The organism is Deltaproteobacteria bacterium, assembly GCA_016874775.1.
GTDB lineage: Bacteria > Desulfobacterota > Binatia > Bin18 > Bin18 > VGTJ01.
The window spans coordinates 1-55,893 of the sequence record VGTJ01000011.1 but is presented as its reverse complement, the minus strand read 5'-3'; the positions used below and the strand labels follow the sequence as shown (position 1 = coordinate 55,893).

The 55,893-nt window shown below is 52.5% G+C and carries 53 protein-coding genes, 1 tRNA gene and 1 pseudogene; 26 read left to right on the top strand and 29 right to left on the bottom strand.

Annotation, left to right across the window (positions count from 1 at the left end; translation table 11 throughout):
• On the bottom strand, nucleotides 1–985 hold a 985-nt coding region (locus FJ147_03260; protein ID MBM4254896.1), incomplete at its 3' end, for a GAF domain-containing protein.
• A gap of 199 nt (nucleotides 986–1,184) precedes the next feature.
• Here FJ147_03260 and FJ147_03255 point away from each other — a divergent pair.
• Nucleotides 1,185–1,565 carry an ATP-binding protein gene (locus FJ147_03255; protein MBM4254895.1) on the top strand — a complete coding sequence of 127 codons (381 nt, stop codon included), beginning with the start codon at nucleotides 1,185–1,187 and terminating at the stop codon, nucleotides 1,563–1,565.
• 32 nt (nucleotides 1,566–1,597) lie between these two features.
• On the opposite strand, the gene FJ147_03250 is transcribed toward FJ147_03255, so the two are convergent.
• Nucleotides 1,598–2,728 (bottom strand): LLM class flavin-dependent oxidoreductase, encoded by a 1,131-nt coding sequence (locus FJ147_03250; protein MBM4254894.1) that lies wholly within the window; start codon nucleotides 2,726–2,728, stop codon nucleotides 1,598–1,600.
• 396 nt (nucleotides 2,729–3,124) lie between these two features.
• Here FJ147_03250 and FJ147_03245 point away from each other — a divergent pair, with 396 nt between their 5' ends.
• The 3 genes from FJ147_03245 (at nucleotide 3,125) to tadA (ending at nucleotide 7,530) form a co-directional block, all read left to right on the top strand.
• Nucleotides 3,125–4,672 (top strand): vanadium-dependent haloperoxidase, encoded by a 1,548-nt coding sequence (locus tag FJ147_03245; protein MBM4254893.1) that lies wholly within the window; start codon nucleotides 3,125–3,127, stop codon nucleotides 4,670–4,672.
• A gap of 661 nt (nucleotides 4,673–5,333) precedes the next feature.
• Nucleotides 5,334–6,944: an MBL fold metallo-hydrolase gene (locus FJ147_03240; protein MBM4254892.1), complete on the top strand. Its 1,611-nt coding sequence runs from the start codon at nucleotides 5,334–5,336 to the stop codon at nucleotides 6,942–6,944.
• A gap of 109 nt (nucleotides 6,945–7,053) precedes the next feature.
• The gene (gene tadA, locus FJ147_03235) at nucleotides 7,054–7,530 is read left to right on the top strand and encodes a tRNA adenosine(34) deaminase TadA (protein ID MBM4254891.1); all 477 of its coding nucleotides are present in this window, start codon (nucleotides 7,054–7,056) and stop codon (nucleotides 7,528–7,530) included.
• A gap of 191 nt (nucleotides 7,531–7,721) precedes the next feature.
• Here the strand turns inward: tadA and FJ147_03230 are convergent, their stop codons facing one another.
• On the bottom strand, nucleotides 7,722–8,177 hold the full coding sequence (locus FJ147_03230; protein ID MBM4254890.1) for a hypothetical protein: 456 nt from the start codon (nucleotides 8,175–8,177) through the stop codon (nucleotides 7,722–7,724).
• A 115-nt stretch (nucleotides 8,178–8,292) separates the two neighbouring features.
• On the opposite strand from FJ147_03230, the gene FJ147_03225 reads away from it, so the two are divergent.
• The 4 genes from FJ147_03225 (at nucleotide 8,293) to FJ147_03210 (ending at nucleotide 10,586) form a co-directional block, all read left to right on the top strand.
• Nucleotides 8,293–8,379, top strand: a tRNA-Ser gene (locus tag FJ147_03225).
• Between the two features lie 101 nt (nucleotides 8,380–8,480).
• Nucleotides 8,481–9,746 (top strand): redoxin domain-containing protein, encoded by a 1,266-nt coding sequence (locus FJ147_03220; protein ID MBM4254889.1) that lies wholly within the window; start codon nucleotides 8,481–8,483, stop codon nucleotides 9,744–9,746.
• A gap of 93 nt (nucleotides 9,747–9,839) precedes the next feature.
• A complete protein-coding gene (locus FJ147_03215; protein MBM4254888.1) occupies nucleotides 9,840–10,262 on the top strand; it encodes an OsmC family protein in 423 nt (140 codons plus the stop codon).
• An 18-nt stretch (nucleotides 10,263–10,280) separates the two neighbouring features.
• Nucleotides 10,281–10,586, top strand: a complete 306-nt coding sequence (locus FJ147_03210) for an antibiotic biosynthesis monooxygenase (GenBank protein MBM4254887.1) — start codon at nucleotides 10,281–10,283, stop codon at nucleotides 10,584–10,586.
• A 265-nt stretch (nucleotides 10,587–10,851) separates the two neighbouring features.
• Here FJ147_03210 and FJ147_03205 read toward each other — a convergent pair whose 3' ends face one another.
• The 3 genes from FJ147_03205 to FJ147_03195 all read right to left on the bottom strand — a co-directional run bounded on the left by FJ147_03205 (nucleotide 10,852) and on the right by FJ147_03195 (nucleotide 14,129).
• Nucleotides 10,852–11,262 (bottom strand): Zn-ribbon domain-containing OB-fold protein, encoded by a 411-nt coding sequence (locus FJ147_03205; protein ID MBM4254886.1) that lies wholly within the window; start codon nucleotides 11,260–11,262, stop codon nucleotides 10,852–10,854.
• A 4-nt stretch (nucleotides 11,263–11,266) separates the two neighbouring features.
• Nucleotides 11,267–12,403 (bottom strand): thiolase family protein, encoded by a 1,137-nt coding sequence (locus FJ147_03200; protein MBM4254885.1) that lies wholly within the window; start codon nucleotides 12,401–12,403, stop codon nucleotides 11,267–11,269.
• Nucleotides 12,404–12,593: 190 nt separating this feature from the next.
• Entirely contained in the window at nucleotides 12,594–14,129 is a 1,536-nt protein-coding gene (locus FJ147_03195) for an aspartate aminotransferase family protein (protein MBM4254884.1), read from the bottom strand.
• 97 nt (nucleotides 14,130–14,226) lie between these two features.
• Here FJ147_03195 and FJ147_03190 point away from each other — a divergent pair, with 97 nt between their 5' ends.
• Nucleotides 14,227–15,234, top strand: coding sequence for an aldo/keto reductase (locus FJ147_03190; GenBank protein ID MBM4254883.1), 1,008 nt, complete (start codon nucleotides 14,227–14,229; stop codon nucleotides 15,232–15,234).
• 87 nt (nucleotides 15,235–15,321) lie between these two features.
• Here the strand turns inward: FJ147_03190 and dgt are convergent, their stop codons facing one another.
• Nucleotides 15,322–16,587 (bottom strand): dNTP triphosphohydrolase, encoded by a 1,266-nt coding sequence (gene dgt / locus FJ147_03185; protein MBM4254882.1) that lies wholly within the window; start codon nucleotides 16,585–16,587, stop codon nucleotides 15,322–15,324.
• Between the two features lie 125 nt (nucleotides 16,588–16,712).
• Here dgt and FJ147_03180 point away from each other — a divergent pair, with 125 nt between their 5' ends.
• Complete coding sequence (locus FJ147_03180) at nucleotides 16,713–17,522, top strand: hypothetical protein (protein ID MBM4254881.1); 810 nt, start codon at nucleotides 16,713–16,715, stop codon at nucleotides 17,520–17,522.
• A 309-nt stretch (nucleotides 17,523–17,831) separates the two neighbouring features.
• Here the strand turns inward: FJ147_03180 and FJ147_03175 are convergent, their stop codons facing one another.
• Nucleotides 17,832–19,745 carry an oligopeptide transporter, OPT family gene (locus tag FJ147_03175; protein MBM4254880.1) on the bottom strand — a complete coding sequence of 638 codons (1,914 nt, stop codon included), beginning with the start codon at nucleotides 19,743–19,745 and terminating at the stop codon, nucleotides 17,832–17,834.
• A 126-nt stretch (nucleotides 19,746–19,871) separates the two neighbouring features.
• Between FJ147_03175 and FJ147_03170 the strand changes: the two genes are divergently transcribed.
• Complete coding sequence (locus tag FJ147_03170; GenBank protein ID MBM4254879.1) at nucleotides 19,872–20,186, top strand: hypothetical protein; 315 nt, start codon at nucleotides 19,872–19,874, stop codon at nucleotides 20,184–20,186.
• Nucleotides 20,187–20,188: 2 nt separating this feature from the next.
• On the opposite strand, the gene FJ147_03165 is transcribed toward FJ147_03170, so the two are convergent.
• Nucleotides 20,189–21,457 (bottom strand): MFS transporter, encoded by a 1,269-nt coding sequence (locus FJ147_03165; GenBank protein MBM4254878.1) that lies wholly within the window; start codon nucleotides 21,455–21,457, stop codon nucleotides 20,189–20,191.
• Between the two features lie 91 nt (nucleotides 21,458–21,548).
• Between FJ147_03165 and FJ147_03160 the strand changes: the two genes are divergently transcribed.
• Complete coding sequence (locus FJ147_03160) at nucleotides 21,549–22,715, top strand: lipid-transfer protein (protein ID MBM4254877.1); 1,167 nt, start codon at nucleotides 21,549–21,551, stop codon at nucleotides 22,713–22,715.
• A 47-nt stretch (nucleotides 22,716–22,762) separates the two neighbouring features.
• On the opposite strand, the gene FJ147_03155 is transcribed toward FJ147_03160, so the two are convergent.
• The 3 genes from FJ147_03155 to FJ147_03145 all read right to left on the bottom strand — a co-directional run bounded on the left by FJ147_03155 (nucleotide 22,763) and on the right by FJ147_03145 (nucleotide 24,514).
• Complete coding sequence (locus FJ147_03155) at nucleotides 22,763–23,695, bottom strand: alpha/beta hydrolase (protein ID MBM4254876.1); 933 nt, start codon at nucleotides 23,693–23,695, stop codon at nucleotides 22,763–22,765.
• 80 nt (nucleotides 23,696–23,775) lie between these two features.
• Nucleotides 23,776–24,258, bottom strand: coding sequence for a metallopeptidase family protein (locus FJ147_03150; protein MBM4254875.1), 483 nt, complete (start codon nucleotides 24,256–24,258; stop codon nucleotides 23,776–23,778).
• 46 nt (nucleotides 24,259–24,304) lie between these two features.
• Nucleotides 24,305–24,514 (bottom strand): hypothetical protein, encoded by a 210-nt coding sequence (locus FJ147_03145; protein MBM4254874.1) that lies wholly within the window; start codon nucleotides 24,512–24,514, stop codon nucleotides 24,305–24,307.
• Between the two features lie 71 nt (nucleotides 24,515–24,585).
• Between FJ147_03145 and FJ147_03140 the strand changes: the two genes are divergently transcribed.
• The 7 genes from FJ147_03140 to FJ147_03110 all read left to right on the top strand — a co-directional run bounded on the left by FJ147_03140 (nucleotide 24,586) and on the right by FJ147_03110 (nucleotide 33,023).
• Nucleotides 24,586–25,569 carry a hypothetical protein gene (locus FJ147_03140; protein MBM4254873.1) on the top strand — a complete coding sequence of 328 codons (984 nt, stop codon included), beginning with the start codon at nucleotides 24,586–24,588 and terminating at the stop codon, nucleotides 25,567–25,569.
• A gap of 273 nt (nucleotides 25,570–25,842) precedes the next feature.
• Nucleotides 25,843–26,835, top strand: coding sequence for an epoxyqueuosine reductase (locus FJ147_03135; GenBank protein MBM4254872.1), 993 nt, complete (start codon nucleotides 25,843–25,845; stop codon nucleotides 26,833–26,835).
• 109 nt (nucleotides 26,836–26,944) lie between these two features.
• On the top strand, nucleotides 26,945–27,970 hold the full coding sequence (locus FJ147_03130) for an LLM class flavin-dependent oxidoreductase (protein ID MBM4254871.1): 1,026 nt from the start codon (nucleotides 26,945–26,947) through the stop codon (nucleotides 27,968–27,970).
• A gap of 8 nt (nucleotides 27,971–27,978) precedes the next feature.
• The gene (locus FJ147_03125; GenBank protein ID MBM4254870.1) at nucleotides 27,979–29,535 is read left to right on the top strand and encodes a benzoate-CoA ligase family protein; all 1,557 of its coding nucleotides are present in this window, start codon (nucleotides 27,979–27,981) and stop codon (nucleotides 29,533–29,535) included.
• 276 nt (nucleotides 29,536–29,811) lie between these two features.
• Entirely contained in the window at nucleotides 29,812–30,270 is a 459-nt protein-coding gene (locus tag FJ147_03120; protein ID MBM4254869.1) for a MaoC family dehydratase, read from the top strand.
• Nucleotides 30,206–31,456, top strand: coding sequence for a DUF697 domain-containing protein (locus tag FJ147_03115; protein MBM4254868.1), 1,251 nt, complete (start codon nucleotides 30,206–30,208; stop codon nucleotides 31,454–31,456). Before FJ147_03120 ends, FJ147_03115 begins: the two co-directional genes overlap by 65 nt.
• On the top strand, nucleotides 31,443–33,023 hold the full coding sequence (locus tag FJ147_03110) for a hypothetical protein (protein MBM4254867.1): 1,581 nt from the start codon (nucleotides 31,443–31,445) through the stop codon (nucleotides 33,021–33,023). The genes FJ147_03115 and FJ147_03110 overlap by 14 nt, the downstream gene beginning before the upstream one ends.
• 35 nt (nucleotides 33,024–33,058) lie before the next feature.
• Here the strand turns inward: FJ147_03110 and FJ147_03105 are convergent, their stop codons facing one another.
• The 7 genes from FJ147_03105 to FJ147_03075 all read right to left on the bottom strand — a co-directional run bounded on the left by FJ147_03105 (nucleotide 33,059) and on the right by FJ147_03075 (nucleotide 38,857).
• Entirely contained in the window at nucleotides 33,059–33,385 is a 327-nt protein-coding gene (locus tag FJ147_03105) for a hypothetical protein (protein ID MBM4254866.1), read from the bottom strand.
• Nucleotides 33,386–33,656: 271 nt separating this feature from the next.
• Nucleotides 33,657–33,896, bottom strand: a complete 240-nt coding sequence (locus FJ147_03100; protein MBM4254865.1) for a hypothetical protein — start codon at nucleotides 33,894–33,896, stop codon at nucleotides 33,657–33,659.
• 279 nt (nucleotides 33,897–34,175) lie between these two features.
• Nucleotides 34,176–35,327 carry an amidohydrolase gene (locus FJ147_03095; protein MBM4254864.1) on the bottom strand — a complete coding sequence of 384 codons (1,152 nt, stop codon included), beginning with the start codon at nucleotides 35,325–35,327 and terminating at the stop codon, nucleotides 34,176–34,178.
• Nucleotides 35,328–35,382: 55 nt separating this feature from the next.
• Complete coding sequence (locus FJ147_03090) at nucleotides 35,383–35,991, bottom strand: hypothetical protein (GenBank protein ID MBM4254863.1); 609 nt, start codon at nucleotides 35,989–35,991, stop codon at nucleotides 35,383–35,385.
• Entirely contained in the window at nucleotides 35,988–36,965 is a 978-nt protein-coding gene (locus FJ147_03085) for an MCE family protein (GenBank protein ID MBM4254862.1), read from the bottom strand. The genes FJ147_03090 and FJ147_03085 overlap by 4 nt, the downstream gene beginning before the upstream one ends.
• Nucleotide 36,966: 1 nt before the next feature.
• Nucleotides 36,967–37,773 (bottom strand): ATP-binding cassette domain-containing protein, encoded by an 807-nt coding sequence (locus tag FJ147_03080; protein MBM4254861.1) that lies wholly within the window; start codon nucleotides 37,771–37,773, stop codon nucleotides 36,967–36,969.
• Nucleotides 37,774–37,777: 4 nt separating this feature from the next.
• On the bottom strand, nucleotides 37,778–38,857 hold the full coding sequence (locus tag FJ147_03075; GenBank protein MBM4254860.1) for an MlaE family lipid ABC transporter permease subunit: 1,080 nt from the start codon (nucleotides 38,855–38,857) through the stop codon (nucleotides 37,778–37,780).
• Between the two features lie 241 nt (nucleotides 38,858–39,098).
• Here FJ147_03075 and FJ147_03070 point away from each other — a divergent pair, with 241 nt between their 5' ends.
• A complete protein-coding gene (locus FJ147_03070) occupies nucleotides 39,099–39,314 on the top strand; it encodes a hypothetical protein (protein ID MBM4254859.1) in 216 nt (71 codons plus the stop codon).
• Between the two features lie 195 nt (nucleotides 39,315–39,509).
• Here FJ147_03070 and FJ147_03065 read toward each other — a convergent pair.
• The 7 genes and pseudogenes from FJ147_03065 to FJ147_03035 form a co-directional block, all read right to left on the bottom strand.
• A pseudogene (locus FJ147_03065) lies at nucleotides 39,510–39,734 on the bottom strand (hypothetical protein).
• A gap of 19 nt (nucleotides 39,735–39,753) precedes the next feature.
• Entirely contained in the window at nucleotides 39,754–41,166 is a 1,413-nt protein-coding gene (locus FJ147_03060) for a DUF4332 domain-containing protein (GenBank protein MBM4254858.1), read from the bottom strand.
• Nucleotides 41,167–41,178: 12 nt separating this feature from the next.
• Entirely contained in the window at nucleotides 41,179–41,871 is a 693-nt protein-coding gene (locus FJ147_03055; protein ID MBM4254857.1) for an OmpA family protein, read from the bottom strand.
• A 197-nt stretch (nucleotides 41,872–42,068) separates the two neighbouring features.
• The gene (locus FJ147_03050) at nucleotides 42,069–43,007 is read right to left on the bottom strand and encodes a hypothetical protein (protein ID MBM4254856.1); all 939 of its coding nucleotides are present in this window, start codon (nucleotides 43,005–43,007) and stop codon (nucleotides 42,069–42,071) included.
• Nucleotides 42,971–43,756 (bottom strand): OmpA family protein, encoded by a 786-nt coding sequence (locus FJ147_03045; GenBank protein MBM4254855.1) that lies wholly within the window; start codon nucleotides 43,754–43,756, stop codon nucleotides 42,971–42,973. The genes FJ147_03050 and FJ147_03045 overlap by 37 nt, the downstream gene beginning before the upstream one ends.
• Nucleotides 43,757–44,264: 508 nt before the next feature.
• Complete coding sequence (locus FJ147_03040) at nucleotides 44,265–46,859, bottom strand: M1 family metallopeptidase (GenBank protein ID MBM4254854.1); 2,595 nt, start codon at nucleotides 46,857–46,859, stop codon at nucleotides 44,265–44,267.
• A 182-nt stretch (nucleotides 46,860–47,041) separates the two neighbouring features.
• On the bottom strand, nucleotides 47,042–47,806 hold the full coding sequence (locus FJ147_03035) for a PEP-CTERM sorting domain-containing protein (GenBank protein ID MBM4254853.1): 765 nt from the start codon (nucleotides 47,804–47,806) through the stop codon (nucleotides 47,042–47,044).
• A 784-nt stretch (nucleotides 47,807–48,590) separates the two neighbouring features.
• On the opposite strand from FJ147_03035, the gene clpS reads away from it, so the two are divergent.
• Together clpS and clpA are read left to right on the top strand one after the other, a co-directional pair.
• Nucleotides 48,591–48,914, top strand: coding sequence for an ATP-dependent Clp protease adapter ClpS (gene clpS, locus FJ147_03030; protein ID MBM4254852.1), 324 nt, complete (start codon nucleotides 48,591–48,593; stop codon nucleotides 48,912–48,914).
• Between the two features lie 93 nt (nucleotides 48,915–49,007).
• Nucleotides 49,008–51,308: an ATP-dependent Clp protease ATP-binding subunit ClpA gene (gene clpA, locus FJ147_03025; protein ID MBM4254851.1), complete on the top strand. Its 2,301-nt coding sequence runs from the start codon at nucleotides 49,008–49,010 to the stop codon at nucleotides 51,306–51,308.
• Between the two features lie 71 nt (nucleotides 51,309–51,379).
• Here the strand turns inward: clpA and FJ147_03020 are convergent, their stop codons facing one another.
• Nucleotides 51,380–51,673, bottom strand: coding sequence for a hypothetical protein (locus FJ147_03020; protein MBM4254850.1), 294 nt, complete (start codon nucleotides 51,671–51,673; stop codon nucleotides 51,380–51,382).
• 110 nt (nucleotides 51,674–51,783) lie between these two features.
• Between FJ147_03020 and FJ147_03015 the strand changes: the two genes are divergently transcribed.
• The 3 genes from FJ147_03015 to FJ147_03005 are packed head-to-tail and all read left to right on the top strand — an operon-like array spanning nucleotide 51,784 to nucleotide 53,241.
• On the top strand, nucleotides 51,784–52,311 hold the full coding sequence (locus FJ147_03015; GenBank protein MBM4254849.1) for a MaoC family dehydratase: 528 nt from the start codon (nucleotides 51,784–51,786) through the stop codon (nucleotides 52,309–52,311).
• 25 nt (nucleotides 52,312–52,336) lie between these two features.
• The gene (locus FJ147_03010; GenBank protein ID MBM4254848.1) at nucleotides 52,337–52,858 is read left to right on the top strand and encodes a MaoC family dehydratase; all 522 of its coding nucleotides are present in this window, start codon (nucleotides 52,337–52,339) and stop codon (nucleotides 52,856–52,858) included.
• Nucleotides 52,859–52,887: 29 nt separating this feature from the next.
• Complete coding sequence (locus FJ147_03005; protein MBM4254847.1) at nucleotides 52,888–53,241, top strand: ATP-dependent Clp protease adaptor ClpS; 354 nt, start codon at nucleotides 52,888–52,890, stop codon at nucleotides 53,239–53,241.
• A gap of 235 nt (nucleotides 53,242–53,476) precedes the next feature.
• On the opposite strand, the gene FJ147_03000 is transcribed toward FJ147_03005, so the two are convergent.
• Both FJ147_03000 and FJ147_02995 read right to left on the bottom strand, forming a co-directional pair.
• The gene (locus tag FJ147_03000; GenBank protein ID MBM4254846.1) at nucleotides 53,477–53,920 is read right to left on the bottom strand and encodes a hypothetical protein; all 444 of its coding nucleotides are present in this window, start codon (nucleotides 53,918–53,920) and stop codon (nucleotides 53,477–53,479) included.
• A 172-nt stretch (nucleotides 53,921–54,092) separates the two neighbouring features.
• Nucleotides 54,093–55,409 carry an anaerobic glycerol-3-phosphate dehydrogenase subunit C gene (locus FJ147_02995; GenBank protein ID MBM4254845.1) on the bottom strand — a complete coding sequence of 439 codons (1,317 nt, stop codon included), beginning with the start codon at nucleotides 55,407–55,409 and terminating at the stop codon, nucleotides 54,093–54,095.
• Nucleotides 55,410–55,610: 201 nt separating this feature from the next.
• Here FJ147_02995 and FJ147_02990 point away from each other — a divergent pair, with 201 nt between their 5' ends.
• A complete protein-coding gene (locus FJ147_02990; GenBank protein ID MBM4254844.1) occupies nucleotides 55,611–55,817 on the top strand; it encodes a hypothetical protein in 207 nt (68 codons plus the stop codon).
• Nucleotides 55,818–55,893 lie beyond the last annotated feature (76 nt).

Here is a 55,893-nt window from a genome sequence, read left to right as displayed (position 1 = left end):
GCGCTTGGAGGTGGTGCGCCGTTCGGCAGACGCCAAAGGCTTTACCGTGTTGCCCCGCCGCTGGGTGGTGGAGCGGTCCTTCGGTTGGCTGGGGCGCTAGCGGCGCTTGTGTCGGGACTTCGAACATACCACCGTTTCCAGTGACGCTATGGTGTACTTGGCCAGTATCCGGCGCACGCTGCGGATGGTGACGACGGAAAATACGAATTAAAAAACACTTTCTAAGGGCGACGGCGAGAGAGTCTGCAATCTCACAAGCTAGGTCGATGTGGTCAGGGATAAAAAAGTGCGGCGTATTAGCTCCGATATTTAACGAGCCAATCTGTTGGTCATCGACAATGAGTGGAACATTGACGAATGATCGTAGGCCTTCCCGCTGCAGATCCTGCCAGATGGGGGGAAGGACGGGTAAGCTGGTTAGATCGTCGACCTTCGAAACCTCTGCTCGACGCGGATGGAGGTCACTCCCTCTTGCTAATGGGAAAACTACTCCAGCTGGGACATCTGTTTCAACTTCTGTGTGGACAGCAAGAAGAGTGAACGTCTGCGCAGCTCTATCAGAGAGCGAGACGCTAATGCGCCAACAGGGAATAATTTTTCGTAAGTGTTCGATCGCAATCTGGGCGACCGCTTGAGGGGACTGCGCGGCGAGAATGGCGCGATTCATTTCATGGAGGACCCGTAAACGCGTAGTAGAGTCTGGGCGCGCAGCCTCAACGGTTGTTGCTGGTGCATTCGTTCTTACAGAGGTCATGATATTCTCTAACTGTTGGTGTGTAAAATTTTCGACTATTGGCCTACCACTATGCCGCGAGATGACGTATCTACTCGCTACATCAGTCCACAGATCATTGGTCACCTGTGATGTCACTATGAGTGAAACGAAGGGTCTCTCGGAGAGATTCTTCGCTACGTTCAGAATGACACGTCCGTTGGGCTCTCGCGTAAAGTGTGCGAATGTTTTATGGCCCGATTTAGCATTCATCACCAATCTTAACGTACCACTCTGAAGGAACGCCAATTCCAGCCCTTACCTGACAGTTTCGGTCACTCGTCGCCCCGGCACCATAGGATGCCAAAATCCTTTACCAGTTGGGAAGGGCGATCCTTAACAAAAACTACGTAGAATCCGTGACAGAAATACGTAGAGGGAGCGTTCATTAACATAGAGGTGCACCTACCACATTGTTTCCGAATTATTCAATAATGCTCTTGATCATGGTGTGCTTGAGGTGGACTCCCGGCTTAAGGAATTAGCTGGTGGCTTTGAGGAATATACGCGCGTGCGCGCTGAACGTTTGCGCGTCTTACGGTCAGGGCAGATTGAGGTTGAGATTGAGCATGTGTGGCACGCGGAGCCGCAATGCTTGCAAATCCGTGTCAAAGATAATGGTCGCGGATTCGATCATGAGGCGGTGATGTTGGACAGCGTTGCACGGAAAGCAGAGCGCTACGGACGCGGTATCGCAATAGTCTGTGATCTTTGCGAGAGTGTGACGTATGTGGGGAACGGCAATGAGGGTATTGCCCGGTATCAGTTGAATTGCGGCACGACAGGAGTCTGAGATAGCGCTACCGGCCGTGCCTGGTACGATTGCTAGTCCGCAAACCGCGGCATCACCTTCTTGGCAAACAATTCCAACGAACTTAAGACTTGCTCGATTGGCGAGATCCCTTGGGGCAGAAGGAAGAAGCATTCTTTGATCGGAAACGTCTTTGCCGCTTCTTCAATGCGTCGTGAGATGAAATCTGGGTCGCCGACCAGATACTCTGGATGACCTTGCGCGAACGGCACGAACCATTGGTCCCACATCCATTTCACGTCTTGTGACCATTCCTGTGCGGTTGCCATTGTCGGAGCACAGATCAGCGAACCGCCCCATGCTGCTTCGTCTCCAGGCTGAACGTTATGTCCATGCTTAGCAGCTTCTTCGTTGTATGCTCGCCAGAGGTTCTTGCAGAATTGTAAATCCGAAGCGAGGACAATCGGTTTTCCGGCATATTGCGCCCAGAAGAGGGCAGTCCGCATACTATGCGTGAACCCGCCGTATAGGGGAGGATGGGGATTCTGAAACGGCTTGGGCGCAATACCAATCTCACGCACACGCATATCAGCGTCTACGCCAGTACCATACTTAGTGTAGACCGGCTGCACGTGCGGATTGATCATATCCTTAGGCGGAATAGTGAAATACTTGCCATGGTAACTAAATGTATCTTTTTTCCAAGCAGTCAGAACGATATCAACAAACTCTTTGAAGTATTCCCGGTTGATATTGTCGTCTTCGCTGTTGCGGTTCCAATCTCCCACAGCGTTGAGGTCCTGGCGAATACGGAAGTTATGAACCCAACGCGCTTGATAGCCTCGGACGATGCCAACGCCCAAGCGACCGCGGAGCATGTGATCCAACGTCGCAATGTACTCAGCAGTACGGACTGGATTATGTGTGGGGGCAACAAAACCCACCATGTTGATGCGCAGGCGCTTGCTGTGTTGTCCCATCCACATGGAGAGCAAGCCGGGTTCATTGCTGGCTTCAAAGCCTTCGATTTGTAAATGGTGTTCAGGATGACCAATACCAGCGTAGCCTGCTTCATCGGCAAAGCGTGTAATCTGCGCAACTTCATCCAACATACGTTGGTAGAGTTCTGGACGTTTTCCCGCCATACCGGCAGCTAACTCATGCCGACGCCCTAAGGTAGCATAAACGAAGAGGTGAAACTTCATGTGAGATATCCCTTCATTGTCACGAATTACGGGAGCACCACGATTGAGTCTGCCCCCTGGCTGGGAAACGTATACGAGAATTGTCCTGGATGGTCAAACGTTGCTGACGGGAAAGAGGGGATATTTGAGGGTGCTCTAGCGGGCATGCTACGATTTCCAGCAGATACTGTCAGATGTCACGGGGAGGTGGAGGGGACACGCTCTCCTGAGTCATCAAGAACAAGGAGAGAATAAGGAATGGTAGAGAAGCGTCCAGATCAAGGGGGCAATGTAAAACAAAAACACCAAGAACGAAAAATCAGTGAGGAAAAATCTGTCAGTCGGCGGACGTTTCTGACCAGAGTCGGCACTCTTACTGCCGCCGGTGTTGTTGCTGATACCGTTGGCCTTGGGTCCATGACTGGAGAAACCAATGTCGCCGAAGCGGCAGCAATTGGGCCAGATACGCCCAAAAAACGACGCGAGCAAGCCTTCAAAATTCGTCGCGATGCGGCAAAGTTTCAGCGCGATTTTCCTCTGCCTGATCATCCTGACAATGGGGACGAGGCGTTTTTTGCCAATAAGATCGGCAGCTATTCCAAAGCGCTTCCGCATAACGATTTAGGACACGTTGACCTCCCTGCGTATAGCGCTTTGATTAGTGCTCTCACCTCTGGTGATCCGAACGCGTTTGAAGCGATCCCCCAGGGGGGGAGTGTGAAACAGGCTGACCCACAAGCGGCGTTTGCCTTCTCACTCGAAGGTCCAGACTCTCACCATCTTACGATGATTCCACCTCCGACCTTCAGTAGTCAGGAAGAAGCTGGGGAGATGGCGGAACTCTATTGGCAAGCACTCACCCGCGACGTGCCGTTTGTCGAGTATGATACTGATCTGTCAACGCGAGGGGCGGCGGTCGATTTGTCGAAATTTTCCATTTTCAGAGGTCCGAAGCTCGGCGGTGTGGTGACAACCGGAACGCTCTTTCGTGGCAATACTCCAGGTGATCTCACCGGGCCGTATATTTCTCAGTTTCTCTGGAAAGATATTCCGTACGGAACGCAGACCATCGTACAACGGTACTGTGTTCCAGTTGAAGGGAACGACTTCATGACCAGCTATGCCGAATGGCTGAGCATCCAGAAAGGCTTTCCGCCAACGGCAAGCATCACTTTCGACTCGACGCCTCGTTACGTCAGCACTGGACGAGACTTAGCTGAGTATCTGCATCGCGACTGTACGTATCAGGCGTTTCTCAATACGGCATTGATCCTGCTCGGCTTTGGTGGCGCGGCGCTGGATGATGCGAATCCATATAAAACGGCGGCTAAACAAGGTGGCTTTATCACGTTTGGTGGACCACATATTCTGGATCTTGTTACTCGTGTGGCGAATGAAGCGTTGAAAGCGGCATGGTATCAGAAATGGCTGGTACACCGACGCCTACGTCCTGAAGCGTTTGGTGGTCATGTGCATAACCATAAAGTCGGCGCCGCGAATTATCCGATCCATCCCGAGATTCTCAATTCACCGGTGCTGAACGCCGTATTCAGCAAGTACGGAACGTATCTCTTGCCAACGGCCTATCCTGAAGGATGTCCGACACACCCTGCCTATCCCGCAGGGCATGCCACGATTGCGGGAGCGTGTTCGACGGTGCTGAAGGCCTTCTTCAAGGAAGCTCTTGCGGTGCCCAACCCGGTGGTTGCGAATGCTGATGGGACGGCACTTGATGGGTACTCTGGTCCAGTGCTCACTATTGGTGGAGAACTCAACAAGCTGGCGACGAATAGTTCTTTAGGGCGCGATACTGCTGGTGTACATTGGCGTTCGGATGGAATCGAGGGCCTCAAGCTTGGCGAAGCCGTGGCGATCGGCATTCTGACCGACTTTCGTGCGACCTATAACGAGTTCTTTGGTGGATTCTCTCTGACGAAGTTCGATGGCACGACGATCACTGTTTGATAGAGTGACGTGCTCGGTTGATGTGTTGGTTTTCGTGAGGCTGTTAGTCTCTGTGCCCTCATGCGGATGAGGTCTTGCCATTTCTGGTAGTGGTTCAGGGCAATAGTGTTCGGCACTCGCTATGTACGTATGCAGAGGGGTCCCTTCTCCCCTGCGGGGAGAAGGACAGGATGAGGGGAGAAAGCGTGGGTGTGACTGACTTGCCTAGCGCGTTACCCTCACCCCAGCCCTCTATTACGGGTCGGCTTCTACGCTGAGAAAAGACGAGACGTCATTCCCGCGAATGTGGGAATCCAGGGGAAATACGCAATCGTTCAGGGGTGAAGCTCCTGGATGCCCGCCTGCGCGGGCATGACGAACAGGCGGCTCCTAACGACGGGAAATCCGCGCCAATTGAGGCTTGGATAAAAAACCTACCCTTATGAGCCCTAGCCCTCTCCCTGGCAGGGAGAGGGAAGTGGCAGCCGCCGCCTGTCGGTGGTCAAGTTTTGTGCCGAACGGTACTGGGTTCAGGCTAAGGCGTGGATGCGTCTTTGTAGAGGTGGCGCGAGATGGCCGCCCAGGAACACCGCACCCACATTCGGGTGCCCCTACAAGACAAAACCAACCTGAAGCGACACGCCATCTCCCTACGGCTTGACTCTCTTTCCTAGCTTTCCTAATGTTGCCCGCAACTTTAGAGGAGATAAGCCCGCGCTCGCGGTTTGTGAGTACAAGCATGTTCAAACACTTTGGGGCAGTCGTGATCGGTCTTGTGTTGAGTTGTGGCTTACCTGAGCAAGGCAGGGCGCAACCTGCCCAGGTCTACATTGATTCTGCGCTGCTTGCGATCGGCGGACGCGAGGCTCTCCTCGCCATTAAGAGCCAACGGGTCGTCAGTCACGGTGAGAGTTTCGAACCTGAACAAACTGTGCAGCCTGGAGCTGAGGTCCCACGGAAAGTGGCGAATTTTACCTGTACCCTGTTGCGTGACCTTAACACCGGAAGAATCCGCTATGACTGGCAGCGTGAGACGATTTATCCGTTTGCGCTGCCCTGGAAATACACAGAAATTATCAACGGCGACGAAGGTGCCATCATCGGGAAAGATGGCGCACGAAGCCCGGATAAGCGACCAGCCTCGGCTGCGCGCATGGCGGCGCGGAGAAAAGAACTGAGCCGAGCGCCGGTCTCGATTCTTATCAACGCACTGACGCGCTCAAGTTCGTTCTTGCGTTTGGGTGATCAATTGATCAAAGGCCGTTTGCATTACATCGTTGCTTACACAGATCGCGGACAGCAAGTGTTGCTAGCTCTTGATGCGGAAACGCGCCTCTTGCGGAAAGTGACCTTTCTTGAAGACGACCCAGTGGCTGGAGATACGCAAAACGAACTGTTCTTTGATGATTGGCGGCAAGTGGGTACAGTCAAAATGCCGTTTAGCTTACAGTACCGGATCAACGGGTTGGATGTCGCAACAGAGATCATCGATTCGCTAGAGCATGACGTGGAGGTAACAGAATCTGATTTCACGATTCCCGAGGACCTCAAGCAGATTGACCCAGCTGATGGCAGTTGGGGGGAGCGGCGTTCTCTCTGGTTGTTGCGTCGCATTGCCTTAGCGAGCCCCCTTGATGATCTCCAAACCCAGGTCCAACTCAGCGAAGTAGGGAAGGGTGTGTTTCACGTGACCGGTGGAACGCACCATAGCTTAGTGGTTGAAATGAAAGATCACTTGATTGTTGTTGATGCCCCGCTCTATGAAGAGCGTTCGCTAGCGGTGCTTACCGCACTCGAGAGCCGATTTCCCGGGAAAGCGGTGCGCAGCGTTGTGAGTACCCATTTCCATAATGATCACTCGGGTGGACTGAGAGCCTATGCAGCCGTCGGTGCAACGATTGTCACAGGGAAGGCGAGCGAAGCATTCGTGCAGAAAATGTTGCAGGCTCAGCACACCTACGTTCCGGATAGTCTACAGAAAACGCAAAAGCCTGGGCCAATAGAAACTGTGGAGAGTGACAAGAAGGTGCTTACTGACGGGGAGCAAGCTGTAGAAGTCTATCCGATCCCCAATGCCCATGCTGAAGGTATGCTCGCTGCCTATGTTCCGCATGCGAAACTGCTTTTTGTCTCAGATCTGTTTTCACCGGGTGCACCACGACAACCGCCAGAATGGCCTAAGGAGTTGCTTGACAGTATTACTGCTGCTGGGATCGCAGTTGAGCGGATTGCCGGTGGACACGGGAATAAGGTGGCAACGATTGCGGAGTTGCGACAGGCTGCGGCACAGTAAGAAAAACACAATGGCTAATCCGTAAAACGTAAGTGAGGAGGAGCGGGGAACGTATTACGTTTTATGCTTGCGGTACCCATGACATGTTACGTAGTCCATACGTCTAGCAATGATAGACTATCGATCACCGTGTGACGACACATTCTGGATGGCCGCAGCCCTCGCTGAATCTGCTTTAGCGGAAGCAGAAGGAGAGGTCCCGGTTGGCGCGGTGCTCGTTGCGAACGATGAGATTATCGGTCGTGGGCACAATCAACCCATCCAACGACATGACCCAACTGGGCATGCAGAAATTCTTGCGCTTCGAGATGCCGCCGCGGCATTGAAAAACTATCGTCTTCCTGGAACCACACTCTATGTGACAGTTGAACCGTGCCTCATGTGTATGGGAGCGTTGTTGCACGCCCGAGTGCAACGGCTTGTCTTCGGCTGCTATGACCCCAAAGCCGGTGCTGCTGGTTCGCTGTACGACGTCTCAAATGATCCTCGCCTAAATCATCGATTGGAAGTGACGGCGGGAGTGCGAGAAGCGGAGTGTCGAGCGCTCTTGCAAACGTTCTTTCGCAATCGAAGGGGGAAAGGCTAGTAGTCAGACAATTTAATTTTGAGGAGTTCAAGTTCGTCATGCCCGCGCAGGCGGGCATCCAGGATCTTCCAGCAGGTGTCTCCGCTTATGCCCCCTGGATTCCCGCATTCGCGGGAATGACGTGTCTCGGTTATCCATCAGAACTTTCTGAACTGACTACTAGCTCGTTGCTCGGTCTTACTGACAACTGATTACTGACTGCTGCCGTCGGCACTACCTTTTTCGAACCCTTGTATGAGCAATGCACGATCTGCCTGGGAGTATTGCGCAAGAATTGTTAATTGCTCGCTTGGAGTTGCTGCTGCAATCTGTGCTGCGATGTCTCGGGAGGTGCGTATATGAAAACTTGTTCTGTACGGTTTGACCTCCGCCAGAATGCTTTCAGCCGTTCGTAATGGGCCAGCCATGACTTTGATTTCTGTGACCAGGAATGTATACCGCTTCTGATCTCCTGGGAGTTTTAAGGTGACGACCGGTAGCAGGTTGTTGGGAGACAGCGTGGGGTTGAGGAAGCCGACCAACTTGACCAATGGCCTCAGTGGCGGTGCGAGAGAAGGATGCTGATGTTGGCCGTAGGCGACGGGTAACGAGAGGGATAAGAAGGCCACAGCAACTATGCAAAGGAGCCCAGCCTTGGATAGAGACATACATTCCCCTCCATCGTGGACGGTAGTGATAACTTCCCTATGCTAATCTCGTTCTTGTTGTGGGACAATCCGGCCTTTCGTCCGTAGTAGAAATCACTTATAGTACAAAAAGTACGGAGAGATGGCAGAGCCCGGTTGATCGCGCACGACTCGAAATCGTGTATGCCGTAAGGCATCGGGGGTTCAAATCCCCCTCTCTCCGCTGGAATTCTGCCTCTGAGTCTTTGGGAACTTTCCGGCATTACCGTGAGTTAACAGAGAAATCGTGTAACTTAACCTACCAACGAGAGGCCCACCGATTGTATGGATATTGGACTTGGCATCGCAGTACTTGCAGGTTTTCTGTCGTTTGTCTCGCCGTGTGTACTTCCTATTGTACCTGGGTATCTGACGTTCATTACGGGAATGAGCTTTGATGAATTAACCAGCCAACAAAATCGTTCGCAACTGGTTCTCAGTGCGATTACCAAAAGCCTGCCATTCGTTCTCGGATTCTCACTCGTGTTTATTTCTCTTGGCGCTTCTGCCTCTGCTATTGGCGGAGTGTTACGCGAGAATCTCGGGTTAATGAAACAAATTGCTGGTGTCGGTATCGTCATTCTTGGTTTACATCTTGCTGGGTTGTTGCCGATCCCAGCATTGCTCAGAGACCGCCGTTTATCTGGTGAACCGACCAGTCCGGGCATGGGGCGAGCTTTTGTAGCAGGCATCTTCTTTGCCTTCGGCTGGACGCCGTGTGTCGGACCGATTCTGGCCGCCATTCTCACAATGGCAGCGACTGCCGAGACTCTCACGCGTGGGGTGTTTTTGCTTGCCGCGTACTCGCTCGGGTTAGGCATTCCTTTTATCCTTTCCGCTGCATTCTTAAATGGGTTCTTGTCGTTCTTTAAGGGCATGAAAGGCTATTTGCGACAGCTTGAGGTCGCGAGTGGGGTGCTCCTTATTCTTGTTGGCGGCTTGATCTTCACCGATAAGATGGGGTGGATAGCTTCGAAATTTACTTTCCTCAATGCTGAAGAATTATTGACGTTGGAGAATTCCTCATCGACCGTAGAGCCAAAAGAAGCAGTGGCAGCGGCGCCGCCCAAGACGGCGTATGGCCCATATGATTTTGCGCTCACCTCAATTGATGGTGAGGCGGTCAAATTGTCTGACTACCAAGGCAAAGTGGTGTTAGTGAATTTCTGGGCCACGTGGTGCGGTCCGTGTGTGGTCGAGACGCCAGCTCTGGTACGGATGTATCACAAGTATCGAGACCGTGGGTTTCAGGTCATCGGTGTCGCAATGCAGAGTGAAGAAGATAACGTCAAGCATTTTGTTGACAAATACCGGGTCCCCTATGCGATTGCACGTGATACCACCAGTGAGGTGGGATTGCGATACCAAGTGTTTGCCTTGCCTAGTAGCTTTCTCTTTACTGGTGATGGAAAGGTCAAGAAAGCCTTTATGGGCTTTGTTGAAGAGTCGCAGTTAGAGAAGGAATTAGAAGCGGTGTTTACGGCAAGCCCAGCGCCTCAGCCTCTCCAACAACCGCAGGCTGAAGGGGTGTCGTTCCGAGACGCACGATAGGAACTCTCGTTTTGCATCGACGAGTGCAGGTAGGGGCATGGCACGCCGTGCCCCTACGCGTTTGAAAGAAGGAGAAGCAAGAGAGGGAAAGGTATGGATTTAGGCGGTTTTCGTCACACCGTCGCTAACACCACGAGTGACAGCTTCGCCATTGAGCTTCATGCCGGAGATTTACACTGGAAACTTGACGAACCGGTCACAATGGGTGGTAACGGTGTGGTTCCTGATCCCGTGACCTCGTTTCTCGGTGCTTTGTGTGGCTGCCTACTGATTTCTCTGCAAATCACTGCCCGTGCGCGCCAAGTGCCACTAGCGGGAGCGACGATGTCAGCGAAAGCGAATGAAAAGGGGTTCGTGAAAACTCTCGATGTGGAGCTGACCGTGCGAAGTGACGCGCAGGAGGAGAAAATCCGCACGATCGTCGAGCGAGCAGAAAAAGGTTGCTACATCAAAGGGCTGTTGAAAGAGAGTATCGAGTATCGGCTCAATCTCATCATTCTGCCGGCGCAAGAATGATACAAGGAGGATCTTTTTATGATTGTTATTGCTGGAACGATTCCGATCAAACCTGAAGCGTGGGAAGAAGCCAAGAAGCTTGCTGCACGGCTCGAAGAGGCGACACGCAAGGAGCCTGGATGCTTGATGTACACCTTCCACGTTGACCGCACCAAACCTTCGACGTTCTTTATTTTTGAGGAATGGGAGTCGGACGAAGCCTTGGCGAAACACTTTCAGACTGAGCACATGAAGGAGTTCATACAACTCGCGCCAAAGATCCTGGCAGGAGCAGTAAGCGCAAAGAAGTATGAGGTGACAAAGGCGGCACCATTGTCGGTGTAGATGAAGGACAGAAAGGAATCGTCCCTTCAGGGAAGCTGCGGTATGAGTACAATTGAGGTTTTCACCAGAGGGACCGTAGCGGACGCCATGCGCACGGGAATCAGAGCAGGCGAACGCAGCGTGGCACAGCGCACGCTACCTCTGAAGATCCACTAGTAGATAGTCCAGAAAGTTTTGATGGCTAACTCAAGGGACGTCATTCCCGCGAATGCGGGAATCCAGGAGGCTTAACTACAGGCCACTGCTGAATTCCCCTGGATGCCCGCTAGTGTACCAAGCGAAACTTCGGCAGTGTAATCTCTGGTGTGACATCCTCGAACGTGACTTCCACTGCCAACCCGCAAGCGAGATCGTCGTTTTTGCATCCCACCACCTGGCTAATAACCTGCGGACCTTCGGCGAGTTCAATCAACGCAACATTGTACGGGATGTCATCGGCAAATCCGGGATGCCATTGCTGATAATAGACACCAAACGAGTTGATGGTTCCTTTGCCACTGAGTGGTACCCATTCTTGATCTTCGGACAAACAATTGGTGCATGCTGGACCAGGAGGTAAGTGAACATAGCCACAGGCTCGGCAACGTTGGGCGACGAACTCGTGCTGTTTTGCCGCGTGCCAATAGGGAGCATTCCATTTTTCGATGACCGGGAGAGGTTTCTTATAGTCAGCCATACCGTTACCTCCGCAAAATCAAGGCGCCAGCGTGCTCGCGCAGTCCGCCAGTATAAGTGCACATGATTCGTTCCACATTGGCGATCTGCCGGGGCCCGCATTCACCGCGTAACTGACGAACGGCATCACAGGTGTTTTGCCAGCCGACCATGTATGTTTCAGACAATTGCCCGCCGTTGACATTCACAGGTAGTTCTCCGTCTACAGCAATGCGACCACCTTGTATCCAGCGGCCAGCTTCACCGACTGGGCAGAAGCCGTAATTTTCCAGTGCTGCAATGATGGCCGGGCTATAGGCGTCCTGGACATACAGCGCCTGTACGTCCTTGGGCGTCATGTCTGCCATCGGAAAGATCATGCGTGCAACACGTTGTTGTTGGAAACTTTGCATTACCAGATCGGGAGTTTCATAGGCACGAAATGCTTCTTGGCGTCCGAGACCGCGAATGTACACCGGCGGTTTGCGCAAGTCTTTTGCGCGGTCTGCCGTCGTCAACACAAACCCATGTCCACCATCTGTGATATGGCAGTAATCGAAGAGGCGCAGCGGCGCGACGATGTAACGCGCACTCATATATTCATCGAGCGTAATTGGTGTACGCAGGACGGCTTTGGGATTGAGTGCGGCATGTCGGCGCTGATTTATTGCAATAGTTGCAAGTTGCTCTTCGGTTGTCCCATACAGATGCATGTGACGGCGAAAAGCGAAGGCAAAGGGAAGTGACGGATTAAATCCCCCGTAAGGAGCATGTTCTTCGAGCAGCGCTCCACCGAAGCGATTGCGATTGGTTTTCTGATTCGTGCCATAGACGAGGAGCACGTATTGCGCCATGCCCGCATGTAAGAGCAGTGCGGCATGTTGGATCATGTAACAGCCAGTCGCGCCTGACGCCTCGACTGCTCCACCGACACGTGGGTTCATTCCCAACATCAGCCCGACTTTGAGATAATCGCCCTGACGACCGTAGCTCGGTTGAACGAACAGACCGTCGATGTCGTCTTTTTTCAGTCCACAATCTTGGATTGCTGCGCGTGCCGCTGCAATGGCTAATTCATCGCCGGTCTTGTCTGGCACTGCGCCCTGCTGCGTATCACCAACACCGACAATACAAATTTGATCACGGAGATCCTGCAGCCCCATGTCGAGCCCTCCCGCTCGGACTTATATAAAACCACGGCGAGGAGGGCAATCGTGCGATTGGCAGAATGATTTGTCGCGAGGACGTGTATGCGTAATCTACGTGCAAGTAAGGCAAAATCCGAAGCAGGGAGTGAAAGAGGGCCACAGCAGAAGTGGCCCTCGGCGAGTTCAGGCGGAGGGATTCTGCGCGTTACTTCCCACTCGCCATTTTCCACTGACCATCGATCTCGGCCATGACGGCGAGGATCGCGTTGCGTAAAGCAGTAATCAGTTCGTCGATCTGTTCTTTGGTGATAATCAACGGTGGGCAGATGGCGATGTTATTCCCACCGGCGACACGAGTGATGACGCCAGCGTCAAGGGCTTTTTCCCAGGTCTTCTGTGCGATGCGCATGTCTGCGGGGAACATTTCCTTGGTTGCTCTATCTTTGACAAGCTCGACCGCACCAATCAGGCCCTGGCTGCGGACGTCACCGACGATGGGAAGATCTTTGAGCGTACCGAGCTTCTTAGCAAGATACTTCCCTTGTTCCTTTGCTTTTTGGACGAGCTTCTCGCGCTCGATAATATCTAAGTTCGCCAGTCCAGCCGCACATACGGTGGGATGTCCGGTGTAGGTGTAGCCATGCCAAAACGCGTAATCATCACCAGTTGAGAGGAAGGTTTGGAAGATTTCTTCTCTAAACAAGACAAGTCCGAGGGGCAGATAACCGCTGGTGACACCTTTGGCGCTAACCAAGACGTCTGGCGCAACTCCCATACCAGCAGAGGCAAACATCGAACCGGTGCGACCAAATCCGGTGATGACTTCATCGCACACCATGAGAATATTGTGCTTCGAGCAAATTTCGCGAATCTTAGGAAGCCATTCGGCTGGCGGAATGATCACACCGCCAACGCCCTGAATTGGTTCAGTGATGAACGCACCAATCGTATCCGCGCCTTCGCGCTCGATGATGCGCTCCAATTCGGTAGCGCAATCAACTTTACACGATGGATAGGTTTTGCCGAGTTCGCAGCGATAGCAGTACGGACGTGCCATGTGAATCATACCGGGCAGGCCGGGTTCCATCTGTTTGTTAAAAACGGGAATACCGCCGAGCACAGCCGCACCACTTGATGAGCCGTGATACGCCTGATTGAGGCTAATGAACTTGGTCTTGTTCGGTTGGCCTTTGGCTTTCCAGTAGGCACGTACAAGCCGTATCACAGCCTCATTCGCTTCGGAGCCGCCTGAGGTGAAGAGTACACGAGTCAGTCCCTTGGGAGCGATTTTGGTGAGCTTGGTTGCCAGTTGTACCGTTGGTACAGAAGTCGGACCGATCAACGTTGGCGCGAAGGCGAGCTGGTCCATTTGCGCAGCGACGGCACGATTAATTTCCTTGCGGCCATGTCCGACATGGACATTCCATAACGAGGCGAGACCGTCGATATATTTTTTCCCTTCGGTGTCCCACAAATACACCCCTTGGCCTTTGACGAAAATCGGTACGCCTTTTTTCTGTTGTAATTGTAAGGGGACAAAGCCATGAACAAGATGATCACGATCTTGCTGATGCAGCACTTTTGCGGCACGTGGGTCGAGAGCAGCGCTGGCAGCTTTTGTCCGTGGACGCATTGGCACGACTTTGGGCGAGGATTTGATTTTCTGTGGCATGATCTTCTCCTCCTTCAATAACGGCTCTTGTGTTGTTTGGTCCGAAACAATGACGACACCGGCAAGCATACCTCAGTTGCAAACGAAAACCCAGATGAGGGAAGAGCCTTGCCCTTGATCTCTGTCGCAGGCAGCATAAACAGCGTACGTCAAAGGAGGAGAAGCAATGAAAACCAAACGTATGGGCCGGACGGGACTGAAAGTCTCGGAGATTTGCCTGGGCACGATGACCTTTGGCCGTCAATGTGACGAGCCGACCAGCTTTGCGATTATGGATACTGCGGTCGAGTTCGGGGTGGATTTCTTCGATACTGCGGATGTGTATCCGGTCGGCGGTGGGCTCGATACCGTTGGTCGGACTGAGGAAGTTATCGGCAAATGGCTCAAAGGGAAGCGAGACAAAATTGTTCTTGCAACCAAGTGTTGGGGGGCGATGAGTAAAGCGCCGAATGACCAAGGGCTCTCGCGCAAACATATCTTCACAGCGGTCGAAGAAAGCTTGCGACGATTACAAACCGATTACATCGACCTCTATCAGGTCCATGCGCCAGACCCGAGCACGCCTTTGGATGAAACCCTGCGCGCGCTTGATGATCTCGTTCATCAAGGCAAGGTGCGGTATCTCGGCTGCTCGAATTTTCAAGCCTGGCTTTTAGCTTCAGCTTTATGGACGAGTGACAAGCTCGGGTTAGCTCGATTCGATTGTGTACAGCCTCGTTATAACTTGATGTTCCGTGAGATCGAGAACGAGTTATTGCCTCTCTGTCGTGGTCAGGGTGTTGGCGTGATTCCCTATAACCCGCTGGCTGGTGGCTTTCTTACCGGTAAATACAAACAAGATACGGAACCGTCTGCGAACTTGCGATTTGGGCTTGCTGGTCGTGCCGGGCACATTTATCGTCAGCGTTATTGGCAGGAAGCACAGTTCGGTGCAGTTGCACATCTGCAAGAATTTTTTGCCGCTCGTAATAAACCGCTTGCGCAGGTAGCTGTTGCATGGGTCCTTGCCCAACCTGAGATTACTTCACCCATAGTTGGGGCAACCTCGGTGGAACAACTGCGGCAATCGCTGCCGGCAGTCGATTTGAAGTTGGACGAAGAGGAGATGAACGTTTGTAATGAGATCTGGTTCGATCTGCCACGGCAGAAAGATCCGGCGGTGGCGCTTCGCTAAGAGGCAATGAAAAATTAAAAATTAAGAATGAAGAATGAGGAGGAAAAAAAGACTCTCTTTTCCTATTTTGCATTTTGCATTACGAGGTCATAAGACCTCGTAAAAACTTCCCTCTCCTGGCACGAACAAGCGGCTGTAGAATCGCATTGCATACGAGTCGGTCATATTAGCGAGGAAGTCGCAAATGACACGTTTGCGAACGGGTTCATTACCATCAAGTAGTGCTCGTTCGTACTCATCTCCCCAATTTTCCGGTAGGAGCCCAATCGACTCTTTGCCTTGATCGAGGACGGCAAACAGTCGGCGTAAAACCTCTTTGCCTTTGTGGCCGAGGGTTGTCACGCGTGGATTGTAAATCACATGCTGCGACTCAAAGATTTTCAGAATCTCGATACGGATGCGGATGTCCGGTGAGGTATCGATCCGTTCTCCGTCCTGAAAGGCGACGCTACATGAGAAGTCATGAATCAGATCCCGTGTGAGCATTTTCAAGGCAGCTTTCCCGGCTCTGCGTTCGAGCGATTCTAAGCGCTCGGCTATCTGTAGGAGTTCATCGTGAACTTTGTCCTCACTGACAGTTTCTCCGACTCGGAGAAGATGACTATTGACCTCACGCACGAGGCGAGCAGATGGAGTACGACGAAAGTCCGCGACGGTCAATAATCGTGCTTTGAGACTATCTTCGAGGTCATGGACAGAGTAGGCGATGTCATCGGCTACATCCATAATCTGACATTCAAAGCTGCGACGTCCTCCGGTTCCAGTGTGGCGCACGATTGTTTGGGCGAGAGGCTGATCGTCGGCATAGAAACCTTTGGCTGGTCCATCTCCGGCGGCGGTCAGTGCGGCTTCATCGATACACGTTTTATATTTCAGTATGGCATCAAGAGTTTGGTACGTGAGATTCAGACCGGTGTATGTCTCATGCTTGCGTTCTAATCGCGTGAGAATACGGAAACTTTGCGCGTTGCCTTCAAAGCCTCCGTACGGGCGCATCACCTCGTGCAATACTTGCTCACCAGTATGGCCGAAAGGAGGATGACCAAGATCGTGCGCCAGACACGCAGCTTCAACGAGATCGGTGTCGGCGCCAAGATTCAGTGCGATCCCTTTGGCAATTTGCGCCACTTCGAGTGAATGGGTGAGGCGCGTGCGAAAGAAATCTCCTTCATACACGCCAAACACCTGGGTTTTTCCTTGCAGGCGACGAAAGGCTGCAGAATGAATAATCCGTGCCCGGTCGCGTTCGAATTCCGAACGGCGGTCAGGGCCGGTAATCCGGGGTTCAGGGGTATACCGGATAGCCTCGCTGACAGTGGCGAATTTCATACGTTTGTCCGTGCCTCGCACCATAATCAGTCAACCGTAGGGTGGCAAGCCTCTTTATTTCATGGCGCAGGAAGTGATACGCTAAGTGCATTCGGTAGGGGAAACTTCCTTCTTGTCCCTACTTCACTTTTTCCCGCAGTCGCCGATAGATTTCATTCTCTATTCTTTGTTCGGGAAGGAGGCATTATGAAGCAGGTGAGCAGGACTCTTCGTTGTGCAGTTGCGTTCGTCGGTGCGTTAATGGTGAGTGGGCCAGCGTGGGCAGGGGACTCGCTTCTCCCTATCGCGACCACTGTCAAGAGCTGAAGGGTGGGGATCAAACATCGTACATACTCGTCAGCAACATCTACTCGCCAAGCCGGACGTGTCTTGTCGTTTCGTCAAGTCATGTCACGATTGATATGCGAGGATTCACTATTAGTGGTGACGGTTTTGCTGTTGGTATTTCCGCCAGTGTTCCGGTCGAAGGCGTGACGGTGAAAAACGGTACGGTGAAAGGCTTTGCGACAGGCATTTCGCTCGCTGGTCCGGGCAACATCGTACAGAATATGCATGTCGACAATAACTCTGATACCGGAATGTTTCTCGGCACGAGCAGCTTGGTTGAGAATGTTGTTGCTCAGGGGAATCGCCGCTTTGGCATCGTGGCAACGACGGCAAGTAAAATAAAGGACTCCGTCCTGCGTTTCAACGGAAACAATCCCGCGAGTGTTGGTCTCTCGGCTGGCCCAGGCAGTACGGTCACTGGTAATACCGTCTGGGGGAGCATCGGCACGGGCCTATTCGCGTCAGCAGGCAGTACGGTCATTGGTAACACCGTGTTAGAAACAAACCCTGGATTTGGTATGTCGATCGTATGTCCGAGTAACGTGAAGAACAACACGGCGACAGGTAGCACTCAGGCCAATCTGATCTTAGCTGGAGATGGGTGTAACGTGTTCGATAACGTTGCGCCGTAGTTTTTCAGCTGACGTCAGATTTCTCCCAGGTCAGGGCGCGGTCCCGTGCGCCCTGACCCGTCTCATTCCTCCTCACAATTAGCGGCGAATATTGTTCCCTTACTATCGATTTTCGCCGAAAATCGATACGTGGCTATCATTTTTCGGAACCTCCTTAGAGTGTTCCTTTGGATTTTCGGGGACGTCGATTCGTTTACCGTTTTCTCGGGGAAAAAGGGGCATTGGATGTGTACTCGATGGGACCTAATGGTGTTGACGAACATGGTCGTGGAGATGATGGGTCCTCTTAGAAGGAACCTGCCTCGGAAATTAACGCCCCTGTTTCGCTATTCGGACTAACCCCCAGGCCAACAACGCAAACGGCACGATCGTCCACACATATTCAAGCGGTCCTTCACCAGGCGAACGAAGGGCGAGAATTTTATCGAGTCCACTCACAACCAGTATGGCGATACCAATGCCCATGAGCGCGTCTCCAGCGATTAATCCTGACGCAAAGAGCGTCGCGCGGTTGTGCTGTTCCTGATACGCTTCTTCACCGATTGCCTGCTTTTTGACCCACCCAGCGACAAGGCCACCAAGAATCAGCGATGCCGAAGTCGTCACAGGTAGATAGAGACCAATGGCAAAGGCCAAGCTCGGGATACCGGCGAATTCGGCGATGAGTGCAAACCCGCCACCAAGTGCCATCAAGGCCCAGGGTAATTGCCCTTCCATCACCCCTTGTACAAGTGTGGCCATCAGTTTCGCTTGTGGAGCAGGAAGCAGTTCAGAACCCAACGTGTACGCTTGGTGCAGAAGAAACAATACCCAACCTGCCCGGAGTGCAGCAACAGCAACACCAAGCATTTCTCCCATCTGCAGGTAACGCGGAGTGGCGCCGAGTAATGCGCCGGTCTTAAGATCTTGACTCATATCCCCAGCAAGAGCGACAGCGATGCATACCACTGCGCCACACGTGATGGCCATTGTCATCCCTTCAGTGCCGGTATGACCTGTAGCCAGCAAAATCAAACTGATGGCCAACAATGCCGCGATTGTCATTCCGGATACTGGCTGTGATGTCGAGCCGATGAGTCCCACCATGCGCGCAGAAACGACGACAAAAACGAAGGCAAAAGTCACAGCCAGCGCTGCGGCGATAAAGTCGAGCTGGAACACCGGGACTAGCCATAACCCGAGTCCGAGAAGGACAATACCACTAACGACGATACCAGGATGGAGGTCTTGATCTGTACGTATTCTGTTGTCGTGGTTGGTTTCGGCTCGTAGCCCAGAGAGCGCAACTTGCAGCGATTGTTGCATAGCTGGAAAAGCACGCACAAGAGAAACCATCCCGCCAGTCGCGACCGCACCGGCGCCAACATAACGGGCGTATTTACTCCAAATCGCAAAGGCTGGGAGCTGGAGAATCTCTTCGTGCAGACCGAGGACCTCACCGACTGGACCGCCGGCTAGCGTATTGAAGACAGGAATCAACACCGCCCAACCAAGAACACCACCACACAACATGTAACTGGCGATCTGTGGCCCAATGAGATACCCCACACCGAGGAAGATCGGCGTGAGTTCGAAACCGATCGTTGCTTTCTGCAGACCGGTGAAACTCCACAGGACAGAGTCGTGCCAGAGCCGCAGACCTTTCATAGCAAACTGATACACAGCCCCGAGGCCAATACCCAGAAACACTGGTTGTGCGCTGGCTCCACCGGTATCGCCAGCGATCAGGACTTTGGCGCAGGCCGTCCCTTCTGGAAATGGGAGCACTCGATGTTCGCTGATTGTGAGATTGTGGCGAAGCGGGATCATCAGAAGGATCCCCAACAGACCCCCAGTCGCACCTAACAGGAAGATCAGAAATCCAGAAGGATTGAGGCCAAGAAAAATCAGCGCCGGAATGGTGAAGATAATGCCCGCAGCCAGTGACTCACCACTAGAGGCAATCGTATGGACGACGTTGTTTTCGAGCACAGTTCCGCGTCTGAGGAGACCGCGTAGAACCGTCATCGAAATCACCGCCGAAGGAATCGAAGCTGAAACCGTGAGGCCAACTTTGAGTCCCAAGTAGGCATTGACCATGCCAAAGGCCACAGACAGAAACACGCCGAGGAGAACCGCTTTGAGCGTAAATTCGGCAACCCATTGGTCGGCTGGGACGTAGGGACGAAGGTCTGATTGCGCACTCGCTGTCGATGCAGCCTCTACGTGTTGGCTCTGTGTCATAGTGGCCTTATAACTGTTCGTATGGATCTTGTCGAAGACCAGTCGCTATGAAGCTAGTACCCTAAGGCCGATCATGTTACGCTGTTAGACTGATGGAGAGGTGGTGGACGAAGAAATGAGGTGGATATGCGTCACTTGAGCAGGCTCTTTGCGATCTTGCTCGTGCTGTTTGTCAGCGCGTGCAGCGGTCAACAAAAAAATGCCGACGATGATTTCTTGATGGGAACGAACGATCCGTTCAAGAACGATCCGTTCTTCGCTGATGCCCCAGAGTGGGACAGTTCGGTGTTGAAGCAGAGTGAAGTGCTCTCACAGGATGTTCCTAAAGACCCGGACGAGCCGACGACGTGGGTGGAAAAAAGTGAGCAAGCCTTAATGGGGGCAGTGATGGTGGGTGGAGGAGTGGCGACGCTCTTGTTTTTGCCGTTTCTTGGACTTTAGCACTATTGTCCGTTGCGACGACGATTTCCCAGCAAAAAGGTCAGCAGTGCTGTCGCGACACACACGCTGCCACTCAGATACATGGTCGTGAAACCTGCGTGGGTAGCAATGTACCCCATCAGGATTCCCCCCATTCCCATACCAAGTTCTAACCCCTGACCAAACGTACTCATGCCCACGCCACGTCGTTCTGCTGTGAGACGATCAATGGTGAACGCGCTGAGTCCGGGTTGTGCCAAACCGAAACCAAGGCCATACAAGCTCACACCTAGATATAGCATTTGTGCATTAGGCGTTAAGGCTAACGTCAACAAGCCAAGAAGTGCTGCCGCCAAGCCCGGAAGGATGACGGCTGCGCGCCCATATTGGTCACTGACCCGAGCGGTAAAGAATCGCGTGCTGAGAAGAGCAACGGCGTAGGTCGAGTACAACCATCCAGCGTTTCCCATGCCAAGAGTGCGGGCGTACAGCGGTAAGAACGTCGTGTACGACGTAAACGTAAGATAGAGGAACATGTTGACGATCATGGGCAGCAGTGCCTCACGGGCAAACAGTGGTGGTCGTGAGGCAGCAGGGTTAGGTGTGTAGCGTTGATGCATGCCAGAACTCAAGATGCACGCGAGCGTGGCGATAGCTCCTGCCGTCAAGAAGAGCAGCGTAAAGTTTTCTGCTGAGGCGACTGCCGAGCTGAAGCCAGGCAATACAGAAACGAGATAGGTTTCCGTTGGATGTAGGCGAGTACTGCGCATCAGGCCAAGCGCAAGCGGAGGGATGATGCCCATAGCGAGCGGACTGGCCAAACCCCAGTAACTAGCAGCTTCTCCACGTCGAGCCATTGGCGCGACATCAGCAAGATATGCGCTCGCCGCAGTTGTGAAGCAGCCAAGAGCGAGCCCATACAGCACTCGTAAAATGAACAACACATTAAGGCTCATGGTCCAGGCATGAAGAAACGCGGTGAAAGCAAACAAGCCTATGCCAATGTTCATTAGTACGACACGGCCATAGCGATCGATCCAGCGTCCGACTATTGGTCGAATCGCGAACGCGACGAGGCTCGACACGCCGATTAAGAGACCGGCGTCAGCTTCCTGGCCGCCAAGATGTTTGACGTAGAACGGTAACGTCGGAAAGAAGAAGAAAAAGCTGAAAAAGTAACTTAACGTGACAAGGCAGAGGAGGGTGAAGTCGCGGGTGAACAGGGGCGGGGGCGAAGATGCGGACGTTCGGCGTTCGGCGCCCTCAGAGTTCGGAATTTCTCTTGTATGCATTTCTCCCTTCCCCACTTCTCACTTATCTATTTTGATGAGTGGTGGCAAACTGCAACGGGCTATGCTCTAATCGGCGGCCAGGAGGGTGCCCATGATCGAAACACTCAAAGATAAGACAGCGATTGTTGGCGTTGGCCACACAGAATATTCGAAAGACTCTGGTCGTAGCGAGATGAGTCTGGCAGTTGAAGCGATTCTCAAGGCAATCTCAGATGCGGGCCTAAAGCCAAGCGACATCGACGGCATAGCCAAGTATACGATGGACAATAACAGCGAGATTGATATTGCTGCGAACCTTGGCATTCCGGCACTGCGGTTCTTTGGTGAAGTTGGTTACGGTGGCGGTGGGGGTCCGGTCGGGTCGGTGGTACTCGGCGCAATGGCAGTGGCTACCGGCATGGCCAACTGCGTGGTTGCGTTTCGTGCTATGAATGAACGCTCTGGCCGCGGTACTCCACGTTACGGGCAAGCCTCGGTCCGCAAAGGTGCACCTGGTGTGAATGCGTATCAGGAACCGTTTGGACTGTTCAGTCCAGCACAGATGGTCGCTCTCGCGGCACGGCGTCACATGCATCTGTACGGGACCAAGAGTGAGCATTTTGGGGCGATTGCTGTCGCCTGCCGGACGCATGCGCAAAACAATCCCAATGCGGTGATGCGTAATCGTCCGATCACGATTGAAGATCACCAAAATTCGCGCATGATCGCCGATCCGCTCCATTTACTTGATTGCTGTTTAGAAACCGATGGCGGTGCGGCTGTGGTCATTACATCCGCAGAACGTGCGAAAGATCTCAAGCACAAGCCGGTGTATATCACTTCTGGTGCGTTTGGTGCTGGCGAGTGGAACATTCATCGCGTAGTGAAAAACGTGCAAAGTAAAGAGACCGAATCGACAGTCGTTGGCAAAGCGCTTTTTGCGCGGGCGGGAGTCACGCATAAAGATGTTGATGTTTGCTTTCTCTACGATCACTTCACGCCGCTGGTACTGATGGCCTTTGAGGAACTCGGCTTCTGTAAACGTGGAGAAGGAGGACCGTTCGTAGCTGACGGGAAACTGCTTCACGGCAAAGGTTCGCTGCCGTTCAATACCAGTGGTGGGAATCTCTCCGAAGGGTACATTCACGGCATGGAGAATATTGTGGAGGCTGTGCGTCAGCTCCGTGGACAAGCGATAAACCAAGTGAAGGATGCCGAGATCGCGCTCGTGACGTCAGGAAATGGAGTACCGAATACCGGGATGATTTTGCGCAACTAACACACTGTTCAACGGCGGAGCGTATTGCAATACGCCCCGCCTGACAACTACTTCGCAAACGCGGCTTTCAATTTCGCGCAGGCATCAGCAACCGCTTTCTTTCCTTGATCGAAAATATGACCTAGGCTGAAAAAGCCGTGGATCATGCCTTTGTACTCGGTGTATTCAACCGACACACCAGCATCTTTCATTCTCTTGGCGTAAGCTGCACCTTCGTCACACAGCGGATCGAACTCTGCCGTCATGACCCATGCTGGTGGCAGGTTACTTAAGCGCTGGCCGCGGAATGGTGAAGCATAGGGATTCTCTCCGTCATTCGGGTTGCTCAAATAATGGTTCCAGAACCACTGCATAGAACCTTTTGTGAGCAAATACCCTTCGCCATTATTTTTATAAGAAGCCGTGTCGTAGGAGTAATTGGTCACCGGGTAGATCAAGAGCTGGAATTTAACCGTCGGTGCGCCACGATCTGTTGCCATCTGGGCAACCGCTGCCGCGAGATTCCCGCCGGCACTATCACCACCAACGGCGATACGAGTCGGATCACCACCAAAAGCTGCGGCATTCATGACTGCCCATTTGGTTGCAGCATAGCAGTCGTCCGCAGCCGCAGGGAATTTGTGTTCAGGAGCAAGGCGGTAATCAACCGCAACAACAATGCAGCCTGCACCCTTGGCTAACGCACGGCAGGGGGCATCGTGAGATTCCAGATCGCCAATGACCCAGCCTCCACCGTGAAAGAACACTAAGATGGGCAGAGGTCCTTTCTCATCTGGGGTATAGATACGCACTGGGAGTTTGACACCACCAGCATTGACGACATGATCTTCGACTTTCTTGAGTTCGAGTGGCGGCTCTTTGGGTGCGAACAAACCTCGGATGGCTTCGCGAGCTTGTGGGACGGTCATTTGCTCAAATCCAGGTGCACCAGAGGCGGCGACCTGGTCTAGAAACGCTTTTGCTTGCGGATCGAGTGGCATACTCAACCTCCTTCTGTATTCGTGAGAAGCTTCGGGAGGTGGTATAGCAAAATCAAACGAGACGGCAAGACCTTGTTCGTCTAATACCCTAACGCGCGCAGTTGTTGGTCGCTCATGCCGAAGTGATGAGCCACTTCGTGGACGACCACCCGACGAATGAGTTCTCGCATCTCACGAGGCCGCAGCCCAGAGTGAAGTATCGGCTGGTAGTAGATCTCGAACTTATCGGGAAATTCAACCAACGTCGCAAAGACGCTGCGCCACGGGCGAGGCACGCCACGATATAAGCCGAACAACTCGTTGGGATTGGCAATGCCTTTCTCGGCTAGCACTTCAGCAGAGGGGCAGTCTTCAATCGTCACAGCGACATTGGCAAGCTTCTCGACAATTTCTTGCGGTAACGTATCCAGCGCCCGTACGACCTCACGAGTAAATTCTTCGAGTGAGGGACCTGTCTGTTTCGATTGCTGCGCTTCGCCAGTGAGCGGGCATGGCTTCCGTAATCGTGGAGTTGAGGAAGGTCGAGAAGATCGTTTGCGAAGATACAATTTAGCTCTGGACATTCCACCCTCTAGCGCCGACTGTAGCACGTCTCTCGGTGACTGCGAACTAGGACGGCGACGATTTTTTTCGTTGCGAGCCCGTTTGCTCCTGCGGTTCGTACCCACTGCACTGTAACATCGGCAGCCGAGGGTATTTGCTGTAGCAAGAATCTGTTTCTGCCCGCTGACAGAGAAAGAACTGTGACCCTTTGCCACTGACGATCACTTTTGTGTGCTGGCAGTCTACGCAGAGTCCGACTTTTTGCCGATCCGACATTGCATCGTTCATAGGCTCTATCTATAAGAAGCAGAGAGCCAACGAAAGGACGAGCGAAAAGAGGGGAAGGCATGACGCTTACTGCAGAACAGGTGAAGGGAAAGGCGCGCGAACTCGGGGCAGATGCTGTTGGTATCGCGAGTGCTGCCGTGCTGAATGCGCACCCGCCCGATCCTAAATTTCCGCAAACCCCAGAACGTATTTCTCCAGAGATCAAAAGTGTTGTTGCCATCGTCAAGCGAATTCCGGCTGGCGCATTTCGTACGAAACGGCTCGAATGTGTCCAGTACATGGACCAACTTGTACTGCGCGAAATGGATAAAGTCTGCATGCGCGTGGCGCAATTTTTAGAAGAGCATGATGTCGCTGCGTTTCCGCTCGCGTCACAGGAAACGAAATGGGAGTTCAAACGCGCCAGTTATGGATACCTCTCAGGTCGCCATGTCGCAGTCGAGGCCGGGCTTGGTACCCTAGGGCTCGAAGTGAACTTCCTTTCACCAGAGTTTGGGCCGCGTTGTTACACGACCGCGGTGTTGACGTCCGCGGAGTTGGAGCCGGACCAGAAACTGACGCGACAAGTATGTATCGGTGAGACCTGTAGTCGCTGTTTATATTCCTGTCCTGCGAATGCGGTGCTGCAATGGGGTATCGATAAACGCGCATGTTCACAGTTTGCCCAGGAATTTGGCTACGGGGTCATGCTGTCGCATTTACAAAAGTTCGTGCAGGCTCCGGAAGCTGACGGGCAACTTAAAGTGCTGCAGACACCGCAAGCCTACGCTGTTTGGCAAGGGATTCTGCGTGTGGTCGGGGCGTTTGGTGATTGTCCACGCTGCCTCGAAGTGTGCCCGGTGGGAGAAGACTACGTGCAGTGGCTTTCGGACACACATCGTGATATTCCCGAAAAAAATCAACAGAAAGTGAACACCGCCAAACAGATGCAGAGCGATCGAAAAGCGGGAAAAGAGTTGCCCGGGTTATCGCCGTGGAATATCCGCTGGGTTGGAGAAGAAGGGTATGTACCGCCGAAGAAAAGAGGAGAGGGGAAGAATTAAGAAATGAAAAATGGAGAAGGAAAAATGAAGCAAGAAGGAGCATGGACGAACACTCATTCCTAAACCTCTCCACCCCAAGAACCTGGATTCTCGCTTTCGCGGGAATGACAAAGTCGCGGGCTTTTGTACATCATGTCCGTGCAGGCGGATATCCAGAGGCGAGGTTTTGGGATGACGTGTAGGACAGTAGCTGCTCATCATACCTTCTCTTTCTGCCTGTTCATGCTGTTTTTCTCATTCTTCATTTTGCATTTTTAATTCTTCAGTGTTTTTATGAAGTCTCTTACTTCAGCTCTTGTAAAAGCGAAAGCTAAGGAATTTGGTGCGGATCTCGTCGGTATTGCCAGTGGCGTGGTACTTGATGCGCATCCGCCTGATCCACGCCACCCGCAGACGCCGACGCTTGTGAGTCCGCAAGATAACCGCAGCGTGATCGTGCTGGCAAAGCGACATCTGGCCGGACCCGCGCGGTTGAAAGATTGGAACGAACGTCACAAGCAGTATGCAGCAGAATTGACGCTCTCACAATTAGAAGAAGCGTCACTTCGGTTGGTCTATTTTCTCGAAGATGAAGGTGGCGCTCCTGCGCTGATTGTTCCACCGATTCACACGGATGCTGCGCGCAACTATAGCGCCTACTCTGAAGGTGGGACGTATGGGGCATTATCGTTAGTGCATGCCGCAGTTGAAGCAGGTATTGGTACGCTCGGATTAAACTTAATGTTACTGACGCCAGAGTATGGGCCGCGCGTTATTCTGACCGCGGTGCTTACGTCCGCAGAGCTTGAACCCGACACGCGAATGACAAAACCTCTGTGCCAAGGAGAGCCGTGCGGGCGCTGTCTTCTTGCCTGCCCTGGGGATGCCGTCCAGCACTGGGGGCTCGATAAGAAGAAATGTGCTCCGTATGCCTCACCGCATGGGTTTGCACATGTGGTGTCACATGTAGGTAACGTGCTTCGTGCGGGGACGACAGAACAAAAGGTGGAACTGTTGCGGAGCGGTGATTCGTTCAATATCTGGCAGACGATGCTGCGTGGAGTAGGTGCATATACTGGCTGCACTCGCTGTGTGGACGTCTGTCCAGTGGGACAGGATTATGCGCGGCATCTTGTTGATGCGCACCAAGAGATTCCCGAGACCACCCCAGAAAAAATTGCTCGACTCGCGGAGATGCAACGCAAGCGCACTACCGGTGAGGAAGTCGAAGGATTGGAACGGTCGAGGAGATGGATCGGGGAAGATAATGAAGAGTTAAAAATGTAAAAATGGAAAGTGATGAGATAAAAGCAACCTGACTCTTAAATCAACAATGCCGAGTAATTTTTAATTTTGCATTCTCAATTTTTCATTGTGTAGCGAAGCGGAGCTAAACGTGGAATTCCGTGCTATCACCCTACAACTTGATGACATCAATGAAGTCGCGCGCCTTGCCAAGATGGCGGAGGAGGCGAATTTCGGCTTAGCGTGGGGGATTGATACGCCACGCTCGAATGCCTTTATTCACATGGCGGCGATGGCTGCGAACACCAAGAAGATCCAGATCGGCTCAGGTATCGCACGTGCGTTCGTGCGCGGCCCCTTGCAGACCGCGGTCTCTGCAGTTGATCTTGATCGCCTGTCGCATGGTCGCATGCTCCTGGGATTGGGAAGTGGCACCCGTAAACAAAATCTCTATGAGTTAGGTGTACCGTACGATCATCCGGCTTCGCAGATTAAAGAGCTGATCCAGATTATCCGTCAGGTATGGGCACTCAACGGGGAAGGGGATCTCAACTTCCAGGGGAAATTCTACCGCTTGAATGCGCGCGGGTTTACGTTGCCGAAACCGTTGCGTCAGGATTTGCCGATTTATATGGCCGCAGTGAATCCGATCATGCTACGTGTAGCAGGAGAAGTGGCCGATGGCCTTGCCGGACATCCCTGCTACTCCGCTCGGTACATGAAGGAGGTTGGCATTCCTCAACTTGCGATCGGTTGGCAACGCGCAGGAAAAAGCCGTAACGCTTTCAAGATCACCAGTTGGTTGATTACCAACATTGCCAAGGACCGCAAGCAGGCACGGCGAGAAGCGGCCTATCAGATCGGCTTTTATTGCTCGACTCGTTCCTATGGTGGCATCCTCGATTATCATGGCTGGCAAAAAGAGAAGGAAGCTATTCGCGAGGCCTTCTTTGAAAAGCGCGACATGGAGGCTGTTGCCGATGCGGTGTCTGACGACATGATCGATAACTTAGCCCTGGCTGGCACCCCAGACGATTGTCGTAAACAACTTGAACGCTACCGTGAGGTATTGGACTTCCCTACACTCTATACTGCAGGTGTTGGACCAGCGCGCACGGTGCCACAAGAGCGCGTACGCGAGAATTTAGCCACCATTATTGAGATCTTTGCGCAGTAGGAGGAGTTGTGCCGTTTCTTGATGGACCTATTCCCGAACAGCTGAACATCACCGCTTACCTGGCTGACCGTCAAGTTGAATTAGGGCGAGGTGCGCAGGCAGCCTATCTCACTGATGACGGGCCACTCAGCTACGCAGATCTTGCAGCTTTACAGAATCGCTACGGCAATGTCCTTGCTGCTGGTGGTGTGGAAATTGAGAATCGCGTTGCTTTGATTCTCTACGATTCCGCGGACCTCATGGGTGCGTTCCTTGGTGCGGCAAAAATTGGTGCAGTTCCAGTGGTGCTGAATCCCTATGCTCCGCTTGATCTCTATGTGTATTTTCTCAATGACAGCAGGGCTAAGACGCTCATTGTCGAAGATGCTGTCTGGCAGCATTTGGCTGCGCGACGTGAAGAATGTCCAGCGCTGAAGAATGTTCTGGTGCGCGGTGAAAAGAAAAATCGTGCAACTAGCCTTGTGTCACGCCTCAAAAAAGCGTCGCCAGAACTCGTAGCCGCTCCTACTCACAAAGACGATGCCTGTTACTGGCTGTACACTTCGGGCAGTACAGGATTGCCGAAAGCCGTCATCCATTTGCACCACGACCCCTATTCGTGTCTCCAGTTTGCCGTTGACTTGTGCCAAATCGATGAACATTCGGTCTCTTTCTGCTTTAGTAAGGTCTTCTTTGCACTCGGACTGGTTGTGACTGTCTTCCAGTCATTAGCGGCGGGAGCTACGTCAGTCATCACGCAAAAACGTCTGACCCCAGCTGAAGCCTTTGCTGCCCTGCACGAGTATCGACCGTCTCACTTCTATTGCGTACCGACGTTCCTCAACGCCATGCTGCAAGTACCAGAAGACGTCAGTGGCAAGGATTTACGGTTTCTTCGCTACTGCGCGTGTGGTGGTGAAGTGTTACCTCCTCGTGTTCACCAGGAGTGGCGTGATCGTTTCGGGATTGAATGGCTCGACGTCATGGGGTTGACGGAGACCACATTCATCGTTTTTGCCAATCGCGCTGGTCATTCTCGACCTGGCAGCTCGGGTCAACTGCGGGATGGAGCTGAGGCCCGTATCGTTGATGATGACGGGCAGTCTGTTCCGATGGGCCAGGAAGGGCAGCTACTGGTGAAAGTCGATAGTAACATGCCTGGATACTGGCATCGACAAGAGAAGACGCGAGCGGTCCTTGAGGGCGAGTGGTTTCGTACCGGTGACCTCTATCGACGTGATGAAGATGGATATTTCTGGTTTTGTGGCCGTGCCGACGACATGCTGAAAGTCTCTGGTATGTGGGTTTCGCCACTCGAAATCGAGGGTGTCATCATGGAGCACCCTGCGATCTACGAATGTGCTGTGGTCGCACGAACGGATAGTGATGGCCTCGATAAAGCCCGTGCGGTGGTTGTGTTGAAACCAGGACACAGTGACAGTATTTTACCGGAGATAGAAGAACATATTCGTGGGAAACTCCCACGCTATAAAGTTCCACGCTGGATAGAGTTGGCTGATGCTCTGCCGAAAACTGCGACTGGCAAGATCCAACGATTTGCCTTACGGCAGGCGGATAAACAATAAAGGGGAAAAGAGTTGGGGCCTAAAGCAAACCACAGCAGATTGGTCCAACCGCAGTGTCACCTTGGGTGTAACGCAGGGTCTCTCCGAGAGACGCTTCGCTCCGCTCAGAATGACAGGAGCGAGAGGTCTGAGCGTCAAGTATACGAATGTTCTGTAGTTTGATTTAGGAACATCAACGAGCTCAAGGTTTTTTTCTACTGACTACTGACTACTGACTACTGAATGCTGACTACTGACTACGTTCTTACGCATTACGCATCAGAATAGGAGGTCCACATGGCAAAACGTGTCGTTGAGTTTAAGGATGTGAAATCATTCGTTGGCAAAGAACTCGGAGTGTCGGAGTGGCATCTGGTGACGCAAGACGAAATCAACAAGTTTGCTGATGCTACCCATGATCACCAGTGGATTCATATCGATGTCGAACGTGCGAAGAAGGAGTCGCCGTTTGGTGGGCCTGTCGCGCATGGCTATTACACGCTGTCACTTGCCCCTCATCTGATGGACCAGATTTGGGGGGTGCAGGGCATCAAGATGGGCGTGAACTATGGACTAAACAAATTGCGGTTTCCCTCGCCGGTGATGATTGGCAAACGGGTGCGAGCTCGGGCAACGCTCAACAATGTTGAGGACGTTGCTGGTGGTATACAAGTGACCGTAGGGATTTCGTTTGAAGTCGAAGGCAGCGATAAACCGGTCTGTGTCGCAGAAGGACTCTACCGCTATTATAACTGAACGGCTACGCCAGCTTTTTTCCCCTCGCCTCAGTGAGGAAGATTTTCAAGCTGCACTTGTACGTCTCCGCCAGGGGACCCCACCGCCGGTGATCTGGCTATTAGGGAAAGTGCAGTCGGGGAAGACTTCGATCATTCGCACCTTGACTGGTGCCGAACGTGCGCAAATCGGTTCGGGATTTGCGCCGTGTACCCGTTGGGCCTCACGCTACGAATTCCCAAACCGCGAGTTTCCGTTGGCTGTGTTTCTTGATACACGTGGCCTTGGAGAAGCGGGATACGACCCACACGAAGACTTCGCCGCGTTTCGCGACGAGGCTCATATGTTGTTAGTTGTGGTTAAGGCGATGGATATGGCGCTTGAGCAGGTCATCTCAGCTCTCGAAGTGATCGTCCGTGACAAACCGACCTGGCCGATCGTCGTTGCGCAAACGACTTTACATCAAGGCTATCCACCTGAGATGCATGACCACGTCATGCCATATCCCTTTGGACACGAGTCGTTCGCTTCTCATCTGCCCAACGATGTCGTTCGTGCGTTACTATTCCAACGCGCGTTATTCGACCGTCTTCCGGTCAAACAATTTGTTCCGGTTGATTTTACCCTCCCCGAGGATGGGTTTACTGAGCAGTTCTATGGCCGAGAGGCACTACTGACAGCATTGGCAGAAGCGCATCCGCATGCGGTCTATCAGACACTGCAACAATTGCCTCATCTGACAACCGAGCTGAAGAGTTTGCATTTCCGCCAGGCCCAGCCTCACATTCTCGCCTATGCGTTATTGGCTGATGCAGCCGGCGCAACACCATTGCCAATTGCTGACTTGCCTGTGATTAGTGCGATACAGCTTAAGATGGTGCACGCCGTGGCCTCAATCTATCGGCAACCGATGCGCGTGAAGACGTTTCTTGAACTGGCCGGAGCCGTTGGCTTAGGTTTGCTTTTTCGCCAGGCTGCTCGTAGCCTTCTCAAAGTTATTCCCGGCTTTGGCAATGCTATTGCTGGTGTATACGCCGGTGCAACGACGTATGCTCTCGGTTGTGCACTCTGTTTCTACTACCAGGAGATTTTTGATGGCCACTTGCCACGACCTGAGCAAATCAAGTCATTTTATGACGACAAACTTGCAGAAGGGATGAGCATATTACGGCAGGCGGATCTTGGAGTGCGGAATGAAAAGTCATGAGATTGACAATAATTCGCAATCCGCGATCGCCAATTCGCAATTCAAAGGTTGGCGTCTCTGGCTCCTGGGTTTCTTGTTCTCGATCCCAGTCGTGGTCTTCGCTGCAGCTGGTATCCTATGGTTGTACGATCGCGGTTGGCTGAGTTGGGCAGGGCTCGGATTTTTAGCGGTTCAAGCTCTTGCGTTGATCTTGTTTCGTCGCTGGAGCCAGGTTCCTGGAGCAGTCCTCCCGCAGCCGTCTTCGACGTTGCCTGCTGACCTTGCGCCGCGTGATGAAGCGGCGTGGAAATTAGTCCAGGAATATATCGAACAGATCGATCGTGGAGAGTTGACGCTCAAAGAAACTGACCAGTTCTGGTCGCTGGGGCGAGAGATCCTCACACGCATTGCCCAGTGTTATCATCCGAACGACAAAGAGCCGTTGCTCGCGGTGCAGGTGCCGTTGTTGTTTCGTGCACTTGAAGAAACCGCGCGAGACCTCGCCACCATCACTGCTGAGGTGCCGTTGGCGCATCGGATTACCATTGGTGATGCCGTACGTGGATATCGATTGCAGCAGAAAGTGAAACCCGCCTACGATGTCTATCGTGTGCTTTACCCCATACTGAATTGGCAAAATGCGCTTTTCCAGTGGTTCGTCACTGATCGCCTCTTTGACCTTACCAAAGAAACGCTGAGACAATGGATCCTAAAGTGGTACGTTGATCGAGTTGGGTACCATGCGATCGAACTCTATAGTGGCAAACTGCTGGTGACCCGCCGTCTTGAGGGACGACTTCCGCTATCGCCAGACAGTGCGACGCTCCTGACTGCCGACCAGCACTCGTCTGAACCCCTTCGCATCTTGGTGCTTGGGCAGGCGAAAGCAGGGAAGTCGAGTCTAGTGAATGCGTTGTTTGGTGAACTGCGTGTTGCGACCGACGTAGTGCCAACGACTGCACAGGTGACTCCCTATGTGCTCGATCGCCACGAGTTAGGTGGCAAGGTGATTATGTCCGACATGGGTGGCTATGAGGATGCGACCGTTCCCCAAGCTCGTTTCGATGAATCATTGGAGGAAGTGCAACGATCAGATGTGTTACTCTTGGTTCTCTCGGCGGTGAGTGCTGCACGCGATGCTGACCGGCGGTTACTTTCTCTCATTGATCGACACTTTGCTGTCCACCCTGAACTCCGTCCCCCATTCGTTCTCGCTGTCCTTTCGCATACTGACCTCCTGCGCCCGGTGCGAGAGTGGGACCCTCCCTATAACGTTGCGGTTCCAGATGCTGCCAAAGCCCATACGATTCGTGCGGCAATGACTGCTGTTGCTGCTGATCTTGCACTTGATCCTGAACTGGTTGTGCCTGTCTGTTTACTCCCTGACCGTGTGTACAACGTTGACGAGGCGCTGGTGCCATTATTGGTGGAGATTCTTCCGGAAGCTAAGCGAACATTGCTGCTGCGTAGCCTGAAGACTCTCCGTCAACAAGAGCAATGGTCGTTGTTAGGGCGTCAGGCTCGTGCGACTGGACGGTTTTTGTGGCAGCTCGGTGAAGAAGTATTGAAGAAGTATGTGAGAGTGTAGTGGTAGGGTGGGTTTTGGCCCACCCTACGCAAGATCTAATTGTGACGCGCACGATAAATGCTGCGACTGGTGTGATTGAGGCGATGCTGGAGCCGGGCCCGTTCCCGTGGTCCGATGGAACCGTCGTTGTGGCGGAAGCGATGCCGCATGCGATTTGTCCGCCATTGTTGGCGTTCCAAATGCCGATACTCACGAGGACCGATTTGGCCTTGTCTCACGCCTTGATAAATCCGTGCTTGCTGGTGATGCGTACGCCAGCCCGGAGTATGTCTTGGCCCCGCGAAGCTGAGAGCAGGAACAGTTAGCAGGGTTACCGCGGCGAGGGTACTCGCAAGAACAACTGAACTCAAGCGATGCAACATATCATCTACCTCCTTCATGTATCTGCCTGTCTGGCGGATTCTAGAGAGGAGAACGGTTCAGTTGCAGAAAAGTTCCCTCACCGTGTTACTGACGAGGTGGAAATTCTGAACCTTGTGAAAATCCGTGCTGTGGTCGAGAGATAGGCGCCCGCACGGGGCGCATTCGGGGCAACATGCCGAGGATGAGTGCGACCACGAGGCCGGTAATAGTGCCAAGCAATAAATATGAGAGCATAGAATTCTCCTGTATGCGGTTGCGACTGTCGTCGAGCTAGAGTGCTTCCGGATCGAGCGGCCCAGTGCCATAGGGAAAGCGAATGTTGATATCAACGCCGAAGTCTCGGACATGTGTGTTACATTTGCTACAGGCAATCGCCGCTACGACGTCATTGGCACAGACCTCGTCTGGCGTCAGGGACGCTCCGTCGCCATCAACGGCAAGCTTCCGTAATTGCCATTGGTATTGGACAAACTGCTTGGTGTTTCCACATCTCGGACACTGGTACTGCATTGCATCCTCCTCAACAACATTTCAATCTCCCGCTCTTCCGATGTCCTGAGGCCTCCAACTGGGAAGTCAGTGGTTCTCTCCTGGTTGAGCGGCGACTAATGTGTTTATCGTCAAGTGGAAGTATTCCTTTAGAAATTATCGTGAGGATGACGAATTTTCGTTGCTTTTTTGCAAAGCACAGAAATGTAAGGAGTAGCGATGCAGGTGAGGCCGTTGAAGGAGGGAATACGGTAGGGAAGCGAGGGGCACGATGCGTCGTGTCCCCAGCACTGAAGACAATCAGATTTTATACAGCTTCTTTACATTCTCACCCGCAATTTGCTTTTGTACAGAGGGTGAAAGTGGCGCAAGCATTTCCTTCAGCTCGCGAACATAGTGTCCGCCGTGATCTGGGTGTGGGTAATCCGTAGCCCACATGAGGCGATCCGTGCCAATATAATCAACTAACAGAGAGAGCGCTCGTTCGTCAGGATCAGCGGAGATCCAACACTGGCGACGCAAATAGGTGCTGGGCAGCTCTTTGAGCTTACATGAGGCGCCGACCGGCACTTTGTAAAATGCATCCATGCGGTCAATCCAGAAGCCAACCCAACCTGCGCCGCTTTCTAACACCACAAGCTTTAACTGTGGGAAACGGTCAAACACGCCATATTGAAAAAAGGTGGTAAAAGCCATCTGCGAACCAAATCCGGCAAAGACGTTGTAGTACCAGCCAGTTTTGTGGCCCATGTCTTTAAAGCGGAGGTGTGGATTGGTGGCAACTGGCTCAAGGGTTGGATGAATGGCGATCGGTACGTCTAATTCTTGCGCCTTAGCCCACAACGCGTCATGATCCGGATGCCCGTGAGGTTTCTTGGTAATGGTAAACGGAGCGACAAACCCGCCGATGGCGCCTTCTTTGACGGTTCGTTCGAGTTCGCGTACCGCCTCATCGACATCACCAAGAGAGAGGTGAGCGATAGGGAGTAACCGTCCTTTGGTACCTTTGCAGAACTCGAGAATCCATCGGTTGTAGGCACGACAATAGGCAGAAGAAATTTCTGGGTCTTCAACCTCAGCCTCCCATAAGATGCCGAGGGTCGGATAGAGAAGGGCTTTGTCTGTTCCCTCTTGATCAAGGAGTTGCAACCGTTCGGCGGCGTCCATTGACCCAAACGGTGCGCCACGAACATACGTGCGCTCTGGCGATGGGATGGTCTCTTTTGCCGTTTTTCCCATACCGCCGAGGAATCCAAGAGTCCCGTGCGAACTGAGTTTCGACTTACGTCCGTCGAGTTCAAGGTACTCCAGGCCACGGTCATCGACTTTGATACGAATCGCGCGGTCACGGTACTTTGGTTCTGAATATCGTTCCCAGAGGTCTGGGGGTTCGAGAATATGGCCATCTGCATCGATGACACCAGGAAAAGGCATACGCTCAGTGACTGTCATGAAAAAACTCTCCTTGTTGATGCGCGCTTAGGTCATTGCTTCATGGGGTCTTCTATCACGGCGCTCGCGGCACGACCACTGGCGTGAGGTCAGTGACCAGCCGAGCAAGGATGTTCTCAAGACTGCGACTCATCGCTTCGGCGATAGCTTCAGGATTGCGTTTCGCTGCTTGCTGCGTGGCAGAATACGACTGGAACCACACCGGGGTGCGGTCACCAGCTCGGACGAGCCAAAAATCTATGCTCGTAGCAGCTTCCCAGGTGTTTGTTTTATCAACTTCCTCGAATTGCTGTACGACACCGTCAAGAACAAAATCTGCGGCGGCATCTGAACTTGGAAAGACTTGGGCAAACAGCCCACTGCCGCGTAAGTATCGGCGTGTCCACGTGGTGACTTGTTCTCCAGGAGGAGATGCCCAACGATGGTAGTTGTAGAAGTCGAAGGCGTACGGCGACGAGCGATACGCGATACGCTCCTGATCGTACGGGTCTCGGGCACTGATTGAACGGACAACGAGTGAGACTGTACGTGTACTGGGAACCTCGGGCACCGTAAGTGTTAACGTATAGTGGCGCACCTCGGGCCGTGGCTTGGTTACGCTGCACGCCGCTAGGTTCAGGCTCCACATGGCAACTCCCCACGTCAGCCACAACCGCATATTCATTTGTCTGGAATCTCTTTCTCCGGTATGTTTCTTCCCCACACGAGTTCTGAAGGATCGTCTTTGAGTGTGTTAATCGTTTCTTTCAAGTGACGAGAAGTCGCAGACAGGTTTACCAATAGCTGATTAAGCTCTTTGTTGTTGTCCGCCACAACGCCGTCAAACCGCATCACGAGTTGGTCCGCATGCTTGGTAAGGCTAGCGGCATGCTGGACAACCTCCCGCGTTTCACCGGCGAGTTTGGCGGTTACGGCTGCAGTTTGGCGAATCTGCGCGATGGTTGCACGCCCTTCGTTGTAAATATCGCTACGAATATCGTTAATCGCTTCGGTTGCACTTTTAATGCCCGCGGCTGCCTGAGCCAGGTTGTTGACCATCGCTTTGAGTGAGGCGCGCGTGGCTGGGGTGGAGACATCGTCCAGCGAAGTGCTGAGAGTTTCCGAGAGGTGCGATGCATTGCGGAGAAAAGAAGAAAACGCTGCTCGGTTCTCATCGTTGAGAAGATCTTGCTCGATGCGCTGAAGCGTCAACAGAAGATGCGTTGCGATCTCACTTGCTTGATCACGAAACTGTTCAAATTCCCCAGTGCTCACAGGGATCGTGCCGCCGAATTCGAGCGGTGGCGCTTCTGCTGAACCGCCAGTGAGTTCGACAAAGCGAATACCGGTCACGAGGGAGCCGATCAGGTGCGCGCTCGTATCGGTGCGGATCGGTGTTCCTGGCTCCAACGCAATGGTGACTGCAGCACGCGGTGGAGTTTCGTGGGTCAAGTGTACCCCTTCGACCTTACCGACGGTTACCCCAAGATATTCCACTGCTGCTCCTGGCAAGAGACCACTGACTGATTGGTGAAAGAAGATGTGGTAATTATCCACCGGGCGAAAAAACCGTGAGCCAGCAAGCCAGAGTACGGCGGCGGCCAAGATAAAGAAACTCACAGTGACAAATATACCTACTTTGAGACGGGTTTTTCCCATATTAGCCTCCCTCAACGAGCAGGGTATCAAGCAGCCCGCGTTCCATGGTCAGGGGACGCGGCTGGCGATCGAAAAATGCGCGTACCTGTGGGTCATCCAACGCCCGGACCTCAGCCAGTGTACCAGCGGCAATAACCTTGCCTGCATGGAGCATGATAGCCTGGTCGGCAATCATTTGAATGCTACTGAGTTCGTGGGTCACAATGAGAATCGTAACCCCTAACTGTGCTTTCAGCCGGATAACCAGTTCATCGATCTCCCGTGCGGTGACGGGATCCAGTCCGGCTGACAGTTCGTCGAATAACAGCAACGCCGGATCAAGAGCCAGCGCACGGGCTACGGCTGCACGTTTCTTCATGCCGCCGCTAATTTCAGAAGGTAAGAGGTGAGCTGCGCGTTCCAGCCCTACCAAAGAAAGCTTCATGCGTGCCAGCATGCGGGCTGTGGCCTGGTCTGCCCCGGCATGTTCGACGATGGGGAGCGCAACATTGTCTTCTAGTGACATTGAGTTAAATAGGGCTCCAGCTTGAAAAGACATGCCGATGTTACGGAGAATTGCCTCTTGCTTATCTTCTGAGGCGCGATGAAAGTCCTCGCCATTGATGAGCACGCGTCCGGAAGCGGGAGTGAGGAGTCCGACGATATGGCGAAGGAGGGTGCTCTTGCCACAGCCGCTGCCGCCGAGAATCACGGTGATCTCTCCACGATCCGCGGTCATCGAAACATCATCGAGAATCGTACGAGTTCCATAGCGAGCTACCAAATGCTCTACTTGGACATAGGGGAAAGCCTCCGGCCCTGTCGCCATCTGCTTATCCTACGTAGAAAAAGATTGTCGTAAAGACCGCATCGGCAAGAATACAGAGAACGATGGATGTAACGACTGACGCCGTCGTGTTTGTTCCTACCCCCTCAGCGCCACCGCGGACATAGAATCCACGGTAGCAAGAGACAAGACCAATGAGCAGGGCAAACACGAGGCTTTTCACCATACCAGTCACGAGATCGCTGATGAGCAGGGATTGCGCGGTTTGCTGCACGTAGTTCCGACTTCCCAGGCCCAGCACGATGACCCCGACCCAGTACCCACCAAAAATTCCTGCCAGGTTCGAGAGCACCGTGAGGCATGGTACCGCAGCGAGTAAGGCGAGCATGCGAGGAACGAGGAGAAAGCGGCTTGGACTGAGTGCCATCGTACGCATGGCATCAACTTCTTCCGACACCACCATGGTGCCGAGTTCGGCGGTAATGGCCGAGCCACTCCGACCTGCAACGATGATTGCGGTAATCAGTGGCGCCATTTCTCGCGACATTGAGACACCAACGAGATTGGCAATGTAGATAGCCGCTCCGAATTGACGAAGTTGGCTTGCCGCGTTGAGTGCCAGGACTGCCCCAATCAAAAACGACAGAAAGGTCACAATTGGCACACCTTCCACGCCGATTTTCACGATTTGTTCACTGGTACGATGCCATTTTATCCCTTTGCCACGCCAGGGGGCGACGAAGAGACCGTGCGCGATTTCACCGACGATTTCAAGTATTTGTCGCCCTGTTGCAACCAACTCCAAGGTCTGTTCTCCAACTTCTTCAACCGGAGACAGGTCTTCTGCGGTTGGCGCGGCCTCTTTGAGGAGTCCGGCTTCGAGACCAGTGAATGCTTGTCGAGCGTGTTGTGACACCTGGGTGAAGCGTATGTCGACTCCTTGTTCGCGCCCTTCGATAACGAGCCGCAGCAGCGTTGCTGCTTCAAGGCTCGTCATCGTTGTGTATTCGTGTAGATTCAACACCACTTGTGACCCAGACGAAGCGTGGTGCAAGACCTGCTCACGTAGCGCGGGAAGGGTGAGTCCTCCAGGAGGACGCGGGGCAATCAGCACAAGAGGTTCCACAAAGCGACGTTACTTCCTTTGCGATGCTCTTCAGACGTGACTGTTCCTCGCTGTTCTTAGAGGCTCAATGCCTGGCTGTCAAGATCGAGAGGGAAATTTTTCAGGAACGTCTAAAGCTTTGTTCATACATCCCGATCTCACTCATAGAGAGAATCGTTGGGGGATGAAAGTTTCAGAGTGAAACTTTCGCTGGTTGGTGACATTTAATCAAAATGAGACATCTGTGTAAGGAGGATGTGTCATGATCGATCGGACCCATGCTGGCCTTCGTTGTCACACGCGTCATTTGGTGCGCACCGTGAAGGGGGATTTGCCGCGAGAAAGCCACGGTACCATTGTGTATGAGATGGAGAATCTCGGGCGCCAACTCATCCTGGTGAACTGGGACAGTGGCATTGCTGTTCCCGTATTTCCAGATGAGATTGAGATCGAAAACCAACGAGCTGCTAGTCATTAGTTTCGCACTTTTCGAGAGTGAAAATTAGGGAAAATTGAAGATTTCGCCCATTCTTTTGACTCTTGAGCGCATTTACGGTGTACCAAGGTGTTGATAAAAATCGCATCTGCCTCGGGAAACCCCAATAAATCTGGGGTTCCGAGGGGTCAAAAAAGTGCGAAACTAATGGCTAGTCCTGTAGCATAACCAGGCCTTGTCGTCATGAATAATGTAACTCTCGATGTGAATCCGGTGCCTTGCGCTGGCAATTGCTTCAAGCCAGGCCGGATAATTCTCGGTTGCGTCTTTGAGCAAGCGAAGACTATTGCCAGGGACCAGCGGGGCGCCAGCTGCGCGCGAAAAAGCCTGATCCGCTAGCAGTCGACCTGTCGAAGAGAGGTCGTAGCCCGGCGTCGCTTCGGGGAACAGCTCTTCATCCATGTTGAGAGCAGAGTAAGAACTATGACGTCTGACCGGCAACTGACAAATGCAGCTCTTCGCTAGTATGAGGAAGATTGCGTGCTTGTTCAATCCAGTCACGAATCTGCGCGAGGATGGGTAAAATCCGCGAGAGATGTCGAGAAGCGTTCACGTCGAGAAACTTCTGGTGCAATGTTTCTGCGGTGCATTTCGTGAGTGCCGTGACCGAATCCACGCCTGCTGCATCAAGCAGTTCTGCGTATGTTACAGACATGCCGTTCAGGCGCAGCAAGTCTGCATGACGTACCCATTGGAGAATGAGTTCAGCCGGAATACCAGTTTTGGCGGAAATTTCGTTGCGTCCTTCGACAGTTCTGCCTCGTTCCAATAACACCGCTCTTGTCGCTATTCCTGCTTCACGAAGTTTTGGCAGATAGGCTTCGTCAAGGCTCCTAATCTCAGTGAGGTCGCTCAAAAATGCTTTTGCTCGCGTTAGGATTGAGTCCCGGGGAAAACTGGTTGGACTCCGATGGTGCACACTCGGTGAAAACTGCACCGGTACGGTAATCGCATCGCTCTTGCGATGGAGAAGCAGTTCGAGACCAGCAATACGAGATTGAAGACGAGTCAGCATTGCATCTTTTTCTCGCACGATGGCCTGGTAGCGCACTTTAAATTCCGCTAGCTTCGCTTCGTTTTCTGCGCCTTCGGCAACGGAGTGTTGGAAGGAGGCCAGTTGGGCCTGGAGGCGAATAATTTCCGCTTCTTTGTCGCGAACCTCCTGCTGATAATATGTCTCGGTTTCTTGGAGGGTGCTGGTGCATTCTGAAAGTTTGGTTTTTAGAGGTTCCAGCGAGAGCACCTGAGCATGTAGGCCACTAATGACTGTCTCTTTTTCTTGCAGGACTGATTGCAGATGGGTCATCAATTCAGTAATCCGCTCCTCGCTTTCTGTGGTTGTGTCGTAGCGTAAGCTTGGTTCGGCAAAGTGTTGAGGTGTCAGGCGGAATTCCTCAGGCTTATTCCCCAATTCATTGCGGAGCGCCTTTACTTCTGCTTCCAGCGTTCGTGTCGATTGCAAGTTTTGTTGCAGCGTCGCTTCAGTCTCGGCGAGGCGTGTGTGTAGTTTCTCAGTTTGCGCGACAGTTCCTGATAACGTTGCGATTTTCTCAGCGAGATCAGTTGTTAGTCCCGCTAGAGCTTCTTCTCGCTTCTGCAATGCCTCAGTGGCGGTAGTGACTTGATTGCGAAGAATGACCAGCGCAGCGTTGCTTTCACGTTCTTTCGTGACTCCTCCGCGTTCGGTAGAGTCGAGTTCTTTGGGTCGTGAGAAGCCATCCCGCTTGCGTGAAGTGAGCAGTTGTTTCCAGAGCCAACCAACAAACAACCCGAGCCCAAAAGCTGAAAGGAGACAGAGCCAGAGTTGTGCAATAAGAGCAAGAGACATAGTCATATTCCTCTTCCTTCAGCTCCCAAGAGAGTCTGAGTGCACGATAACTTCAGCACTCCGATTCCGCTGCCGTCCTTCTGGCGTGGCGTTGTTAGCAATGGGGAGAGAAGATCCGTATGCCTGCATGGACAGTTGCTCCTCCGCTATCCCCTGAGAGAGGAGATATAACCTCACTGTCTCGGCGCGGCGCTGGCTCAAGTCTATGTTGTAGTCTTCGGTGCCCAGATTATCGGTGTGACCAGTGATTTCGATATGTGCCGCAGGACGATTACGAAGCATAGCAAGAATAGAGGTCAGAGCGAAACGGCCCTTGGTCGAGAGTGCATCACTACCAGCGTCAAACTCAATGACCTTCCCTCTAAGCGTATGCGGAACAGCCGGTTGCTGAGCCTCTTCTTGAATTAGCGTTTCTGGAGGAAGAGACGCCGTTGGAGGTTGTGGAGGGAGCACAGTTGGTGCGGGAGAAGGTTGAGGGATGGGGTCTAAGGTTGTTGGTGATTGTATCTCAGTTGTAGTGACAGTTGTAGTAGTAGAAGAGGGGAGGGCCGCAGAAGAGAAGGGGGCTTCCAGTGATGTAGGTGGTGCGGAGGAAGGTGAACTACTGGAAGAGGGATGCATTTCTGGTGACATCGCATGATGCCACGTACAAAACACCGAAAACCCGAGAAAAGAGACAATCCCAACAATAATTCCAAGCTTTTCCGTCATGCACAGCCATCCTCATTGTCGAGGGAGCACAAGCGGAGAGTCACAACGACAGAAAGTTCTAATTTAAAACCCCCCACTTTCTGTAGGATGCAACTGAAGGGGGAGAGAAAACAAGGGTCCCGGATGAGACGACGTTTCCTCAAAAGAACGGTCTCTGTTTTCCAGGCTCTGTAAGAATAAACGTCAGACGGTCATTTTCATCGAGTATCGCTCTTGGTGATGTCAACGAGGGCTTGAGGAGCGACAGGGCGGAGGCGAGCAGGGCCTCGGCGTAAAAGTAATTGCAGACCAGCGATTCGCGCCCGGAGACGGGAGATTTCGCTGTCTTTGTCGCGCGTGTCCATGTGCATGCGGACATCAGGCTCTGGTGTCTGGGAGATTGGTGGCGTAGCCGGTGGTTCGAATTCATGAACACGATTTTGCAGTTGAACAATTGCCGTTTCTTTCTCATTTAGAGTGCGCTGATAGTGAGCGCAAGAGTGCCGCAATTTGCCGTTGCTCTCAGTGAGGCGAGCCAACTGTGCTTCTAGGGCAGAGAATCGCTGCTGCAACTGTTGTAACTCAATATCCTTTGTCCGGATGATTGTCTCAAAACGAGTTCGTTGCGTTTTATGACTTGCTTCGAGTTCTCGGATAAGTTTGCCCTGGCGTTCCTGGTCTTGTAGCTGTCGAGAAATCTGGAGCTGGGCTTCAGTTTTGTCGGCCAAGTCGCGACGTAAGGACTGAACTTCATGTTCAAGGCGCTGGGAGAGCTGCCGCTCTTCTGACAACGCAGCGGTACTTTTCGCCTCCTTCTCTCGCAGCGTTCGCACGTGGGACGTCAGCGATGCTAGTTCAGAAGTCTTCGCTCCAAAGTCCCGTGTTAAGGCTGCTAAAGAGATACTTCGCTCTTCTACGCGAGCACGTGCTGCATGGAGTTGCTCCTCAAGGCTTTGCAGCTGATCTTCGTGATCACGGACTTCTTGTTGCGCGTTTTCCACCTCTTGCTGTTTGTCGTGGAGTCGATTCTCCCAGATTTTATCAGTCCGCTGGCTTTCCTGGTTAGCAAGGAGTTGCTTTGTCAGCCATCCCACCAGGGCTCCGAGAGCAAATGCTGAGCTCAGATACAAAAGAATTTGCATAAACAATGGTGACATTGAGAAACTCCTTTTTCACCGTGTGCTCCGCAGTGCGGAGTCATGGAGAGTAACTTGCACGCGACGGTTGCGCTGGCGGCCTGTGGGGTTCGATTATCAGCAATGGGAGATTTGGGGCCATGCCCACTGGTGCGAATACGTGCCGCCTCTATTCCTCGTGTCATCAGATAGTAGCGGACGACGTCTGCACGTAGGCGGCTGAGATCCTCATTGAACTGCTGGTGACCACTGTTATCCGTATAGCCTCGAATCTCGACTTGCGAATGCGGCGTACGCGTTAACGCTGAGAGGAGCGCTTTCAAGGTGGTTTGCCCTCTGCGCGAGATGTGCGCACAGCCAGTTTGGAATTCAATCATCGCATCAGCATGATCACTGGTCATCGTCACTCCAAGTGAGGTTTTCGACTCGGATAATGAACCCAACGCTGGATCAGACGTGCCTGCAGGTGGCGGAGAAGAAGTCGGGGTGTGAGCAGGTTCGTGGGGCGTTGCTGCTCCAGCTGCAGGGACTGCCGCACTAACGAGAGGAGTTGCGGCTGCTGCGGCAGCAGCTACCGCAGCAGAAGAGGCTACTGGGGGGACAGGAGTGGGAGCTAGGGATTGCGTTTTCTCGGGGGCTGGTAGTCGTGTGACGTGCGTACCAGTGATCTTCCGTTGAGCAGAAGGAGTGCGTCCGTAGTTACTCACGCATAGTGATACGAGCAAGAAGAAGGTCAGGAGCCCTATCACGATGCCGATCAGTTCTTTCATAGCGCCTCTGAGAAAACGCTAGCAGATCTGTGCAGTATGAACCAGCGATTTATCGTCTCAATTTTTGCGACTTTTTGTGCCTGTCACATAAGTAACAACAAAATGAAAACTCTGATGATCTGTGAACGGAGAGCGATAGGAAACAATCGAGAATTGAGGTCAGCAACGAGGCGTGTCGTGAGATGCACAACGTGAACGAGACGAAATCGAACCACGGAACATTCGTACAGTTGGGGTGGCGTGCGCCATGCGCACGACGCGCTTGCCAGCTTTGATTCCCGTGCGCATGGCGCACGCGACGGCCTCTCCGGTGACCAGCCAAAATGTACCAATCTCGGGTGGTTTGATTTAGGAAGGAGAGGCTTCGCTGAGAGGTGAGCTGAAAAGTAGGAACACGCTGCCCTTGCGAGGAGCCTGAGGCGACGACGCAGCCTGATAGCATACACAGACTGCGTCGTCGCCCTTACCATGACAGAGGCGGCTCACGTGAGAGTTGTCTGTTCTGGCTCTACTGGAGACGAGCCAGGTACGTCGTCAGACTCTTTTCCTCTCGCTGCTTACACGCAACCGCGATGCGCAGCTTCTCCAAATGCTGCTCCATCGTCTTCGCCCCTTGTTTGACTGGATGTGAAGAGAAGAATGCCTGTACGTCGGCTTCGAGCGCAGGAGTCACTAGGGCGGTAATCCCTTCGCCCATACGGACGATCGAGTTGTCAGGATACTGGCGTATCATCTCGTCCCAGTGCTGTGTGAGAAACTTCCAGACATGCTCGCGGCCATCAGTGTTCAAGAGCAGTGCCCGCATAAGATACGGCGCGTTTTGCGTGCGCACCTCCCCATTGATCGTCATCGTGAGGGTGCGGTCAAGCAAGTCCGTATGTCGGAAGGCGGCGAGCGCGAACAGATAGCGTTGTTCTTCTTGCGGAGTCTTTGCGCTACCGACATTGGCATGAAACTCTTCATACTCTGCGCGACTTCCCATGTGAGCGAGAATAGCAACCAAGGCAGGGACAATGTTGCGGTCAACCGCGTTGGGTGTCGTTCTGTACTGCTGGTAACGAACTTTCGCTTCGTTCTGTGTCGCAGGATCATTTCCGAGTGTCCCTAATGCATTCAGGAGTTCACCACGTAACTGACGGGTGAGTTCATTTTCTCCGGGGGACGGATCCCAACCGAGTTTTTGTGTAATCGGACGGAGGAAGGCGCGGAGAAACCCCTGCAAGCCTGTACGCTGCTCGGCATCAAGGAGTCGATACAAGTAGTGACACGATCCGAGCATCGCGGTCCACACGTTGTGGTCGGTCTCTTCACGGAAGATCTGGAGGAGATCGAGATACGAGACGACTGGCGTCAGCCCGGCAAGAGTGGCCGCCCAGGTGTCATTGATCAGGTTGAAGCGTTCTACCGCTGAGAGTGCTGTTTGCGAGGCACGCGTGAGACGCGTTAGCAGGTCTTGCGAGTAGCGAACGCGATAGAACCCCGGTCCACCGGCATTGACCACGACCCATTCGGGCGCTGCAGGGAGCGGGATGCGCATTTCACGATCAGTGAGCAAGAGGCGTTGTTCTTGTACGCCTGCCGCAGTTTTTACGCGAAGAAAGATGGGCACCTGCCAGCGTTGCTCGTCCGCGGCTGTATTCGCCAAATAGAGAAACCGTTGCTGCCGTAAGAGCAGGACATTGTGGTCCATCTCGGCGGTGATGAGTGGATAGCCAGGCTGAAACACCCAGGAGTCCATTAGCGTACGGACAGGCTGCTGTGCCGATTCTTCGATAGCATCCCAGAGGTCGGTGGTCTCTGTATTCGCGTACTCATGCTTGCGGAGATAACGGACGATGCCCTGACGAAAAACCTCGGCACCAAGATATTGTTCCAGCATGCGTAAGACAGATGCGCCCTTTTCATAGGTGAGAATGTCGAACATGCCAGCCGCATCGGCTGGTAAGCGAACCGGGTATTCAATGGGCCGGGTGCTGTTGAGGCCATCAACGAGCATGGCTGCTGCACGTGAGACGGCGAAACTCGTCCAGCGCTGCCATTCGGGCTTGCAATGGTCGACTGCGAGCATTTCCATGAACGTGGCGAATGCCTCGTTCAGCCACAACCCATTCCACCAGCGCATTGTGACAAGGTCACCGAACCACATATGGGCATTTTCATGTGAGACGACGTCAGCGACGCGTTCAAGTTCGCTGCGAGTTGCCTGGTGTACATCGACCAGCAGTGCAGTTTCACGAAAAGTGATGGCACCGAGATTCTCCATCGCTCCTGACGCGAAATCAGGAATGGCGATAAGGTCGAGCTTGTCGCCAGGGTAGGGATAATTGTAGTACGTGCTGAAAAACTGTAAGGACGCAGCCCCGATGTCTTGACCGAATTTGGCTAAGTCGCGTTTGCCAGGAATCGCCCACACGCGGAGCGGTTTCCCATCGACAAACACGGGTGGTGTCCCCTCAAATTCTCCCACGATGAACGCGACCAAATAGGTCGACATTTTGATGGTATCTGCAAACACGACTTCTTTTTTCTCGGTTCCAGGGATCGGTGTTTCACGCACAACGGCGGTGTTTGAGATCGCTGTCAAATGCTTATTAATGACAAGTGTTGACTGAAATATGGCTTTTGCTGCGGGCTCATCCCAGCAGGGAAAGGCACGTCGGGCATCGGTTGATTCGAATTGAGTACTTGCCAGGGTTTTTTCCTGCCCATTCGCGTCTTTATACGTACTCCGGTAAAAGCCGTGTAGCTTGTCGTTGAGAGTACCAGCAAACCGTAAGTGCAGTTGCCACGCACCAGGAGAAAGTGTTTGCGGAAACGTGAAGATCGCGCGCTCGTTTGCGTCATCCAAGCGTACCGTGCCATTGTGGGACACACCGTGAGTTCCGGTGATTGTTACCGTGCTAATGGTGAGTTCTGCGGCATTCAGCGTAATTTCTGAGACCGGTTCGTGGATAGTGAGGGATACCGTTTCTTCGCCTGCAAAGGTGAAAGATGTGAGGTCGGGGGTGAGACGCAGCTGATAGCGCTCCGGGCTCACGGTTTCAGGTAAGCGATACGATTGAGCATCGACAAAGACCGAACCTTGTTCGTGCGTATCCGACATAATTGCTCCTGAGGGGAAATATAGGTCCAGTTGATACCTGGTACCTACTTAGCCGATAGGGATACCAGAAAAGCCTGGGTATTGGCAAACTACGAAGCACAAAAGCAACGGGCGTCGAGATGATTCCCGACGCCCGTTGTGAGGATTATCTACGCTCCCGTTGGTTGAACGAGTAGATCAGGTCATGAGTTGGTCTGTTTGCGTCTCAGCCATGCAAGGGCGATCAAGCCAGAACCGAGGAGAATCACTGTGCCTGGTTCCGGAACTTGTCCATCAAGGGTGAGCTTCCCGTTGAAGGTGGCTGCATCAAAGGCACTCACCGTCGCGCCGAAGACCACTTTCATATTGCCGATTGAGTCAGTGGGCGGGTTGAGTGGGTTAATATTGAGGTCAGCAAATGCAGGACAGAGTTGTGAACCGCCTCCAGTAGAACAAGACCCATTAACGAGGTGGTCGTAGATGGTCCCTGGATCAGTACCGACCTGGAGACCGATATTAGTTACTTGCACGCCAGCACCTCCTGAATTGCTTGCTGTCGTGCTGCCACTGACGTCTGAATGGAGGGTCCCGTATGGTCCGCCAATGAACGGCTGAATGAACGTGAAAAGGTAAGTTGTGTCCGTGGTACCTGCAGTCATTGATGCAGTCCAGATAATTTCTGGATCTGGGTCGCCGTTCAGTGACACGGTAAATGTCGATCCATTCGTTCCTGTCCCACTTGCTGATGCAAACGTGCGACCGGTTTCTGAATTATAATTGGCTTTGGCATTGGCACCGAGGTCTACTGTATTCCCGTTGACTTGTGCAGAGAGTGACCCTGTCAAACTGTCTGCGGTGATAGTGCCCTTGTTGATCAACGAATTGATATCAATCGTGCTTGCTTGAGCAAGACCATTGATCGAGAGCAGTGCCGCCACCGTCAAAACCAACAACTTAAACTGCCTCATGACTTCCTCCTTCCTGCTGATATATGTTAGGTGCAGGTGAATTGTAGAGAGCGCAAATTTTGTGCCTAGGGAAAACTGTAGTTATTGCAATTGTTTTCGTCGCCTCTCTACCTGTCTACAGGCGAAAGATACGGAAAAGCGTAAAAAAGGCTGACGATCACAGCACTGTGTGTTTTGCTGTTATGCAAGAAAGTTGTACGTCAGAGAATTGGGGTAGTGGAAAAAAGTACTGTCTCGGTCTTCATCGTCATCCCAGAGTGATGAATGTGATTGGGTAGCGAGGTTCATTCTGCTACACCTGTTTGTCTCTCGCTATTGTACGAGCGTCTGTCGTATGTTTGGTAACTATCTATTTTCATTGGTAAAGTTGCAATCAATAGCAAAAAATCACAGACAAAAGCTTTAGGGGTGATTTATTTGATATCTAAATTAATCACACTAGATGCCCGATTGGCTCTTCATAGCTTGAGCGTGGCAGAAAAGTTTATAAGTGTAAAATATTCCGACAAAAAGCCGGGGAATTAGGGTAAAATCCTTGTAAGTATAAGAAAAGAAAAGAGTGATATGTAGGTTTGTAAAATTTACCGACGAAATTTTTATTACGGAATACACCGTAACCAAGTAAGTGCCCTTCTTGGAGTTCTATAATAGCGTGGCTCGTGCTACGCGTATATTATGAGGTTCTCGGAAAAATATTGCTCAAGGAAAGGATAAAGAAATTGACCCTGGAAAGTGATCCAGGTATGAGGGGGGTATTATCGCTCAACTATAAAAGGCACGGAGTATGAAAAACCCGAGCGACACCAATCCTGATTTTGACCATGGCGTTGTTACCGAAACTGAGAAGAAGCTCAAGAAACCGCCTTTGTATAAGGTCCTGCTCCATAATGATGACTACACAACGATGGAATTTGTCGTCTATATCCTCCAGTCGGTGTTTCATCATGAGTCCACGAAAGCGACCCAGATTATGTTGCATGTGCATCGCAAGGGAGTCGGAGTTGCTGGGGTCTATACGCACGAAGTTGCCGAAACGAAAGTGAACCGGGTGCATGAACTGGCAAAGGAATACGAGTTCCCATTAAAGTGCAGCATGGAAGAAGCGTGAAGACACCGCAGCTTTTCCCGATTGTGAGTACGACTTCAGTTGGTATTTTGCGTTTGACGCGCTATGTTTTTTGCGTCACGAGGGGATGAAGGAATGTTACGACTGAGCCGAGAATTAGAAGCCACGTTTTCTCTAGCGATTAAAGAAGCGAAGCGTCGCCACCACGAGTATCTGTGCTTGGAGCATATCCTTTATGCGCTGACGTTCGATGACGCGGTCGCCACGATCATTCGCCACTGTGGTGGCAACGTGAAAGCGCTCCAACGCGATTTGGAAGATTTCTTCAAGGATAATATCGAACAGCTGCCTGACGGTGTCGACGCCGAGCCTCAGCAGACACTCGGTTTCCAACGTGTCTTACAAAGAGCGGCGGCGCACGTGCAATCGAGCGGGAAAGAAGTTGTCGAAGGTCGTAATGTGCTGGTAGCCCTGTTCCGTGAAGAGAATAGCCATGCTCTCTACTTGTTACAACGACAAGGTATAGCTCGACTCGATGTGTTGAACTACATTTCGCACGGCATTTCGAAGATTCCGACAGAAGACGAGGAAACTCCGGCTTCGCGTGCAGATGACCATGCTCCGGCCCCGGATGACGAAGACGAAGCCAGACCAGTGAAGAACCCGCTTGAGGCGTTTGCGTCAAACCTTGTGCAACGAGCGAAAGACGGACTCATTGACCCACTGATTGGTCGGCAGAACGAGCTTGAGCGAACGATCCACGTTTTATGTCGACGGCGTAAGAATAATCCTATTTATGTCGGAGATTCGGGCGTCGGGAAGACGGCAATCGTTGATGGACTGGCTCTGCAAATCGCCAAAGGTGAGGTGCCCGAGGTACTGAAAGATGCGACGATTTACTCGCTCGATATGGGAGCGGTACTGGCAGGGACAAAATTTCGCGGCCAGTTCGAAGAACGGCTGAAAGCCGTGCTGAACGAATTGAAGAAACGTCCCGAAGCCATCTTGTTTATCGATGAGATTCACACGATTGTCGGAGCTGGTGCGACCAGTGGTGGTTCAATGGATGCGTCAAACATCCTGAAGCCTGCTCTTACCTCGGGTTCTCTCCGTTGTATCGGTGCAACCACCTATCACGAATATCGCAGCTATTTCGAGCGTGATCGCGCGCTTGCACGACGCTTCCAGAAGATTGAGGTGCATGAACCGAGTGTCGATGAGACCGTGCAAATTCTTGAAGGATTGAAGGATCATTACGAGAAACATCACAATGTGACGTACACCCCAGAAGCGTTACGTGCGGCAGCAGAGCTATCCGCGAAATATATCAATGACCGTTTCCTGCCTGATAAAGCTATTGATGTGATCGACGAAGTGGGAGCTTCGTTCAAAATTAAGGCTGCGACTGTAGATCGCACAGTGAGAGATACGGACATCGAAGACGTTGTTGCCAAGATCGCACGAATTCCCCCGCGTAGCGTGTCGGTATCTGACAAGGAGCGCTTACAGAATCTCGACGCCGATCTCAAGCGAGTGGTCTTTGGGCAAGATAAAGCGATCCAGACGGTGGTGACGGCCATCAAGCTCTCTCGCGCTGGACTAGGCCACCCAGAAAAGCCAGTTGGGTCGTTTCTTTTCACTGGCCCAACCGGTGTAGGAAAAACCGAAGTCGCGAAGCAGTTGGCGGCAACCCTAGGACTGCAGTTCTTGCGCTTCGACATGAGTGAGTACATGGAGAAGCATACGGTTTCGCGCTTGATCGGGGCGCCTCCGGGGTATGTCGGTTTCGACCAAGGCGGATTGCTCACCGAGGCGATTACGCGCAATCCTCACGCGGTGTTACTGCTTGATGAAATTGAGAAGGCCCATCCTGATTTGTTCAATATTCTTTTGCAGGTCATGGACCATGCCACGCTAACCGATAACAATGGCAAGAAAGCGGACTTTCGTCATGTCATTCTGATCATGACGAGTAACGCTGGTGCCCGAGAAATGGCCTCGGCCTCGATCGGTTTTGGCGATCGTTCTAATCTCGGCAAAGGTGAACAAGCACTGGAACGTCTGTTTAGTCCTGAATTCCGTAACCGCTTAGATGCAACGGTGACGTTTGGTCCACTCGTACCAGAGGCGATCGAAAAGGTCGTCGATAAATTTGTTGCCGAAGTTGTCCAGCAGCTTGTTGAAAAGAAAGTAACGATCACGCTTACGCCCGCCGCGCGCAAATATCTCGCAGAGAAGGGGTATGACAAAACCTTCGGTGCGCGGCCCATGGCACGCCTCATCCAGAAGGAAATTAAGCAAGTCCTGGCCGATGAAATTCTTTTTGGCAGACTCCAGAACGGAGGCAATGCCGAGGTCGATTTGGGCGAAGACGGGCTTGTCTTTAAGTACGACGTGCCACCGGTGGAAGAGGGAGCGGTTGCCGCAGCGGTGTAAGGCGCGCCTGTGTATTGTGGAGGGGCACGGACTGCCGTGCCCTTGCTCTTTGTCAGAATACTGACGACTGACTATTTCCCTACCGGAGCGAACAAACATCGCTCGTCGATATACAGGCCCCCACGTAACCGACAGTCTGCTTGGCTAAAGGTTGCACCGCTGGCATCTGGGGTATAACACAACTCGTTATTGAATACGCCGCCGCGTTGTTCACACTTTTCTTCTGGAGATTTGCGTCGCTCTTCCGTGCGCGCGACTTCGCGTTGAAACTCCTGTTTCCAGGCCTGTAGTCTTTGTTGGGGATAACTACAAGCCGACACGAATACCAGTATTCCGACCACACCTAAAAGCGTTCTCAGTTTCACTCTCACCTCCTGTCTTCTCCTCTACCACCACCTGCGGTTTCTTGGTAGGGTAACTTCGGCATACCGATGATTCATGGCCGATCAGGCACAAAGGAGGAGAGAATCAACGTATGACTGAGCTTGCTTTTACTTCGCATGTGAAAGTCGGTGAAAAGCGCTACCGCGAACGCTTTGGTCTCGATTTTGAGGACTTTGCGACTGGCCAGGTGTTCAAACATCGCCCAGGTTTAACCGTTTCTCAACAAGATAATGTTGAAGAATCTATGGATACACTTAATCAAGCGATGATCCATTTTGATGAACGTTATGCGTCAACCACCGAATTTACCAAGCCGCTGGTTGTGAGTACCCTTACCCTGCAACGGCTCATTGGGCTGACCTGGAAGACCTTTGCTAAAAAAATTCGCATCCTTAGGTGGGCTGATATTAGTATGACTCGTCCTGTGTTTGGCGGTGACACTCTCTATGCTGAGACAGAAATAAAGGAAAAACAAGAGGTTCCAAATGATCCGACCTGCGGTAAGCTGACGGTCATCACCAGGGGAGTCAATCAACAGGGGACGGTTATCTGCTCGATGGAGTATGATCTTCTTGTCTATAGAAAGAGGTATGTCCCCTTTGACAAAATCCAATACTAATGATTCTCTAAAAGAGTAGGTGCATATGGCGACGTTCGCTTCTCACAGAAAGTTATCCGATAACAGCTACATCGAGATCGCTGGGGTAGAGTATGACGATTTCGAGGAAGGCGACATCTTCGAGCATCGCCCAGGGCGAACGCTGACTGCGGACGAGAATCGTCTTCACACGATGCGCGCTGCTGACCTTTCTCCGCGCGTCGTCGACGCTGTGTATAACGAGAACGTATACGGCGGACAGCAGGTCATCGGCGAAACGTTTGTGTTGAGTGTCGTGACCGCATTAACAACGAAAACGTTTAACAAAGTGGTGGCCAATCTCGGCTGGAAAAATATCGAGTTCCCCACCCCTGTCATGGCTGGTGATACGATCTATGCCGAGTCAGAAGTGTTAGGGAAACGAGAGTCGCAATCACGTCCGACCCAAGGCGTGTTGCATATTCGGACACGAGCCGTGAATCAGCGTGGCGAGGAAGTGTGCCGGTTTGAGCGTCGTCTGCTGATCTACAAACGAGGACTGGGACCATACGAAGCTGCAGGGTATTAGCATTTTTACGAAGAGAAGAGGTCTAAACCATGCGTGATGCCCGCACACTGAAGCGCAGTTTACGGAAAACCTTTTCACGTGGAAATCTCCGCCATGAGTCTGGACGGCCACCTCACTATGCGGTGGTACTGCATGGCGATTGGATTAACAGTTCGCAATATATTGCGCGCATGCTACAGAAGACGTTTTTCTATAGCCATACCAAAGCGAATTATCTGGCGCTGCTGGCGCGTTTTGTTGGGCGCTGTACGGTCTGGAAAGGGCCCTTTGAAATTGCAGAAATGAAAGCGTACCAGTTACGTGCCTATGGACCGGACCCGCGTCGTATTACCGCTGGGGCGCGTCCTTTAGATGTGACGCTGGAACCATTACAGCGGCGGTAGTCGTCGATCGCTTACGTTTTTCTCCAGCTGTGGCAAAAAATACTACGGCGGTGTAGCTTGCTACACCGCCGTAGCTGCGCCAGTATCGTAATCTTAAAGATCGTCTGAAAAGTAGTGACAAACTGTTATTGCGAGCAACCAGAGGCGACGAAGCAATCGCAGAATCACCAGAACAGATGATAAGGATTACTTCGCTCCGCTCGCAGGAATACTTTCGGTGGACTTCTGCAGCCTCTTAGCGACCGCCGCCCTGGAGTTTTTCCTCAGTTCGTTCTGTCATTTCTTTGGTCGCATCACCAGCAGCCTTGGCGGCATTCCCAGCGGCTTGTGCGGCATCTCCTACTGCGCCTACGGCAGCGGCCGCAGTATCTTTCGCTGCTTGTTTGGCGGCGTCAGTAGCATTTTCTAGTTGTTGCTTGGTCGCATCAACTGCGTGTTCGACAGTTTGTGAAGCGGCTTCTTTCGCGGCTGTGGCCGTGTCACTCGCTGCTTGTTTGGCGGCATCTACTGCTTGCCCGGTTTTTCCTGCTGCAGTGGCGGCTTTCTCCTTCGCTGCATCAAGCACGCCTTTCCCGGCTTCAGTGGCCTGTTCGTTAGCACACCCGCCAAGGGTGGCAAGCGCTAGCCCACCCGCGATAATGGCTGCAAACGTGAACTGTGCAAAACTCCCTTGCTTCATACTGTCCCCTTTCCCTTAGCAACGATCTTCCGTTTGCCAAGGCCATGTATTTTCGCCCTGTCCCTCTCTTCTTAACCCCTCTCTAGCGCTGGTGCAAGTAAAAAATAACAGTCTGAAGGGACAGGAGCTGCATGTTGCTCGTATCCTGCTTCAATGCGGCAATCACCACTAGCTATTTATCCCTGCCGATAATCTGTTCACCACGATAGCTTTTGGCCAAAATTTCGATAGGGTTCAAGGGTTTACGCCCCGTCCCTTGCTGGATTTGGATCGCGGCCATAGGGCAATCCGAACAACTCACATCCGGTTTGATACTGGTGATATCGCGAAACGCTTTTCCACCCCATTTGAGTGAGGCTTCAAAATTTTCTTTTTTCATCGCCCAGGTACCGTCGTGACCAGAACAGGCTTCGATCACCTCGACTTTTGTGTTCGGGAGCAACGACAACACATCACGTGTCTTGTAGCCGATATTTTGTGCGCGGAGATGGCACGGCATGTGATATGCCACTGTACCTGCGCTCGTCCTGAACTCGCGGTTAAGCTTCCCCTGAGCGGCGAGTGACGCAAGAAATTCGGTCGGGTCAGTGGTTTTCTTGGCGACGGTCTTGGCATCTTCAGTGCCCAAGAGTCGAGGGTACTCTACGCGCAACATTTGTGAGCAGGTTGGGTTCGTTGCCACGATAGTCCGGCCAGCGTTGACGTGAGGAAGGAGGGCTACGACGTTCTTGCGTGCCGCGGCAATCGCACCATCCATATCGCCATTGTGCCACAACGGCATTCCACAGCACTGTTCATAAGCGAAGACGACATCGACGTTATTGCGTGCCATCACTTCGAGTGTGTCCATGCCTAAGCCTGGAGCGTTGTAGTTGACAAAACACGTGGCGAAGAAAGCGATCTTTGCGCTCGGTTCCCCTTGAGGATTCTTCCATGATGAACGAAACCGGGCGGCAAATGTCTTCCAATAAAACGGTGGCAGTTTCTTATCTCGGTGAATTCCCAGGGCACCTTGCATGAAAAGGCGGTGTGCGGTGTTCTCATTCGCCCAGTTGGCAATGGGTGCAGTCCAGCGGGCGAATTTTCCGATGAGGTCCGGGTTGCCCAGCAAACGGTCTTGCCACGGGACGCCATGCTTTTTGACCTCTATAGCTTTTGCGCGCGCCATCAGGCGAGGAAAATCGATCGCCCATTCATGGTTACTACTCGGTGTATAGGGGCAGTTGATGTCACACAGTTTGCACTGGAAGCACATGTCGACGACGGTTTTGACATCCGCGGCGGTAAATTTCTTGATATCGACCTCGGCGTATTTTTCATCGGTACAATAGTTATCCACAGCCTCGAACATCTTGGGAAAACTGCCGCAGAATTTGTTGCACAGGCGGCAGTCTGCACACAGCCCAAAGATGCGTTCTACTTCTGAACGTAGGTCTTTCTCGTCGTAGTACCGCGGATCAGTTGGATCGTAGGCCGGAAGTTTTGTCATTCGTACGCATCCTCACTGGTTTTTCAGGGGGGTAATGAATGGTCTCACCCGTAACGATGCCCTCTGTGTTTGGCAAGGCCCCTGTGAAGAGGTGTCAGCGATGAATATGCCGGTAGGCCTGATCGTCAATCATAAAGCGTCTTCGTTATCGCGGTTTCCTCGTATACAATTCTGGACTGTCTCACGTAAGGGTTGGTGCTCATGAAAAAACTCTCTGCCTTCATCATCGCCATGACGACCATGATCGTGGTGAACGGAGCCTCACCGGCGGCTGCACAAGGACAAGAAAAGACTCGCTATGAAATCGTCGTGACGAATTTAACTCGCGGGCAACGTTTCACCCCACCATTTGTCGTGATCCATAAACCAGGGGTACGTCTCTTCACGTTAGGCATGGGCAAGAATTAAGTTACCGATTAAGAGCGAGGAAGAAGCGTATAGTTCCAATCGCCATGAAACTTACCGGGTTTGATATTGAGCGCTT

Bases quoted from the DNA above. Each gene is read 5' to 3' on its own strand.
- FJ147_03250 (MBM4254894.1), bottom strand. From the start codon at position 2,728: ATGAAGTTTCACCTCTTCGTTTATGCTACCTTAGGGCGTCGGCATGAG.
- FJ147_03245 (MBM4254893.1), top strand. From the start codon at position 3,125: ATGACTGGAGAAACCAATGTCGCCGAAGCGGCAGCAATTGGGCCAGAT.
- FJ147_03240 (MBM4254892.1), top strand. From the start codon at position 5,334: ATGTTGCCCGCAACTTTAGAGGAGATAAGCCCGCGCTCGCGGTTTGTG.
- tadA (MBM4254891.1), top strand. From the start codon at position 7,054: ATGATAGACTATCGATCACCGTGTGACGACACATTCTGGATGGCCGCA.
- FJ147_03230 (MBM4254890.1), bottom strand. From the start codon at position 8,177: ATGTCTCTATCCAAGGCTGGGCTCCTTTGCATAGTTGCTGTGGCCTTC.
- FJ147_03220 (MBM4254889.1), top strand. From the start codon at position 8,481: ATGGATATTGGACTTGGCATCGCAGTACTTGCAGGTTTTCTGTCGTTT.
- FJ147_03215 (MBM4254888.1), top strand. From the start codon at position 9,840: ATGGATTTAGGCGGTTTTCGTCACACCGTCGCTAACACCACGAGTGAC.
- FJ147_03210 (MBM4254887.1), top strand. From the start codon at position 10,281: ATGATTGTTATTGCTGGAACGATTCCGATCAAACCTGAAGCGTGGGAA.
- FJ147_03205 (MBM4254886.1), bottom strand. From the start codon at position 11,262: ATGGCTGACTATAAGAAACCTCTCCCGGTCATCGAAAAATGGAATGCT.
- FJ147_03200 (MBM4254885.1), bottom strand. From the start codon at position 12,403: ATGGGGCTGCAGGATCTCCGTGATCAAATTTGTATTGTCGGTGTTGGT.
- FJ147_03195 (MBM4254884.1), bottom strand. From the start codon at position 14,129: ATGCTTGCCGGTGTCGTCATTGTTTCGGACCAAACAACACAAGAGCCG.
- FJ147_03190 (MBM4254883.1), top strand. From the start codon at position 14,227: ATGAAAACCAAACGTATGGGCCGGACGGGACTGAAAGTCTCGGAGATT.
- dgt (MBM4254882.1), bottom strand. From the start codon at position 16,587: ATGGTGCGAGGCACGGACAAACGTATGAAATTCGCCACTGTCAGCGAG.
- FJ147_03175 (MBM4254880.1), bottom strand. From the start codon at position 19,745: ATGACACAGAGCCAACACGTAGAGGCTGCATCGACAGCGAGTGCGCAA.
- FJ147_03170 (MBM4254879.1), top strand. From the start codon at position 19,872: ATGCGTCACTTGAGCAGGCTCTTTGCGATCTTGCTCGTGCTGTTTGTC.
- FJ147_03165 (MBM4254878.1), bottom strand. From the start codon at position 21,457: ATGCATACAAGAGAAATTCCGAACTCTGAGGGCGCCGAACGCCGAACG.
- FJ147_03160 (MBM4254877.1), top strand. From the start codon at position 21,549: ATGATCGAAACACTCAAAGATAAGACAGCGATTGTTGGCGTTGGCCAC.
- FJ147_03155 (MBM4254876.1), bottom strand. From the start codon at position 23,695: ATGCCACTCGATCCGCAAGCAAAAGCGTTTCTAGACCAGGTCGCCGCC.
- FJ147_03150 (MBM4254875.1), bottom strand. From the start codon at position 24,258: ATGTCCAGAGCTAAATTGTATCTTCGCAAACGATCTTCTCGACCTTCC.
- FJ147_03145 (MBM4254874.1), bottom strand. From the start codon at position 24,514: ATGTCGGATCGGCAAAAAGTCGGACTCTGCGTAGACTGCCAGCACACA.
- FJ147_03140 (MBM4254873.1), top strand. From the start codon at position 24,586: ATGACGCTTACTGCAGAACAGGTGAAGGGAAAGGCGCGCGAACTCGGG.
- FJ147_03135 (MBM4254872.1), top strand. From the start codon at position 25,843: ATGAAGTCTCTTACTTCAGCTCTTGTAAAAGCGAAAGCTAAGGAATTT.
- FJ147_03120 (MBM4254869.1), top strand. From the start codon at position 29,812: ATGGCAAAACGTGTCGTTGAGTTTAAGGATGTGAAATCATTCGTTGGC.
- FJ147_03110 (MBM4254867.1), top strand. From the start codon at position 31,443: ATGAAAAGTCATGAGATTGACAATAATTCGCAATCCGCGATCGCCAAT.
- FJ147_03105 (MBM4254866.1), bottom strand. From the start codon at position 33,385: ATGTTGCATCGCTTGAGTTCAGTTGTTCTTGCGAGTACCCTCGCCGCG.
- FJ147_03100 (MBM4254865.1), bottom strand. From the start codon at position 33,896: ATGCAGTACCAGTGTCCGAGATGTGGAAACACCAAGCAGTTTGTCCAA.
- FJ147_03095 (MBM4254864.1), bottom strand. From the start codon at position 35,327: ATGACAGTCACTGAGCGTATGCCTTTTCCTGGTGTCATCGATGCAGAT.
- FJ147_03090 (MBM4254863.1), bottom strand. From the start codon at position 35,991: ATGAATATGCGGTTGTGGCTGACGTGGGGAGTTGCCATGTGGAGCCTG.
- FJ147_03085 (MBM4254862.1), bottom strand. From the start codon at position 36,965: ATGGGAAAAACCCGTCTCAAAGTAGGTATATTTGTCACTGTGAGTTTC.
- FJ147_03080 (MBM4254861.1), bottom strand. From the start codon at position 37,773: ATGGCGACAGGGCCGGAGGCTTTCCCCTATGTCCAAGTAGAGCATTTG.
- FJ147_03070 (MBM4254859.1), top strand. From the start codon at position 39,099: ATGATCGATCGGACCCATGCTGGCCTTCGTTGTCACACGCGTCATTTG.
- FJ147_03060 (MBM4254858.1), bottom strand. From the start codon at position 41,166: ATGACTATGTCTCTTGCTCTTATTGCACAACTCTGGCTCTGTCTCCTT.
- FJ147_03055 (MBM4254857.1), bottom strand. From the start codon at position 41,871: ATGACGGAAAAGCTTGGAATTATTGTTGGGATTGTCTCTTTTCTCGGG.
- FJ147_03050 (MBM4254856.1), bottom strand. From the start codon at position 43,007: ATGTCACCATTGTTTATGCAAATTCTTTTGTATCTGAGCTCAGCATTT.
- FJ147_03045 (MBM4254855.1), bottom strand. From the start codon at position 43,756: ATGAAAGAACTGATCGGCATCGTGATAGGGCTCCTGACCTTCTTCTTG.
- FJ147_03040 (MBM4254854.1), bottom strand. From the start codon at position 46,859: ATGTCGGATACGCACGAACAAGGTTCGGTCTTTGTCGATGCTCAATCG.
- FJ147_03035 (MBM4254853.1), bottom strand. From the start codon at position 47,806: ATGAGGCAGTTTAAGTTGTTGGTTTTGACGGTGGCGGCACTGCTCTCG.
- clpS (MBM4254852.1), top strand. From the start codon at position 48,591: ATGAAAAACCCGAGCGACACCAATCCTGATTTTGACCATGGCGTTGTT.
- clpA (MBM4254851.1), top strand. From the start codon at position 49,008: ATGTTACGACTGAGCCGAGAATTAGAAGCCACGTTTTCTCTAGCGATT.
- FJ147_03015 (MBM4254849.1), top strand. From the start codon at position 51,784: ATGACTGAGCTTGCTTTTACTTCGCATGTGAAAGTCGGTGAAAAGCGC.
- FJ147_03010 (MBM4254848.1), top strand. From the start codon at position 52,337: ATGGCGACGTTCGCTTCTCACAGAAAGTTATCCGATAACAGCTACATC.
- FJ147_03005 (MBM4254847.1), top strand. From the start codon at position 52,888: ATGCGTGATGCCCGCACACTGAAGCGCAGTTTACGGAAAACCTTTTCA.
- FJ147_03000 (MBM4254846.1), bottom strand. From the start codon at position 53,920: ATGAAGCAAGGGAGTTTTGCACAGTTCACGTTTGCAGCCATTATCGCG.
- FJ147_02995 (MBM4254845.1), bottom strand. From the start codon at position 55,409: ATGACAAAACTTCCGGCCTACGATCCAACTGATCCGCGGTACTACGAC.
- FJ147_02990 (MBM4254844.1), top strand. From the start codon at position 55,611: ATGAAAAAACTCTCTGCCTTCATCATCGCCATGACGACCATGATCGTG.